We start from the raw sequence: 57671 nt of genomic DNA, 5'->3' as shown, positions 1-57671 counted from the left end.
GGTTGGGGGGAGGCCTATGCTCGATGCACTTTTGATAACACGGATGCAGGACGAGATGACGGCGGCCCTGCATGAGACAGAGAACGAAGTAGCGTTCGAGACGGGAGCTGATGGATTGATGGCGCTGGCGATGGCGCAGCACCGGGCTAACTTCGAGCTCTGGCATGAGGAGGATAAGGCGCGGGTTCCCGGAGTGCCGGATGCGGAGATCGTGCGGGTGAAGCATGCGATCGACACATTGAATCAACAACGAAACGATCTGGTCGAGAAGATGGATCTGTGGCTGACGGAGCGGCTGGAGCAGGATCCGGTGGCACCCCTGCACTCCGAGACGCCGGGGCTCATGATCGATAGACTCTCCATTCTGGCGTTGAAGATTTACCACACGCGGGTGGAGGCGCAGCGGACGAGTGCAACCGAAGAGCATCGCTCGCGCAATGTGGGGCGGCTGGCTCTGCTGGTGGAGCAGCGGGACGATCTGGCGGGGTGCCTAGATGTGCTGTGGAGCGAGGTGCTTGGAGGCAGGCGACGGTTTAAGCTGTATCGACAGATGAAGATGTATAACGACCCTGAGCTGAACCCGGCGGTCTACGGGCGGGTATAGCCGTTCGAGGCGTGAGAGACTTTGAGCGATAGCGAGGGTTTCGGTTGCACTACACCGGAGTGGGGTTGACCTTACGGCCAGGTCTGCGTATAAAACCGACACGAGAACAAACCAAATTGAGTACCCGTTAGAATGGGGATGCTCATAAACCGCCTCAGGCGACAGGAATGACGATGGCTCAAACAAAGACTGCAACTGTACCTGCAACAAAGCGTGCTCCACGTACCCTCGCTGGAACCATTCCTCAGACGAACGACACCGCACGTGCGCAAGTGGTGGCTCACTACGAAGCTGCGCTGCGACTGATGCAGGATGGAAAGTACGACAAAGCCCATGCCGCGTTCGACAAAATGCTGGCTGCAGGCGCAGGCGAACTGAGCGACCGGGTCCGCATGTACTCGACGGCGTGTGCGCAGCAGATGACCAAGGGAAAGAATGCCTTCTCCAACTGCGAAGAACAATATGACTACGCCATCTCTCTGCTGAACGATGGACAGTACGAAGATGCCCGGGAGCACTTCAACCTGATCCTGAAGGAGAATGACAAGGCGGACTATGCCTTCTACGGTCTGGCTGTGCTGGCGAGTATGACGGGTGATTCGCATCACTGTTTGGAGCATCTGACCGAGGCGATCCGACAGAATCCACGGAACAGAATACAGGCGCGGGCAGACTCGGACTTCCAGGATATGGCAGACGATCCGCGCTTTACCGAGTTGCTGTATCCCGAAGCATAACTACGACTGCAATCCAATCCAACGAGCGCTTCGTTTAGGCTGGTGTGGGAGAGTCTGCGCATGTCGTTGCGAAAGCTGACCGAATCGAAAGAGAAAGACCTGCGCGTGGTTGCCATTGGCGGCGGCACAGGATTGTCGACGCTGCTGCGGGGGCTGAAGCGGTACGTGGTGACTCCGGACCGGAGAAGAGGGATTCGTCTGGGAGAGTCTGCGCGGGTCGAGCGGGCTCCTACGCCGCCCTGCCCTGAAGAGCGCTGCATCATTAGGGAGCTTTCGGCGGTGGTGACGGTGACCGACGATGGCGGCTCGTCCGGGCGGCTGCGCGAGGACTTCAAGATGCTTCCGCCGGGGGACATCCGGAATTGCATGGTCGCGCTTTCGGAGGACGAGCACCTGCTGTCGAAGCTGTTTCAGTATCGCTTCGAGCATGGCGAGCTGGAGGGGCATAGCTTCGGCAATCTCTTTGTGGCTGCGCTTTCGCACATCACGGGGGACTTCGCCCAGGCGGTGCAGATGTCCTCGCAGATCCTCGCCGCGCGGGGGAAGATCTTCCCTTCTACAAATACCAATGTGACTCTGGCGGCGGATATGGACGACGGCTCGCTAGTACGCGGGGAGACCAACATTACGGCGAGTAAGCGGAGCATCATGGAACTGCGGCTGGATCCGGAGACTGCTGACCCTCTGCCTGAGACGCTGGAGGCGATTGCGAACGCCGACCTGATCACGCTGGGGCCGGGGTCGCTTTATACTTCGCTGATTACGAACATGCTGGTTCGCGGCATTCCGGAGGCGCTGGCGGAGTCGCGCGCTACCAAGGTGTTTGTGTGCAACCTGATGACGCAGGCCAACGAATCGCTGGGGCTAACGGCCTCTCAGCATATCGAGAAGATCAGGCAGCATGCGGGTGGGGTTAAGATTCCTATTTTCGACTATGCGCTGATCAATACGGGGCATATCTCGGCGGGGCAGCTGGAGCAGTATGCGCGTGAGGGGCAGCAGCCGATCGTGGCGGACGTGGAGAGAGTGCGTGCGCTGGGGGTGGAGCCGGTGACGGGCAACTTTGTCCATGAGGGCGATGTGCTGCGGCATGACTATGACCTTCTGGCAGAGCGGCTGCTGGAGCTGGGGATGGGTCGTTCGTTGGCGGTTACGGGTGTGGGGCAGGTACCCTCTCCCCGTACTTAGTATGCAAAATCTTCGAAGATAAGGGTTCTTTCTAAAGGCTATGTCCTGCCGGACGGGCCAACTGCGCGTGGGGCGGTCACTTCGTGACTTGTATACCGCTTTCGCCGGGCGCTCCCGATGGTCGTGAATCACCATCATTCAGGACTACGCGAAGCTCTAAAAAGGCGTGCGAACGTCTGTCCTCCGCGCAGGAGGCCTGTTCGGCAGGACAGCTTTTTTAGAGGGTGGCGATCTCGACGAGGGGTGGCTGCTCGAGGGTGCGTTTTAGCTGGCCGCAGGCGGCGTAAATGTCGCGGCCGCGGGGCTTACGGATGAAGGCAGGGATGCCTGCGTCGCGGAGTCGCCTTTGAAAGATGCCCACATCTTGCGGGGTGGGTTCGTGGAAGGGCATATCGGGGCCCGAATTCCAGACGATGAGGTTGATTTTGGCTCTAAGATTTTTCAGGAGGGCGATGAGTTCGTCGGCGTGCTCGCGCCGGTCGTTGATGCCTCCCAGGAGGACATACTCGAAGGTGACGCGCTCGCGGGGTCGTAGTGGAACGGCGGAGATGGCCTCGAGGAGGGCGGCGATGTTCCATTTGCGGGTAATGGGCATGATGGATTCGCGGACGACGTCGTTGGAGGCGTTGAGGCTGACGGCCAGCTTGGGACGGATGGTCTCGCCGGCGAACTGTTCTATGCCGGGGAGGATGCCGGAGGTGCTGACAGTCATGCGGGATTCGGGGATGCTCATGGGGCCGGCGAGGAGGCGGACGGCGTCCATAAAGCTGGAGTAGTTGAGGAAGGGTTCGCCCATGCCCATGAAGACCAGATTGATGCGGTCGCGGCCGACTTCAACCTTGTGGCGGTTGAGGACGGCGGCTACCTGACCGGCTATCTCGCCTGGGGTGAGGTTGCGACGGATGCCCAGCTTGGCGGTGAGGCAGAACTGGCAGTTGACGGCGCAGCCTACCTGGCTGGAGATACAGATGGTGGCGCGCTTGTAGTCCTCGTCATCGTGGGTGGGGTGCTCCTCCTCCTCGGCAGCCTGGGTTCCGTCGCCGCGCTCGCCTCCGTCGCCTCCTGGCATCCAGACGGTCTCGACGGTCTCGCCATCGGCCATGCGGACGAGGTAGCGCTCGGTGCCGTCGATAGAGCGTGCGGTCTGGAGAAGCTCTGGCAGGCCGACGATGTAGCCTGCGGTATGGAGCGTGGCTCGGAGGGTGGTGGGGAGGGTGGTGATCTGGTCGAGCGAGGAGGCGCGCTGGGCATACAGAGCGTCGTAGAGCTGACGCGCCCGGTAGGCGGGCTGAGCGAGGTTTTCCATCAGACCGGTCAGTTCCTGGAAAGAGGCGCCGAAGAGCGGTTTTGCATCAACCCTCGGATCAAAAAAAACTTTTAAATCATTCATTTATAGGCACTTGTATGTTTTGTGCTTTTCCGCCCACAGCCGTCTAGAAGCGTGGTGACAGGCCCGAGCATCATATAAGTCTACTCCGATAGATACAAAAGATGGCGCAGGTGGCGCTGTGAAACAATGGAGTCTGAAGGAGTCTCATGTCTGTAACGCTAGTAGATGACGCCGCAATTACGAAGAGTGCCACTCGCAACATCAGGAAGACGGTGTTGTCGAATGGTCTATTGGTGCTGACCGAGAGCATGCCGCATGTAAGAAGTGTCTCGATGGGGGCCTGGGTGGGCTCTGGCTCGCGGGACGAAACGAAGGAGGTCAACGGGATCTCGCACTTCGTGGAGCATATGGTGTTCAAGGGTACGACCTCGCGGTCGGCGCAGCAGATTGCCCGGGAGGTGGATACGATCGGGGGAAATCTGGACGCGTTTACGGGGAAGGAGACGGTCTGCTTCAACATCAAGGTGCTGGATGAGAATGTGGCACCGGCGCTGGATGTGCTTTCGGACCTGGTGCTGCATCCGACGTTTGCGCCGGAGGATGTTGAGCGCGAGAAGGGCGTGATTCTGGAAGAGATCAAGATGGACGAGGATAACCCCGACTATCTGGTGCACGAGGTATGGACGCAGAACTTCTGGAAGGGCGATGCGCTGGGAAGGCCGATTCTGGGGACAGCGAAGACGGTCTCAGGCTTTGATCAACAGACGCTGCTGAACTTTTATGCGGGGCAGTTTGCGCCGCGCAATATGGTCTTTTCGGCTGCGGGAAACCTGGAGCATGATGCGTTTGTGGCCCAGGTGGAGCGGGAGTTCGGCTCGCTGGCGGCTAGTGGGGCCGGCGTTCCGGAGAAAGTGGCGGCACCGAGGGCTACGCCGCACATTACGCTGAAGCGGAAGAAGTCGCTGGAGCAGGTGCAGCTTTGTTTGGGGATGCCGGCGCCTCCCGTGAACGATTCGCGGCGGTACGTGGTGTATCTGATGAATACGATGCTGGGCGGGGGGATGAGCTCGCGGCTGTTCCAAACGATTCGCGAGGACCGGGGGTTGGCGTATTCGATCTACTCGGAGATGAACCCGTTCCGGGATACGGGCTCGCTGTGCGTATACGCGGGGACCTCAGTGGACAAGACGCAGGAGGTGTTGCGGCTTACCCTGCAGGAGTTGCGGCGTCTCAAGGAAGAGACGGTCAGCGAGGTGGAGTTGAAGCGGGCCAAGGATCAGCTGAAGAGCAATATGGTGATTGGGATGGAGAGCTCCGGTAGCAGGATGGCAAATCTTGCGCGGCAGCAGATGTATTTTGGACGGTTTTCCGGCGTGGATGAGATTATGCATGAGATCGAAGCGGTTTCGACAGCCGATGTGCAGGAGCTGGCGCAGGAGCTTTTCAAGCCGGAGACGATGGCGTTGACGCTGTTGGGAAATCTTGGGACGATGAAGATCGAGCGGGAAGATTTGGCCTGCTAGGTCCTGCTGCTGATAGAGTTTGTTCGGTGGTAGAGATATAGAATTGCCGATGACCGAGGATTGATAAAGACAATGAATGTACGGGACCGATTGCGCGCAGGGCTGCAGGTACGACCAAATGAAGATGGATTTACGCTGATCGAACTGTTGATCGTAATGTCGGTAATGTTGATTTTGATGACGCTTGCAGTGCCGCAGCTGTTGAAGCTGAGGAAGCAGGCTCAGGAGACGTCGGCGGTGCAGTCTTTGAGGACGATCGGGCAAGCAGAACTGCAGTACAACTCGGCTTATCCGGCGAATGGATTCTCGTGCTCGCTGCCTACGCTGGGTGGGGATCCGAAGTCGGGCGCTCCGACGGCCCAGGCGGCGCAGCTGATTACGCCGGATCTGGCGAGCGGACAGAAGGCCGGGTATACGTTCGCCATCACCAACTGCACTAAGGTGACGGTGAACAATCAGGATATGTATACCTCGTTTGAGATCACGGCGGTTCCGAACTCGATTGGAAAGACCGGGGACCGCGGCTTTTGCACGGATGAGAACAATACGATCCGCTATGACCCGGCGGGTGGAACCAACTGCACACAGCCCATTCAGTAATGCTGGTTAAGGCTTTGCTGTTCGCGTCGTTTTGCTGCGCTCCGCTGCTGGTTGCGCAGGAGAACGACGCGTTGGTGCGTAAGGTAGATGACCACTACAACCATCTCAGTTCCCTGCGCGCTCATTACACGGAGAGCTACGCGGGGATGGGGATGAATCGCACGGAAGAGGGCACGCTGCTGCTGAAGAAGCCAGGGCGGATGCTGTGGAGCTACGCTGCGCCGGTGGGCAAGGTGTTTGTGCTGGATGGGAAGTTTGCGTGGTTCTACACACCGGGCGATGCGCAGGCTACGCGGGTGCCGGCGAGGCAGTTGGATGATCTGCGGTCGCCGCTGCGGTTTCTGCTGGGGCATACGCAGTTGAAGAAAGAACTCGATAGCTTAACCGTGGTTGCGGACGGGAGTGGGTTCCGGATTTCGGGTGTGCCGAAGGGAATGGCGCAGAGGGTGAAGCTGCTGTCTCTGTGGGTGACTGCGACGGGGGCGATTGAGCGGATGAAGCTGGAAGAGGTGGACGGGGCGGTAACGGAGTTCGCATTCACCGGGATGCAGGAGAATGTTCCAGTCAAGGATGCGAACTTTGCGTTTGTTCCACCCGATGGAGTGAGTGTGGTGGAGGGGTTGCCTCCGATCTAGCAAAAAAAGCTGCGGATCAATACTCGATTAATTTTTGAGGGACCGGGTATGGGAAGGCTGTCTTGGCGGGATTTGACGGGTGTTTGCGGAGTCGTTGGCGGAAAACCGGTAGTAAAATCATGACAATCTTCAAGTCGAATTTGTCGTTGAACGCGCATGCGAGATGCGCAGAAAAGTAGAGATAGATTGTGAGCCATGTTGTTTCAGTGAGTCGCCTGAGTACCTCGGAGTTTCATTCGGCTGTTGCTTCGCTCTCCCCTGCGGTTGCGGTCTTTGATTGCGACGGGACCCTGTGGTCGGGGGATGCCGGGTCTTCGTTTATGAAGTGGACGATCGAGACGGGGCTGGTCTCGCGTGAGATGACCGACTGGATCGACTCGCGATACCGCGGATACCTGAAGGGTGAGGTGTCTGAGGTGGCCATCTGCGGGGAGATGGTGCAGATGTACCAGCGCCTGCGCGAGGACGAAATGCAGCGTGCGGCGAAGAACTTCTTTGCCAGTCAGATTGAGACGAATATCTTTCCTGAGATGAAGGAGCTGGTTGGTGAACTTTGTGCGAAGGGTGTGGAGATCTGGGCGGTCAGTTCGACCAATAACTGGGTGATTGAAGAGGGGGTCAAGCGGTTCGGGATTCCGGCGGAACGGGTGCTGGCGGCGCGGGTACAGGTTAAGGACGGCGTGGTAACCGACGTGATTCTCGATGTCCCCACGGATGAGGGGAAGGTTGCGTCGCTGAAGCGGGCCGGGGTAACGGTGCCGGATGCTGTGTTTGGGAACTCGGTCCATGACGCGGCGATGCTGGCGATTGCGAAGCGGGCATTTCCGGTGAATCCGAGTGCGGCTTTGGTGGAGCGGAGCGCGCAGGAGAGCTGGCCGGTTTACTATCCGGCGACGGTTCGACCGGCCTAAGTAAGGTGAATAGAAGCTTTTAAGCTGCGGATATCGTCTAATCTGTAGTCAGGTGAGAGAGCCGATTCGCAAACTCGAGGAGCATGTTGAGGCCGCAGTGCAAAAACCACTCCGCTTGGTGGTGGCGGCGTTGATTTTACGAGGGGATGCGGGTGAAGGTGGGCGAGGGCTGGAGGTGCTGATCTGCCAACGCAAGCCGGACCAGCCGATGAGTTTGAAGTGGGAGTTTCCCGGAGGGAAGATCGAAGCCGGTGAGACGTCGGAGGACGCCTTGGCTCGAGAGTTGAATGAGGAGTTGGGGATTACGGCTATCATTGGCCGGCGGGTGGCGCGGGTGAGGCATAAGTATCGCAATGGCGGAGCGATCGACCTTCAATTCTTTGTGGTGCGGGAGTTTGATGGCGCACTGGAGAATCGAATCTTCAATGACATGCGCTGGACGCCTTTGACGGAGCTGCCGGGATATGACTTTCTGGCCGCTGACCTTGGGTTGATTCGAGATCTGTCTGAGGGGAAGTTGTTATAGGTGGTCAGTTCTCAATTGGTGTCCAACGCGGAAGAGATACTACGAGAACAAGCAACACCAGAGCCAAGAGCAAAAGCAAAATGCGGGGCGGCAAAGCGCCGCCTCCAGTCGAGATGATGTAGTTTCAGGGCTGGATAAGAAAAACAAAACCAGCGTCCTAGCCGTGGAGGGTATTCCACACGAGAATGAGTGAGAGCGAGGTGACGATGATGACGGTCGTCCACGCGATGATGTTGAACCAGCGCTTGTTGGTGTATTTGCCCATGAGGTCGTGCTTGTTGATGAGATTGAGCATGAAGACTAGAACGAGGGGCAAGAGAACGCCGTTGAGCACCTGGGAGAGGATGCTGAATTTGACCAGCGGGAAGTTTGGGATCAGGACGATGGCGGCGCCAGCGAAGAGCAGCACGCTGTAGAGCCAGTAGAAGAACTTCGCTTCAGTGAAGCTCTTGTCCAGACCACTCTCGAAGCCGAGACCTTCGCAGACGGTGTAGGCGGTCGAGAGGGGCAGGATGGAGGCAGCGAAGAGGGACGCATTGAAGAGGCCGGCTGCGAAGAGGATGAACGCGTACTGACCGGCTAGGGGTTTCATGGCTCCGGCGGCGTCTGAGGGGTCGGCGATGTGGCGGATGCCGTGGGTGTAGAGGGTTGCGGCGCAGGCGACGACGATGAACCAGGCGACGATGTCGGTGAAGATGGAGCCTACGATGACGTCCAGCCGTGAGGTTTTGTACTGGCGAACGCTGACCCCTTTTTCGACGATAGAGGATTGCAGGTAGAACTGCATCCAGGGGGTGATGGTGGTGCCGATGACGGCGACGGTAGTGTAGACGTAGTCTTTATCAGACCAGACGTTGCGCGGGGGCAGCTTGACGGTTTCGACGAGGGCCAGGTGCCAGTCCGGGCCGCTGAGGACTCCGGTGATGATGTAGGCGATGTAGAAGACACTGGCGATGAGGAAGATTTTTTCGACGCTCTTGTAGTCGCCTTTGACGACCAGGATCCAGACGATAAAGGCGCAGACGGGGACGCTGGCGTATTTGGAGATGTGGAAGAGCTGCATGCTGCCGGCGATGCCGGAGAACTCGGTGATGACGTTGGTGAAGTTCACCACGATGAGCAGGATCATGATGACGAAGGTGATGCGGAGGCCGAACTCTTCGCGGATGAGGTCGCTGAGGCCTTTGCCGGTGACGACTCCCATGCGGGCGCACATCTCCTGCACGACGATGAGGGCGAGGGTGATGGGGATCATCGTCCAGAGAAGCGTATAGCCGAACTGCGCGCCTGCTGCGGAGTAGGTGAGGATGCCGCCGGCGTCGTTGTCTACGTTGGCTGTGATAAAGCCGGGGCCGAGCACGGCAAAGATGAGAATGAGTCGGGTTCTCCAGGTGCGCCAGGGGCTCATTACTGATCCTTGTGTGGACTAGTGTGGTGGAAGTTTGTGCTGTTTTGAGGAACCTATAGGCTCGCCTTTATCAGGTTAGCTCATCTTGATGCCTGGGCGTTGGGGAGAGGGACGATCCTTTTTGAAGCGGCATCCAGCTTGCACCTGCTGGGCCTGTTTGCCCTGCTGATGGTGGCTATAGCCGGTTGCGTTCGGTTTGTACGAGGCGGTGGAGCTCTCTTGCGGGGGCTTCGAGGGTGCGGTCTTCGGCTGTCTTCGCGTTGGCTTGAATGTGGAGGGGATCTTTTGAGGAGAAGAGGATGATGCTCCTGGGATTCATGACGAGCGCGGCTTTGAGCATGAGGTGGGCGAGGTGGTCTGGGTTGCTGAGGTCGATGTTCGTGGATGCGGACCACCGCTGGCTAAGCTGTTTGTCTTGGGAGAGGGTTCGATGCAGCGAGCGGAAGTTTTCGGTAAGGGCGCGGTGATGGATGCGGAAGGGTGACGGCGGGAGGACAGCGGGTTTCTCCACTCCGCTGCGCTCCGGTCGAAATGGCGGGTTTGCTTCAGGGTCTGCTTCTGGGTCGAGGACGGACCACTCGTACTGGAGGGTGCGGCAGTAGGCGGGATGCTGGACGAGGAGGGAGGGGATCTTATCGGCGCTGCTGCCTATGCCGAAGGAGCCTATGGTTCCTTGCTGCATCTCTTCTTCGAGAAGGCTTAGGAGGGCTTCATCGCGTAGGTCGGCGGCTGTTGCCTCGTGAAGCAGCCATAGGTCTATGCGGTCGGTGCGCAGGGCGGCGAGGCTGCATTCGAGCGAGGCTTTGGCTTGCTGCGGCGTGAAGGTGGCCTTCTCGCTGGTTCGCATGGCTGCATTTGCGGCTTGGGCGAGACGGTGCTTCGCGCTTGGGACGGCTTTTAAGATGGGTCCGGCTACGCGGCGGGCGAGCGAGATCAGCGGCCTTTTTTTTGCAGGGGGTATTCCGTATTTTGTGGTGACGGTGACGTGGTCCCGATAGCGCTGGAGGAATTCGCCAAGGCAGCCCTCGGCTTCGCCGTAGCCGTACATGGGAGCGACGTCGAAGTGGCGAATGCCTGCGTCGTAGGCCGATTCGAGGATAGCAAGGGAGGCGCGGCGGTCCATCGCGCCCATCAGGTTGGAGCAGCCGAAGCCCAGCGTGGTGGTGCGGCGGCGGGTGTCGGCTAGTTCGATGAGTTGCATTCCAGATGATTTTGGCTCAGACGGACGGAGATGGGAAGTGCTTGTTGTGGTGGCGGGTCAGTGTTTGGGTTGAGCGCTTTGATTGTGCGGGGGTTCCATTCGTTTTGCGACGCTCACAGGAACCTGAATGGTGCCGAGGCGGCCGGTGGCGGTGTCCCATACAGCGACGATGAGGTAGTCGTCTCCCTTTGGGAGATTGAACTGCTGGTCGAAGGTGAGGCTGGCGTTCGGAGTTTTGCTCAGTTTGTCGCCGTTGAAGCTGAAGGTGAACTTCTGACCGAGGCGGCTGATGGAGCGGCCATATCGATTGAAGGCGAAGACGCCGGCTCCGATCTCGACACGCTGGCCGCCGGGGATGTTCTGCTGGACGAAGTCTGCCGCGGGCACGGTGTAGTGGATGGTGTAGACCGTCTGGTTTTTCTTCTCGGGGAGTGTTGGGGCGTCTCCTGAGACGGCTGCTGATGATGAGGGCCGCACGTCTGCGTAAAAGATGATCGGTTCGCTATGATTCTCGGGAAGCTGGATCTTCTCGCCATTAGAGGTGAGTACGGTTCTCGTGGTCTTTGAGTCTGACGGAGAGTTTCTCGGGTCGGAGATATTGGCGCCGTCGCCGTAGTAGCCGGTACGGTAGCTGAGGGTGTAGGGTCCGCCGTCGATGGTTACTTTAACGTTGTGCCACTTATTGTCTTGCTGGAAGTTGCGGGGGGAGTAGGAGAGGGAGTAGAAGTCGGCGTCGGTGGCGATGATCTTCGAGGAGATCTCAGCGAGTCCGTTGTTGTCGTAGAAGGCTCGTCCGCCGGTGGCTTTGGCCTCGTCGTCCATCTGCATGTGTTCCCAGACCGGGGGAGGGTCTATTGTGAGACCGCGAGCGTCGATGGGATAGAGTGCGATGCGGCTGGCCTCGAGTTCATCGTAGATGACGCGGAGGGCGTGATAGTCGATGGAAGGCGGAATATTGGAGGCGTCTGACCTAAGAAGCAGGTTGGAGCCTGCGCTGAACCAGAGCACGTTTTTGCGTCCAGGAAGCTGGCCGAGATAGATGGCGATCTGCTGCATGGCCTGGAGGGAGTTGTAGCTCCATGCCCCTGGTAAGGGGAGGACGGGAACAGCTTTGCGGATGGCGGTGTGCAGGAGAGCGTGGTCCGTGGTGAAGTCCTGAAGCAATAGTGTGTACTCGCCGTTGTGAGCGAAGATGGCAAGCGAGTTTTGCGGAGGTAGAGCGTCGATGAAGTCGGTTAGCTGTTTGTAGAGGTACATCTGATCGACGATGTTGATGGTGACGGTGTCGAGGACGATGACGTTGAAGACCGGGGGCGGGTGGAGGAGGAAGGCGTTGCCGAAGGTGTGCGGGGCGGAGGGTGCCGCGGTCGGGGTGACTGCGGGCTGCGCGCCGGTGTGCTCCTCGAAGGAAGCGATCTCCTGCGGCTTCTTGTTGTCAAAGATGTGGAAGGCGGAGCGGCTCAGGTTATGAACTGGGTTGCCGTTCGCGTCGGTTACGGTGACGTCGGTGAGGACGACGCGCGCCTGGGTGTGCAGGGTGAAGCCGGATGGATCGGGAGACTGGGCCTGTATAGAGACTGCCATCGCCGAGAGTAAAACAGCCAACGCAGCGTGAGCGAAGCGAATGGACATGGCCTGTCTCTACTGAAGAACGCCTTCCCAGCGGTTTGACGGTGGAGAATGAGCGAAAGTTGCACTCAGGCGTTGTGCGTGCCTGAGAGATGGTCGCTGAGGCGCAGGGCCAGGGAGAGGACGGTGTGGGTGGGGTTGGAGAAGCCGGAGCTGGGGAAGACGGCTGAGCTGCAGATGTAGGTGTTGGTGAGGCCGTAGAGACGTAGGTCGGTGTCGACGATGCCGGTGGCGTCGGAGGGGGACATGCGCATGCCGCCCATGTGGTGGTTGCTGTCGTCGCAACGGGCGAGGAAGTCTGGGCTACCGGAGAGGAGGTCTTCGTTGGGGAGGATGCGGGCTACGCCGGCGAGGGCGCGCTGGGCTACGAGGACGTACTGACGGATGGTCTCCAGTTCCCTTTCGGAGATCTGCCAGTCGAAGCGGATTCGCAGGAGGCCGAGGGGGTCGCGCTGATCGGTGAGGGTGATGCTGCTGCGGGAGGTTGGCTCCTGCTCGCAGTGGACGCGGAGAAAGATGCGGACCTCGGGCGGGCTGTAGGCGCGTCGTTTTACTTGATACCGCCAGCCCTGGTGGACGAGCATGGGGAGATGATTTGCTGTGTGTCGGAGGTTGTCGCGGGTGACCTCACTGAAACGGCCGCGCATGAGGTTGCGGATGGTTGACTTCGCCTGACCACGAGCCTTGCCGGTGTCCTCGAAGGACATGGTGGAACCGATGTTGAGGGTGCCGTGGGCGGCCTGTACTTGCGGTATGAGGCGTAGCTTGGGGAGGTACTTGAAGCCGTGGGCGAAGATGGGATCGAAGGTATCGTGGAAGCGCTTCGGGTCGAGCGGCTCGATGGCAGCGGCGTTGCAGTCGATGTGATCCTGAAAGTGTTGGCCGAGGAGGCCGGAGCGGTTCCAGGGTAGGCCCCCGGGGCGCGGCTGGAGGAAGAAGCGGGAACTTTCAATTCCACCCAACGCAAAGATGTAGTGCGGCGCACGGAAGATGGCTTTGATGCCAGTGAGGGTTCGGCAGCGAAGGCCGGTGGCGGCGCCGCCTTCGGTGATCAGCTCGACCGCGCTGGCGTGGAGCCAGAGATGGATGTTGGGATGTCGCTTGAGTGTTTTGTGATGGAGGCGTGCGAAGTTCGGCTCGGGACACCAGCGCGAGAGGTAGGCTTCGAGATCTCCGAACTGGGTGAAGGGCAGGTTGAGATCTTTCCAGACGGCTGCGTCGCTGCGTTCGACTTTAGCTAGTCCCTCGAGGGTGAGGGCGCGCTCGTAGAAGGAGGTCAACGTGGGCTTTGGGAACGGCCAGCCGCTTTCGGGAACGCCAGGGCGCGGGGTGAAGTCAAGGGCGTCGAGTTCGAGGATCTGGCCGCCCCAGCGGACTGTGGTTCCACCTTTTACGCGGATGCGGCCGGTGTGGATGCCACGGTGGGGGAGGCCAGCGATCTCGCTGTCGTAGAGGGCCTGGGAAGAGTCTTCGCGGGTGGCGCCGCCGCCTTCGAGGAGGAGGATTTTCTTGCCCCTAAGCGCAGACTCTACGGCGAGGGTGATGCCTGCGGCTCCGGCGCCGACGATGCAGAGGTCCGCGTCGAGGACGGCAGGCTTCTCGTGGAGGAGATCGTAAATCACCGACTGCCCGCGTGCGCTGTTTTGGCAGAAGGCTTCAATCTTTCGATTATTGATTGGGCGCGCTCGACGATTAGTTCGACCTGTCGGTCGTTGTAGTAGCCGTCGCGTGCGGCGCGGATGCAGCCGGCTGCTGCGATGCGGTTCCGCGCTTCCTCGTCGGGCAGGTAGCGGCTGATCTTTGCGGCTAACTCTTCGAAGCCGGTGAAGAAGACCGCCTCTTCATCTTCTTTGAAGCGCTGCATGTGGCCATCGGAGCGTTCGGCGAGCAGGAAGCCTCCGCATCCGGCTATCTCGAAGCTCTTGTGCACGAACTCGTCGCAGTTGGAGTGGGTGATGAAGCTTAGGTTTATTTTTGATTTCCAAATGCCTTCGCGGTACTCATCGCGGAACAGCTCGCCTCCGTTAAAGAGGGCTTTGTAGGCGCTTGCCTCCATGGCGCGGCCCCACTGGCGGGGGTTGCCGGAGATGACGACGGGAAAGCCGCAGTCGCGCCAGAGCCGCGTGAGGGTTTGGGCACGGTCGTCGTAGGGCGTCCCAATGAAGGAGACCTCACGGTTTCGATCGGCGTCGGACCAGCCCTCCGGCGGCGGGAATTGTAGCGTGGGTTCGTAGGCGGTTTGAATCTTGATGACATCGCGCGCGCCACGCGATTTGTAGTCGAGGATGTTCTTGTCGCGCTGGACGACGTGGAGGTCGTAGTGGGGGATGTCCTTCATGTACATTCGCCAGCCTGGGTCCTGGCGGGTTCCGAAGGGGTTGTCGATCATGTAGCTGACCGTTGCGATGTTCAAGGCGCGCATTCGGTCCAGCGTTCGAGGCCGGATGTAGAGGAGCTTGTCTGTCCAGAGGATGTCGGGTTTTTCGGCTTCTGCGATTTTGATCAGATCCGAGTTGAGCCGGGTTACGGAAGGTCCCAGGACGAGGCGCTGGTTTACCTTGCGCAGAACGGGATTTCTGGATTCGTAGTCGAAGACGTTGAAGGGAATGACCTGGTGTCCGAGGCGCTCCAATGCCCAGAGGCGATAGAGGGAGGTGTCGTTGGGTGAGAGCCCGGTAGCGTACAGAATCTTCATGCGATGCTGCGTTTCCTTTTACACGATGTCTGTTTTAGCGGCTCGCCCGCAAGAGGGCAATCACCTGTTCGGCGTGAATGACGCCGGTGAGATGCTTTTCGTTATCGACTACCGGCAGTGAGCGCAGGTTGTACTTGTCGAACAGCTCGGCTACCTTGCGGCCGTTGGCATCTACGTTGCACGTGACGAGATGACTGTGCGGCATATTGGTCAGGGGCGTGCCGGGCGCCGCGAGCAAGAGCTGGACCAGCGGAACCAGTGCGATGATCTTCTCGTCTTCGTCGAGCAGATAGATGTCGGTGATCATGTCGATATCGCCTTCGTAGTCGCGCAGTGCGCCGATTGCGTGATCGACGAGTGCTGCGGAGGGCAAGGCGATGTACTCGGTCGTCATTCGGCCAGCAGCGGAGTTGCCGGCGAACTCGAGCAGGTCTTCGACCTCCTGGCGCTCCTCTGGGTCCATCTCCTCGAGGATGGCTTCGGAGCGCTCGTCGGTGAGCTCGGAGAGAAGGTCGGCGGCGGCGCCGGGGTCCATCTCTTCGACGATGCCTGCGATCTGCTCCGAGTCGAGCGACTCTATCAACGCCTGCTGCATCTTGGGCTTGACCTCCTCGAGGGCCTCGGCTGCAACCTCCTCGTCGAGGGAGACAAAGAGAGCGTGGCGCTCGGCGGGGGCCAGCTCTTCTAGGATGTCCGCGATGTCAGACGGATGCATCTTCGAGAGGCGATCCTGCTCGATCTTGAGGCGGACGCGGCGGGCGGGGTCGCGGTCGATGAGGTCGACGAAGTCCCATGGGATGACGCTGGCGCCAAAGCGGGAGGAGATGCGGTCGACCGAGGTTGAAGGCAGACCTTTGAGGAGGCGCCGGACGGCTCCGCGCATGCCGACTTCGACCTCGGCGATACGCAGCGAGAGGTCGGGAAGGTCTTCCTGGCAGTTCTCCCACACCAGATCGACGTCGTTGACGCGGACGACCTTGTGGCCATGCACGTCGATGATCTGCTGATCGAGCAGATCGCGCTCGAGGAGGAGAAAGCTCTCATCTTCAGGCAGTGGAGTGGGTTGCGCGGACTCGCGGAGCTGCATGGTGCCATCGGGGCTGAGTTCGAGTTGGGAGATCAGGACCAGGGAGGGCTTATCGGTTCGCTTGGAGGAGGCCAATTTGAGGACGACCCCGTGGATATGAGCCGCATCGACCGAAGGCGCCACGGCCAGCTCTCGCACGTGGCCCAAGGTGGCTCCCTGGGCGTCGGCGACGGCCGATCCCATGAGGGCTGAGACGCTGGTCCTTTGATTGGCGTGCCTGGTCATAACGGGTCTGCGTTCTCCAACATAACCTGTAATCGCATGTTAGCCCACCTTGAGCACGACAAGTTGCAGGAAAGAGCCGGTCTGGTCAACCCCTGGGGCCAAAAAAGAGTCTGAAATTGCAGAAGAAGGACGGGTAACCTTGACATTCAAGAAATCCACAAGCAAACTGCCATCATCGCTGTTGTCTGACGTTGACGACTGGCATACCAGCACTGCAAGGACTGCTTTGGCCGATTCAACGACTATGCGCGCCAGCTACACATTGGACTCGTCTCTCGACAGCGTTAATAAGATCGAGCAGATCGGAGAGCAGTTCGCCGAAAAGGCGGGGTTCGATGAAGACACGGTTCCCCACATCGCCATGGCGGTGCGCGAGGCCGCAGTGAATGCGGTGCTGCACGGGAACTCGTACGACACCAACAAACACGTGGTTGCTTCGTTCGAGACGACGTCCGACTCGCTGATTATCAGGATTTCTGACCAGGGCCCTGGGCTTGATCCAGACAAGATTCCCGACCCGCTGGCGCCGGAAAATATCCTCCGCGGCTCTGGTCGCGGTATCTTTCTCATCAAGGCTTTCATGGATGAGGTAAACTTTCGGCAGTTACATCCGGGCACGGAACTGACACTTATCAAGCATCGAACACCCGCGCAGTCGGGGACCTAAGGAGAACACTAGACATGAGCATGAAAGTAAAAACTCGCCAGGTGGATGGAATCACCATTCTGGATCTTAGCGGCCGCATCACTCTTGGCGAAGGCAGTGTGACGATCCGCGACGCCGTGCGCGATGTTCTGGCGAAGGGTTCCAATAAGATTCTGCTCAACCTTGGCGACATCAGCTACATCGATAGCTCGGGCATCGGCGAGCTGGTCAGCGCCTTTACCACCGTCAAGAACAGTGGTGGCGAGCTGAAGCTGCTGAACCTGACGAAGAAGGTTCACGATCTGCTGCAGATCACCAAGCTTTACACCGTCTTCGACGTCAAGGACGATGAGGCGACCGCGATCTCTTCGTTCATCAAATAAAAAAAACAGGGCAATAAAAAAGCCGCCGCTAAATGCGACGGCTTTTTTATTGGGCCAGGTCAGTTCGCTTCGTCTACTTTGAGAAGTCGACCTTCGGCGCCACACCGTTCTCTGGGTTGCCCTTGAAGTACTCGTCGCGGTAATGAAAGCCAGCGATGTTGGCCCAGATGCTTTGAGGAAACTGCCGGACGTAAACATTGTAATCCTCAAGGGTCTTGTTGTACCGCTGACGTTCGACGGCGATACGATTCTCCGTTCCAGACAGTTCGTCAGTGAGTCGGGTGAACTGCTCGTTCCCCTTGAGGTTGGGATACTGCTCCTGCAGACGGAAGAACGGGCCAAGGGCCACGTCCAGCTTGGCGTTGGCGTTAATGTTGGCGGAGTGGTCGCTGCCTGCTGCGAGGACACCGGCGCGGGCGTTGGCAATGTTGGTCAAAATTGTTGATTCTTCGGCGACATACCCCTTCACCGAGGCGACTAGATTAGGAATAAGGTCAAGACGTCGCTGCTGTACGACGTTGACCTGTGAGAACGCCTGGTTGACGGATTCATTCTTCTGCACCAGCGTGTTCTTGGCGCCGATGTAGCTGCCTCCTACAAAAAGGAGAACGACGATGAGAAGAGCTACAACACCCAGCACAACCCATAAAGATTTCATGTTTCCTCAATTCCCTTCGTCTGAAGTTTCGATGTCCCGACAGGTGGTGTCTCCGGCTGTACTGTATCACTGTAACCGTATTTCTTTGTTTACCTTTGCAGCAACCTGATGATTTTCAGGTCTTCAAAAGTCTCCGCTGGCACCGCCGCCTCCTGAACTTCCGCCTCCGAAGCCGCCAAAACCGCCTCCACGGTCGTCATCGCGCCCACGTCCGCCCCCGCCGAAACCACCTCCCCCGCCTCCCATCAGATTTCCCAGGAGAAAAAAGATAAGGCCGGTGTTCCCAGTTTTGACAAGGAAGAAGAGGATCAGCAGGATCACTCCTCCACCGATCACGACCTCTGTGAGGCTCAGTTGAACGGGCTCCTGCTGGCGGTGGTATTGATGAACCGGCTGGTCGAGGTTGAGGGTGACTCCTGCATCGGTCGCGATGATTCGGGCGATCTGCGTTACGCCGAGTGGGATGGCTGTATTAAAGTCGCCCTGACTGGCCGCGGGAACCATCGAACGGCCAATGTCGCCCACTTTGGCGTCGTTGAGAATGCCCTCCAAACCGTAGCCGACCTCTATGCGGTAGCGCCTTGGGGTGTTGGTTGAGAAGAGCACCAGGACACCCCGGTCAGTTCCCTTTGCGCCAACCTTCCATTTATCTTCAAGCGACGTGGCAAACTCTTCGATCGACTGGTCGCCGTCGCGGGTTTTGACGGTAACGACCGCGATCTGCGCATGGGCCTGGCGGTCAACCTGGGTGCAGAGGTTTTCGAGGCTGGATTTGGTCGAGGGAGAGAGGACGCCGGCGAAGTCGCTGACATAGCCGGTCGGCGCCGGGAGCGTGGCCACCGACTCCGCTGTCACCACAAGCGACGGCGCGAAGATCAAGAGGACGACGGCCAGCCATCGCGAAAGATAGTTCATCGATGGCCATTCTACCCCCTGACGGTTTCTGCCGTTGATGAGTGTGAAATAACAATTCGGATTATTCGCGCAAAAAAGAGGGTGCACATGGCACCCTCGACCACCAGAACCGAAGAACAGACGTTACATGGTAGGACTAGCTGATTTGGCACCGTGTTGCGGCATGGGGACGCCTTTGTCGCGGGCGAGCTTATCTACCATCATGCTGTGCTCATGAATGACCTTCGTTGCGTTGTTGACCGCGGTCTGAAGGGTCGGATCGGTTGTGCTGGCTGCCTCCTGGCGGAACTCGTGCAGGTCCTTGTGATGGTCCTTCACCATAAAGGACAGGTACTCCGTATCGAAGTCGTTGCCTGAGAGTCCGTTGAGTTTGTCGTACTCGGCCTGATCTTCCTTGTTGAGATTTGTTGGCAGGCGCACGCCCATGGAGTCAGCGATTGGGGCCATGTCGTTGTTGAGTTTGGTGTGGTCGTCGACCATCTTCTGGCCAAAGGCTTTGACCTCGTCGCTGCTTCCCTTTTGAGCCGCGAGTTGGCCAAGTTTCACTTCAGCCATGCCTCCTTGCGCGGCTTTACGAAGGAACATTTTATCTTTCATGTTCTGAGCGGTGTCTCCGGAGTTGGCGGCGGAATCCTGCATGGAGGTAGCAGAGGCGGGGACTTGCTGCGCTCGATTGGGCTGCGTCTGCGAGGCTGGGGGAGCCATAGGGTCAGACTGAGCCAGAACAGATGCGGGGACGAGAATTGCTGTACAGAGGATCAGGATTTGAGGGATTTGGCTGCAAGCTGAACTTAGTTTCATGATTATGCTCCAGTTGCGGACGACTTGTTTCGGTCATGCCGCAGATGACCATGCTTGTTGGGTGTATTCGGCCAACTTATGGTTGCCTCTCGAAGCGCGAAGGACGCTGTATCCTGTGCAGGGAGCTTCAAACTAATGACGCAAAGCATCATCCTGCCACCCCAGGCTCGCCAGGAACCTACGCCCACAACGCTGCATGGACAGACACTTGACGATAACTACCGGTGGATGAGGGATAAGTCTTCGCCCGAGGTGCTGGCTCATCTTAAGGCGGAGAACGCTTATACACTCTCCGTGATGGCGGGAACCGAGGGTCTGCAGAAGAAGCTGTACGACGAGATGCTGTCGCATATCAAAGAGACGGATGTTTCCGTTCCCTATCGAAATCGGGGCTGGTTCTACTATGTCCGTACTGTGGAGGGGAAACAGTACCCGATTCACTGCCGACGACTGGCTGTGGGAGCAGCGTATGACGAGTCGCAGCCGGAAGAGATTCTGCTGGATGTGAACCAACTTGCAGAGGGCCAGTCGTTTATGGCATTGGGCGCGCTGTCAGTAAGCATCGACGATACGAAACTTGCCTACTCCACCGATAACACGGGCTTTCGACAGTACACGCTGCATGTACGCGATCTGAAGACCGGCCTGGACTTACCGGACAGTGCAGAACGGGTGGGCTCGATCGCGTGGGCCGCAGACTCGCACACACTCTTCTACACGACTGAGGATGAGGTGACGAAGCGGCATGATCATCTCTTTCGGCATCGTCTGGGCGACTCCTCAGAGAGCGATGTTTTGATCTACGAAGAGAAAGATGAACGCTTCAACGTGGGAGTGGGCAAGACTCGTGACAACGAGTACCTGCTGATGGAGGCGGGGAGCCATACAACTAGCGAGTGCCGTTTTCTCTCTGCGAAGACTCCTGAAGGCGAGTTTCAGATGATTGCGCCACGCGTCGATGAGCAGGAGTACGCGGTCGATCATCGCAAGGGCTTGTTCTACATTCGAACGAACGATGTGGGTAAAAGCTTTCGTGTGGTGACGACCAGAGTGGAGACGCCAGAACGAGATTTCTGGGAGGAGTTGATTCCGTTACAAGCAGACGCGCCGCTTGAAGACTTCGATGTCTTCGATTCGTTTTGCGTTTGTTCGCGGCGCAGACTTGGTCTTCCTACCCTTACGGTCATCGAATTCGGCATGGCAAAGGGAGTCGGCCTATCGCGAGAGATCGCATTTCCAGAGCCGGTTTATGCTGCCGCGACGAATATGAATCCGGAGTTTGCAACAGAGAAGCTTCGGTATAGCTATACATCGCTGGTGTCGCCTGCTTCAATTTACGAGTATGACGTGCGGTTGGGGACGTCGCAGCTTTTGAAGCAGCAGGAGGTTCCGGGCGGCTTCGATTCGTCTCGTTATGCTTCGGAGCGAGTCTGGGTTGAGACTTCTGACGGGGTGAAGATTCCGGTTTCTGTTGTTTATCGACGTGATTCTTTTACGCGAAACTCTACTAACCCTGTTTATGTTTATGGGTATGGCTCATATGGATATCCGCTTCCCATTGGGTTCAGTTCGTCGCGGTTGTCGTTGCTGGATCGGGGTGTGGTGATCGCTTATGCGCACATTCGTGGTGGTGGCGAGATGGGAGATTTGTGGCACGATGCCGGCAAGATGATGGTGAAACGCAATACGTTCAGCGACTTCATCGCGGTGACTGAGCAGTTGGTCGCGAAGGGGTACGGGGCCAGGGATCGGGTTGCAATTGAGGGTGGGAGTGCGGGTGGGTTGTTGATGGGTGCGGTGGTCAATGAGCGGCCAGAGTTGTTTCGGGTGGTTCTGTCGCACGTTCCGTTTGTGGATGTGCTGAACACGATGCTTGACGCGAGTTTGCCACTGACTGTGGCGGAGTATGAGGAGTGGGGGAATCCGAACGAGGCGGAGGCTTTTGAGTACATGCGGTCTTACTCGCCGTATGACAACCTCAAGGCCGGAGAGTATCCGGCCTTGCTGGTGAAGACGAGCCTGAACGACTCCCAGGTGATGTACTGGGAGCCGGCGAAGTATGTGGCTAAACTGCGCACGCTGAAGACGAACGATGCTCCACTACTGCTGCACATCAATATGGATGCCGGACATGGTGGTGCTTCGGGGCGGTACGACTATCTGAAAGAGATTGCGTTCGACTATGCGTTTTTGCTGACCGAACTTGGAGCGGCGGACTAGGGTCCGCCTCTTCCGTCAAACCGATTGGAACGCTTGCGCAGCACCCAGGTTGTCATGCATCGATAGTCCTGCACGATCGTCGTTTTTAGATGGTCCACCATGACGGCATCCAACTGCTGGGTTAACTGCATCAGCATGGCCTCGTCGACGAGGAACCACTCCGACCCGTCGTTGATGCGATAGATGTTGGGTCGCACCTGTTCGAAGTCCATGCCGATGCGCGAACCCAGGCGGCAGAAGAGCATACCTCCCGGGCGCAGAACTCGCCATAGCTCTTCGAGCATTGCGAGGAAATGAGATTCGTCGTGCGCGAAGTGCAGCACCGAGCTGCAGATCACCACGTCTGCAAAGTTATCTGGCAGGTTTATTTGTTCGAGGTTTCCCACCTGAAAGTTGCTTGCTGGCATGGTTGGGGCTAGTTCTGCTGCAAGCGCTCGGACGTGCGCCACTCCCTCTGCGTTTGCGTCTATCGCGAAGATCTCGCAACCCTCTCGTAGAAGGTGCACAAGATTTCTGCCGTAGCCACAGCCGGCGTCAAGGACGCGCATATCGGGAGTTATGTTCCCTCGCAGAATCTGGTCGAAGACGTAGATATCAATCTGGCCGAACTGCTCCTGCACGTTCATCGCTGTTTCAGCAATCGACATCGATACTCCAATGTTCCCAATTTGGCTATTCGCGTTCGATCGCGATTTGTAATGTGCACCATCTCATCAGTGTACAGAGCGCGTTCGCATGGAACGTGAGCGATGACTATTTGAAGAACATTGGAATTGCAATCTGCTTCTTGACTAGCGAACATGAGGTAACTTCATAAGCCGTAAAAAATAATGGACAAACGTATAAACATCCATTTAAATCGTCGGATGCAAACACTTGGGCTTTCGTCTCAACCACAACCAACGGACAATCTCTTTAAGCGTCTTTTCTGGTCTGCGATCGAGAGCCAATACGATGTTGATTTGATTGGACAACAGGGATTTTGGGTCTGCACTGTAGTTGCGGTGTTATCGCTTGGCATGATGACCCTTCTTCACATGCCTCTTACCGGCCTGTTTACTGCAGTTGTGTTTTTTCTAGGCGGATGCGGTGTTCGACAACGAAGTGTTGCCGCTGCTGGTCTGGTTTTCGCTCTTTATTTAACCAACCTCGTCGGAGGCCTGGTGCTTGGCAGTTTCGGTAATCCGCTGATCCAGCTTATTGTTTTGATGCTTTTGTTCGCCAATGTTCGGGCTACTGTTCTATCGCGGCGCTGGATGGCTCAACCAGTCGATACCATCGACCAGGAGCTTCCAGAGAGATCCATGGAAACCGTAACAGACAAATTTGCAAATGGCTTGCCAGCATTGCTTTGGGCTAAGAGCCGATACGCTTTCTTTCCGCTCGCCGGCGTGCTTCTGCTGCTTTCAATTGCTGGCGTCGTTCTGATGGAGAAGCAAGCCTTAATCAGAACTGCGACGCCAGCAGGTGCCACTAAGACTTTAGATGTCGGCCCATCGAACTAAACCTTAACAGTCGCCGAGTCTTCGATCTTGTCGCCTTCTCCTGGCGCAAGAAAGAGATTTGTTTCGAGGCCGTGCTGGCGGGTGTAGAGGTCGTAGTAGCGGCCTTGCAGTTTGTAGAGCGAGTCGTGGGTACCGCGTTCGACGATCCTTCCCTGCTCGATGACGAGAATCTGGTCGGCGCGGCGGATGGTGGAGAGGCGGTGCGCGATGACGAAGGTGGTGCGGCCCTGCATAAGGAAGTTGAGGCCACTCTGGATGAGAGCTTCGGACTCTGAGTCGAGCGAACTGGTGGCTTCGTCGAGGATGAGGATGCGCGGATCGGCGAGGATGGCGCGGGCGATGGAGATACGCTGGCGCTGGCCGCCGGAGAGCTTGACGCCGCGTTCGCCGACGATGGTGTCGTACTGCTCGGGAAAGCGTTCGGCGAACTCGTCAACCCGGGCTATGCGGCTGGCCTCCATCAGTTGCTCTTCGGTGGCCTGCGGGCGGCTGAAGAGAATGTTCTCGCGGATGGTGCCGTCGAAGAGGAAGGTCTCTTGCAGGACGACTCCGAGTTGCTGGCGGTAGCTGCTGAGCCGGATGGTCGCGAGATCGATGCCGTCGATGAGTACGTGGCCGCCGACGGCGTTGTGGAAGCCGCAGATGAGGGAGATGATGGTGGACTTGCCGGAGCCTGAAGAACCTACAAGTGCGGTGACGGTGCCGGGTTTGGATTCGAAGCTGATGCCGTGGAGGACTGGCTTGTCGGTCTCGTAGGCGAAGGTTACGTCTTGAAAGGCTACGTCGCCGTGGATGGGATTGATGGCGACAGTGCGATTGGGCTCGCTGTCTTCTTCGCGTTCGTTCAGAATCTCGGTGGTACGGTCGAGGCCTGCGAGGGCTTCGGTAAGCTGGGTCCCGATGGAGACGAGTTGCACGATAGGGGCCACCATGAAGGCGAGCAGCATGGTGTACTCCACATAACCGCCTACATCGAGGCGGTGGGCTGCGATCTCTTTCGCGCCGAGATACATGATGAGACCACCGACAACTCCAAGCACCATCGTGGAGGAGAGGGTCATCAGCGACTGGGCGGTGATGGAGCTAATTACGTTCTTGAGGAGCCGCTCTACGCCGCGGGCAAAGACACGGGCTTCACTCTCTTCGGCGTGATAGCCCTTGACGACGCGGACACCGCCGAGCGATTCAGTGAGACGGCCAGTGACCTCGGCGTTGATTTTGGAGCGCTCGCGGAAGATGGGTCGAATTGTTTTGAAGGCCTTCTGCAAGATGAGGCCAAAGACGAGCAGGATGCAGACGGTGAGCAGAGTCATGCGGCCGCTGATGCGAATCAGAATGCAGAAGGCGATGATTGCGGTGATAATTCCGCCGACGAACTCGAGCAACCCTGTGCCGACCAGATTGCGGACGCCTTCGACGTCGGTCATGATGCGGGCGACCAGGGTGCCGGTTCGATTCTCGTCATAGAAGGCTACAGGCAAGCGGCCGATGTGTTGTTGAACGCGGGTGCGAAGCTCGGAGATGAGCCGCTGGCCAGCGGTGGAGAGGAGCTGGGTGAGGGTGTAAGAGGTGACTCCCTGCAGGAAGGTGGCGGTGGCGACGGTTCCGATGATCCACGGCAGCAGGTTTAACTGATGCTTGTACATCACATTGTTGATGAGGTAGCGCGAGGAGACCGGCAGAGCGAAGCTGCAGAGACGGTTGATGATCATCAGCAGGAAACTGCCGCCGAGCAGCCACCGGCGGGGCTTGACGAGCTTCCATACCTCCGGCATGACCTTGGTGAGTTTGGGCTTGGGGCGTGAGGCAGTGAGGTCGGCCGCTGTGGCTCTGCCGGTGCCGCGAGAGGGACGGTCTGCGGCTTTCATACCGCCGCCAAAACTGGATGGACCGAAGGAAGAGGACATGGCTAAGTTGAGTTTACGCTGGAGCCGAAGCTAGGCGAGTCGAGCGCGGCGGGCAGAGATGAAAGAACGGACGCAAAACAGCACATAGATCAAGCAGAATAAGCAGAGCGCGCCCTTCTCTTCGACGGCGATGGGGTGAGGAAATATGGCGCCGCGGGCGAGCTTGAGCGTGTCGATGGCCGAGGGAATCATTCCTAGAAAGACCAGCAAGGCTACGGTGACGGAGATGTGCATCCAGAGCATGCGTTTTTTGGAATCATCGGTATTCGCCATGACGCCAAAGAGGACGAAGAAGATGCCGATTCCGCTAGGGATGAGGGCAGTAGGGTGAGAGCTACCCGTCGTGACGTATCCGGGGATGCCAAGCAAGATGAGCAGAATGCCAAAGGCGATGGTGAGCTTTGCCATAAGGGTGGAACTCCTTGATAGAACCACAATCAGGATACTTGAATGGCTTGGGCGTCCGCCTGCAGAGGGCAGGAAAGGGGCATAATCGCAAAAATACCCAGTCCGAAAGCTGGGTATTATCGCGAAGAGACATTGTCTTTTTTTATCCTAAAAATCGGCTCACGAATTATCTTGGACCGCTCGACATGTGCGACATTGCAGTCTCATAGCCGCGACGGAAACCCTCGCGATAGTCACCTCGCGCACTGGAGGGTACGTGGGGATGACGGTACTCATCGCGGTTATTTACGTCGGGGCGACGGTGATTGTCAAAGTCCTTGCGCGCTCCCTCGATGCCGTCATGAAAGCCCTGACGTTGAATATCGCGGAACTCCTGCGGTGGAGCGTCCCAGCCACCTGGTCCCTGTCCGTATGACTGAGGTGATGGAGCGTATGGCTGAGCTAACACAATACCTGGCGTTACAAGGGCAATAGCGAGTGCTGGAATAGCAAGTCGATTCATTTTCATTTTGATCGTAACCTCCGTGCGTGTTCTGCACAGGTGATCAGATGACAGATTCTGCTTCTTCCGTTGTCTGAAGGTTAGGCGGCGCTCTTTTTGATTGCGGCTAATACATCTTCTGGCTTCCACTCGTTGGTGGGATACCAGTCGACGATCTTGCCGTCTTTATTGATGAGGACTGTAGAAAGAGAGTGGGTAAGGGATTTGCTGTCGCCTGGGGTGACACCTACGTTGAAAAATTGTGTCATTGCAGGCAACTCTTTCTCTGGAGGTGCGGCGAAGTCCCAGTGAAGAAACTTTTCGTTAGTGTAGTTGCCGGTGTAGGCGCCGCCGTAGCTCCGAAGAACCTTTGGCGTGTCGTAGGTGGGGTCGAAGCTGACGCTGATGAGGTGGGTTTGTTTGTAGAGGGCTGGGTTGGCTGCAAGAGCTTTGTCGATGCTGGCGAAGTTGTGGCTCATGCGGGGGCAGAAATCTGCGAGCTGACAACGAGTGTAGATGAAGGTCATCAACACGACCTTACCCTTGAACTGGTCGAGGTGAATTGTTTGGCCGCTCTGGTTGAGGAGTTTGAAGTTGGGTACGAGATCGCCTGTGGTGGGAACGTGATAGGAGACGGGAGGCTTGTAGTCAGGGCGGGCCTGCGCGATGACGACGATGTCTTTGAGGCGAACATTTTCGAAGCTGTCGCCCTGCTTGTCGGCGAGGACCTTGGCGGTGATGCGGTCGCCGGGGTGGAGCTCGCTTACCACACTTGGGTCAGCGAGTTTATAGTCCATGGTCATCGCCTCCATGAAGCCGGGAACCTGTTCGCCGTCGAGGGTGATGCGCGTGGTATCGGTGGAGACGACCTGGCCGCGAATTGTGAATGTATTTGCGGCTGAGGCTGACCTGGATGGGATTGGTGATGCGTTTTGGTGACAGCCAGCGAGAAGAACAAAAGAGGCGAGGAGAAATAAAGGCTTGCGGGGCACGGGCAGACTCCTGAGTCAATGATAATGGCTGAACGGTGAGATTACGCAAGGGGGGCCATTGATGGAGCGAAGTAAGAACGGGGTGCCTTCTCTGGGGCTGATGCATTTTGGGCTGATGCTTACCGGGCTTGGAACCGCACTGCTGGGGCCGATTCTTCCTTTGCTGGCCAAGCAGTGGGAGATGGTGGACTCGCAGAGCGGTCTTTTGATGATGGCGAAGTTTTGTGGCGCTTTTCTTGGTGGAGTGACGGTGTCACCGAGGCTGAGATGGAGTCTGCTGGTGGGACTGGCAGCCGGCGCGGTGGGGTTCGGAGGCTTTGCGCTGTCTCCGTCGATGGCATTGGGTTGCGTAGGTTTGTTTGTGGGCGGATTTGGGCTTGGACAGATCATTACTTCGATCAACATCCTGGCTGGCCGCAGGTTTACGGCGCATCGCGGCTCTGCTCTGTCACTGTTGAATTTTTCGTTCAGCCTAGGAGCCATGCTGTCTGCGCTGCTGGCGGCGTGGTTGTTACCGCACTTTGCTTTGAAGAGAGTGCTTGAAGGATTCGCTGGACTGTTTGTGATTGGGCTGTTGGTGCTGTGGAGGCAGATGGGCGGAGAGGTCCCGGATGTTGACCGCTTCGACGCTGCACGGGTAGAAGCTGGTTTGCAGGTTGGTTTGAGGGGGCGAGTCTATCTGTACTTCGCTGGGTTGCTTGTGCTTTACGGTGGACTGGAGACGTGCTTAAGCGGATGGCTGACGACGTTTGCGCTGCGTTATGGGGATAAGACGCTGGCGGTGAGCGAGTATACGACGCTGCTGTTTTGGATGGCGTTGACCTTTGGGCGGCTGGGCGCTTCGGCGATACTGATGCATGTGGGAGAGAAGACTATGCAGCGATGGAGCCTGACACTGGCTGCTGGATTCACAGCGGCCCTGGCGATGGCACATTCCGCGGGGACGATTGCGATCTTTGCTGTGCTTCTCGGGTTTAGTCTTGCGCCATTCTTTCCAGCTACCTTCGCACTGCTGATGGCAGAGCGGCCTAAGGCGCGGCAAGCGGGGATTGTGGTTGCAGTTTCGGGGCTGGGGGCAGCGGCACTGCCGTGGATGATGGGAGTAGTTTCTACGAGGAATGGATCGCTGCAACTGGCGCTTGCATTGCCCTTTGCGGCCGCGCTGGGACTGCTCGCGATGAGTTTGTTTACACCTCGGAGGCTGCTGGTCGGGGACTGAATTCGGAGTCTGCTTTTCCTGCGGCGTTGGGCGTATAACCAAAGGATGGATGGTCGCGGGCTGCTGCCGGGTGGGATTGCTGAGGCGTTGAAGCAGGGTTCAGTTGTCGTAACAAGCAATCAACGGGCAGCGCGGGCCATTCGACTGGAGTGGGATCGGCGCAACCGGGCGTTGGGTCTGGCGAGCTGGTCACCCGCAGCCGTGATGTCGTGGGATACGTGGCTTGCCGACATGTGGCAGCGGCTGTTGGTGGAGGGCCGCGTCACTGCGATGAGGTTGAATCGGTCGCAGGAACTGGTGGTTTGGCGAACCATTCTCGAAGCTGACGAGGAACTCGCAAGTTTGCGGACTGTGGATGCGCTGGCGGCTATGGCGGCGGACGCTTGGCGACTGATATGCAGTTACGATGGGCGATTGAGCCTGCAAGCGGCGATCGGCAACTCAGATACACGATCGTTCCAACGATGGTCACGCACGTTTGAACGGCTTTGTTTGGCTGAGGAATTTATAACAGGGGCCCAGTTGGAAGACGCGCTCCGGGTACAAGTCGAACGGGGGGGTACGAGAAGCGTATTCTTGGGGCTCGTAGCGGACAGGATCGCGCTGGTGGGATTCGATCAGATGACTCCATCGCAAAGCCGATTGGTGGAGGCTTTCCGTTCGACGGGAGTACAAGTGGAGGAACTGCGGCTGAAGCTCCCCGCACAGAGACGTCTGCTGGTGGAAGCGGTGGATGGTCAGGAGGAGCTGTTTCTCGCGGCGCGCTGGGTGCGGAGGTTTCTCGAAGAGAACACAGGAACAACCGTTGCTGTGATTGTGCCGGCACTTGAGAGTGAGCGCAGAGAGATTGACCGCGTATTTCGTGAGGTGCTGGCACCAGAGCTTGAAGACATTCGTGCGGACGATCACGTCGGACCTTATGAGTTTTCCCTTGGTTCTACGTTGGGGGAGGCGCCCCTGGTTGCTGCAGCGTTTGATCTGCTGCGATGGTCAAGCGAGCCGTTGCCGCTGGAGAGAGTGAGTGCGTTGCTGCTGTCGCCTTACTTCGCGATGAGCCGAGGAGAGCGGAATGCACGTGCGGAGTTCGATGCCTTTGAGCTGCGTAAGGCCCGGATGCTGCGGCCGGAGATCTCGCTGCGTGAATTGGTCGAGATGATGGATCGATCAAAACGGAAGGTGAAGTTTCCGCAAGTGCTCAGCACATTGCGCGCGATGCAGCGGGTTGCGGGTCGATTGCAAGGGCTCGATGAACGCTCTCATGCAGAGTGGGCGGAGAAGATGCGGGAGCTTCTGGAAACGGCGGCGTGGGGCTCAGAGCGCGGGGAGGCCAGTGTCGAATTTCAGATGATGCTCAAGTGGGAGAGTGCTCTGGACGAACTTGCGACGCTGGACTTTGACGGTGTGCCCGTGGACTATGCACAGGCACTAGCGGCTCTCGAAGGAGTTGCGCGGCTGACGATGTTTGCCCCGGAGTCACGAAGGGCGCCGGTACAGGTGATGGGCCCTCTGGAGGCAGCAGGAAGCACGTTTGATGCGGTGTGGTTCTCGCGCGCGGGCGATCTCACCTGGCCGATGCCGATGGTCGGTAGTTCCCTGCTGCCCTGGCATCTACAGCGTGAATTGAAGATGCCGGGAACTGATTCTGCGCTCGACAGTGAACGCGCACAGAGGATCACGGAACGGATCGCGGCAAGTGCCGGTGGTGTTGTTTTCAGCTATGCCAAGGAATCTTCGGACGGAGAGCAGAGGCCATCCCCGCTGTTGACTCGACTCAATCTGGAGGCGGCTAGGGCTGATGAGCTTGTGGGGGAGGAATCACAGCGAACCATCGTTGAGTTGGAAGATTTTGCGGACGCAGCTCAAGTTCAGGCTCCGCCAGATAGGGTGATTCGCGGTGGCGCCAAGGTTTTAGAGCTGCAGGCGGCATGTAGCTTTCGTGCATTTGCGGAGAAGCGTCTGTGGTCGGCAGAGATTGAGTCGATTGAACCAGGCATGGACGCGAGAGAGAGCGGCACAGCACTACACAAGGCGCTCGAGCTTTTTTGGGACGGGGTAAAGACACAGGATAATCTGCGTTCGATGACGATGGAGGAACGTGAGGAGGCGCTGGCGTGGTGTGTCATCCAGGCGTTAAGGAAGGCAACAGAGTCGAGTGCGACCGGTTGGGACAAGACTTATGTAGAGGTGCAGAACGAGAGGTTGCGCAGACTTCTATCCGGTTGGCTGGAGCTGGAGCTGGAGCGAGGACTGCCGTTTGAGGTGAAGCTCAGCGAGAAGGAGTTCGAGGATGTTCGCGTTGGGCCGCTGCGTCTGAGTGTGCGTATGGACCGGGTCGACGTCGTGGAAGGCGGCGAGGTACTGATCGACTACAAGACGGGCTCGGCTTCGCCGAATGATTGGCTGACGCAGAGGCCCAACGCTCCACAGCTTCCGCTCTATGCGATTCTTTCTCAGGCGGATCAGCTGCAAGGCGTCGCATTTGGTCTCGTCAAGGCTGGTAAAGACCGTGGCCTGCAGGGGTACGCAGCGAGTGACGGAGTGCTACCCAAGCCAACCAGGCTAAAAGAAGCTGCAACACTTGAAGCTCAGGTGGAGCGATGGAGAGAGGTGCTGGCGGAGCTGGCTGAGGAGTTTCACTCAGGTGAGGCGCGCGTGAGTCCGAAGACGTTTCCGGGGACCTGCGCACACTGCGGACAGAGGATCTTGTGCAGGCTTAACGTTTCGCTGCTGGAGGAGGAGGAAGAGCAGGAGGACGGCTTTGCTGCAGAGGTGGGTCGTGGCTAATCTTTTTGTGGTGCCACAGAGCGACACCCCTCCACTGGATACGACCGGTACACGGCCGCCGGACTGGCAGGAGCGTGAACGAGCGCTTGATATTCGACGGTCGTGGATCGTCGAGGCGCCTGCGGGGTCTGGCAAGACCGGGCTGCTAACTCAACGCTATCTAAAGCTGCTGGCTGACGAGAGTGTCGAAGATCCCAGCCAGGTCCTGGCCATTACGTTTACAGTAAAGGCCACGGCGGAGATGCGGGAGCGCGTGATTGGTCAGCTGGAGAACGCTGCCCGAGGCGAGCCTCTGAAGAGTAACTCGGACTTTGATCGTGAGACTCGTGCTTTGGCGGAGAGCGTGCTCCGGCGCGATGGCATTTTGGGATGGGAGTTGCTGCAACATCCACGAAGATTGAATATTCGCACGATCGATTCGGTCTGCGGTGAAGTAGCGCGATTGTTACCGGTTCTCTCGGGCGCTGGAGGCCGACAAACACCGGTTGAAGATGGAATGTTGATGTATCGCGAAGCGGCGAGAGAGACTTTGATGCAACTTGGTGGAGACAATGTGGAGCTGGATGCTGCGCTGCGCACCGTGCTGTTGCATCGAGATGGTAGCCTTCGCGACTGCGAGCGGCTGTTGATGGAGATGCTGCCGTTGCGCAATCAGTGGGGCGAACTTGTTCCGCTGGGGACGCAACAGCTGGATGACACTTTTCTGGATGAAACGGTGTTGCCTAAGCTTGAGCTAGCGCTGGAGCAGGCTGTCTGTGAAGGGCTGACGCGACTGTCTCTCAGCGTTCCGGCGGATATTTTGCAGGAACTAGCCTCCCTTGCGAGCGAGATGGGGCATGCGGAAGGTTATCGAGGAAGTCCATCACCGATTGCTATGTGCGCCGGTCTACACAATACGCCGCAGGAGACCGCTGAAGACCTTGAACACTGGCGAGCTTTGATTCATCTCCTCACGACTCAGGAGTCGAAGTGGAGGGCGACGGCGGCTCGTAATCATCTCGGGTTCAAGATTGAAAGGCATCATGCTGAGCGGTTGAGGCTTCTGGTGGAACAGCTGCGGGATCGCGACGATGTGCTGGAGGCGATCAAGAGAGTGAGGAGTTTGCCGCCTATTGAGTACCCGCAGGAGCAGTGGGTCGTGGCCAAGGCGTTGTTTCGAGTTTTGAACAGGGCGCTGGCTGAGTTGCAGCTGGTGTTTGCGCGACGCGAAGAGTGCGATTTTGCCGAGCTTGGACTGCTGGCGCGGGTCGCATTGCAGCGTGAGGGCGCAGTCGCGGATTTGAACAGGGCATTGGGAATGAGTCTTCAGCATCTGCTGGTCGATGAGATGCAGGACACGTCCACGGGCCAATACGAGCTGATTCAACTGATCACCCAGAGGTGGGACGGGCATGGTCAGACGGTATTTCTTGTCGGCGATCCGAAGCAGTCGATCTACCTGTTCCGGCAGGCGCGAGTGGAGCGGTTTGTGAAGACGATGCAGACGGAGTTTCTGGGGGATCTTCCCGTTGGCAGACTACAGTTGACGGCAAACTTCCGTTCGCAGAGGACTCTTGTTGACGCGTTCAATGATGATTTTTCTCTTCTGTTTCCTCGGACGGTCAGCGCAACGAACCCTGAGGACGTGCCGTATGTTGAGGCTCAGGCTGTACGTGGCTCTTCGCGAAGTGGCTCGCTAAACCTTATGTGGCATGCCCGAGTGCTGCCTTGGCAGACTTCGACTGAAGCGATGAAACGAGCGAAACGTCAGCAAGCCAAATTGGAGGCGGAGCAGGTGCGGGCTATCGTTGAACATTGGCGTCGCAGGCCGCTGCCTCCAGGACGAAGCGAGCCGTGGAAGCTGGCAGTGCTGGTGCGGAGCCGCAACTTGCTAACGGATATCGTTGCGGAGCTGAAGAACAAATCGAAGGGGGCGATTCCGTTTCGCGCAGTGGATATAGAGGCACTGGGTGAGAGGCAGGAGGTTCTCGATCTCTTTGCGCTGACCAGAGCTTTGATGCACCCGGCAGATCGTGTGGCTTGGCTCGCAGTGTTGCGTGCTCCGTGGTGCGGCCTGGGTCGTGCCGATCTTCATATGCTCGCTGGAGCGGATGATCCCGACTGGGCAGAGCGGTGCATGGGAGATGTGATTGCAGAGAGGCTGGAACTGCTGGAGGAAGAGAGTCGCGCAAGAGTGCTGCGCGTGTGGCCAGTGCTGCAGGCGGCAGAAGAGAAACGGTCGGGTTTAAGCGCGGCCCAGTGGGTAGAGAGGACGTGGCGATCGTTGGGCGGGGATGTGTCTTTAACGCCGGAGGAGCTGGGCAATGCACGAAGGTATCTGCAGCTTCTAGATGAGATGGAAGGAGACAGCGGCACGATCGATCTGAGCCTGCTGAAACGTCGACTCGATAAATTGTTTGCTCAGTCGGCGAGCGGAGGTTGGGCTGTTGATTTGATGACTATCCATAAGTCAAAGGGCCTGGAATGGGATGTTGTGATGGTACCGGGGCTTCAGAAGAAGGACCCTGCAGATCGCGAAAGGTTGCTGACGTGGAGCGAAATCGATTCCGCCGATGCGGAAGCGGCTCATATTATGCTCGCGCCGATCGCGGGTCGCGGCGAAGGTTCAAGGGCGCTGAATCTCTGGTTGAGGGGTATTGATAGAGCGAAGAAGGCTGCGGAGAGAAAGCGCGTCTTCTATGTTGCATGCACGCGAGCGCGGGAGGAGCTGCATCTGTTCGCATCTCCTGAAGCAACGGTGAGAGGAGAGGTTATCCGGCCATATGGGAGTCTGCTAGCTACGGCATGGCCCGCAGTGGGGCGGCACTTTACGGCTGGTGCTCCGGCTTCGCAGAGGCTCATTCAATTGCCCATGATGTTTCCCAAGTCTGAAGACGAGAGCTTTGTCGGCGAGATCGCGGCGGGCGCCGACGAAGCGACACGCCCCACAATGCTTAAGCGCCTTCCGATGGAATTCAGGCCGGAGTCACGATTTTCGATGAAGCGACAGCTCTCCCATGGAGAGGATGCGATTGCAGCAGGACCTAAACCCTTTGAAAGACCTTCGGGTTCTTTCGAGGCTCGTGCCTTTGGCAATGCCGTCCATGCTTTCCTCGAGGTGCTAGCCAAAAGGCTGGCAGAGGGAGTGGGGGTTGCAGCCGTACTGTACGAAGTGGCGGGATGGACTCCCAGAATTGCGTCGGTGCTGCGGGGAGATGGACTATCTCTGGTCGTAGTCGAGCGGCTGGTCCCACGAGTGAAGACTGCGCTGGCTAACATGCTGCAGGACGAAGAAGGACGATGGGTGCTGAGCCAGCATAAACAAGCGTCGAACGAACTCTCTCTGAGCGCGTGGCATGATGTGCGCAGCAGTGTGCGGCTGGATCGAGTGTTTTATAGCGGGCCACAACCGATGCAGGCAGGAGCCAGTTATCTTTGGATCATCGACTACAAAACTGCAACCCACGGACGTGAAGGACTTGAGGAGTTTCTTGCTGAAGAGCGAACGAAGTACGGGGAGCAGATGGAAGCTTATGCTCAGATGATGAGGGACCGCGTTGAGAACGGAAGGCTGCGGGTTGGCTTATACTACCCGATGTTGCCAAAACTCGTCTGGTGGGAACCTAGGACGGTCTGATGGTATAGAAGTTTATGGAACTTGGTGTCCTCTTCACTGAAACCTACGGTGCGGTGCTGTTATGGCGAACGTCCGCACCTCGAACCCAGAAGATGACATCTTCTGCGATATTTGTCGCGTGATCTCCGACGCGTTCCAGGTTGCGGGAGATGATCAGAGCGTTGAGCGATTGCGGTGTAAGTTCGGGCTTTTCCTTGATGAGTGAGCTGAGCGCGTAAAACGCCGCATCATTCATCTCGTCGACCTGATCGTCGAGGCGCAGAACTGATTCGGCCAGTTCGGCGTCGCCTTCGATAAAGGCCTGGAGGGACTTGCGAACCATCGCAGAAGAGAGCGAGGCGAGCTTAGGAATATCGACGGGGAGATCGATGTTGGCGAAGGCGCCCATCTCCCGAACGCGCACGGCGATGTTGACTGCCTGATCGCCTACGCGTTCGAGATCGGCGTTGATCCTGATCACAGAGAGGATAAAGCGAAGGTCGATGGCCATTGGCTGTTCCATGGCCAGCAGATCGAGCGCCATCTGATCGATCTCACGTTCGAGGCGATTGATGGAGGGTTCGGCCCGGAAGACAAGTTCGCAGATCGAAAGGTCGCGCGTGCGATAGGCTTCAATAGAACGCTGAATTGCCTGCTCCGCCATGCCCGCCATGACAAGCAGCTTTTCTTTCAAGTCGTCGAGACTCTGATGAAATTTGACGCGCATCAGCCGAATCTCCCGGTGATGTAATCTTCCGTTCGCTTGTCGCGCGGATTGGTGAAGATCTTATGGGTGGAATCGAACTCGACCATCTTGCCATTGAGGAAGAAGCCGGTGTTCTCCGCAACTCGGGCGGCTTGCTGCATGTTGTGCGTCACGATGACGATGGTGTACTGGCTCTTAAGCTGGAAGATGAGATCTTCGATCTTGGAGGTAGAGACGGGGTCCAGCGCGGAAGCCGGCTCGTCCATCAGCAGAACCTCGGGATCGACGGCGAGCGCGCGGGCGATGCACATGCGCTGTTGCTGACCTCCGGATAGCGAAGCTCCTGATTTCTTCTTGAGGTCATCCTTGACCTCTTCCCAGAGCGCGGCCTGTTTGAGTGAACGCTCGACCGTCTCGTCGAGGATGCGGCGGTTGCGGAAACCGTTGAGCTTGAGTCCGCTGACGACATTGTCGTAGATGGACATGGTCGGGAAGGGGTTGGGGCGCTGGAAGACCATTCCGACGCGGCGGCGGATCTCTACTGGGGAGGCATCGTTGTAGATGTCGATGTCGCCCATTTTGACGATGCCGGTGGCGCGGGCGATGGGGTTAGTCTCGTGCATGCGGTTGAGGCAGCGGACGAAGGTGGATTTGCCACAGCCCGAAGGGCCGATGAGCGCAGTGGCGTGGTTCGCCGGGATGTGCAGGTTGATGTCCTGCAGGGTGTGGGTTGTTCCATACCACGCGTTCAAATCCTCAACTAAAATGCCGACTCCCACTAGCTTCCTCCCTTGAGTACGCCGCGGTTGGCAAAGATGCGGACGAGCGTGACTGAGACCATAATTAAGACGATGAGAACGAGCGAGCCGGCCCAGGCCAGACGATGCCACTCGTCATACGGCGAGATGGCGTAGACGTAGATCTGCAGCGGCAGGGCGGCGATCGGTTCGCTGAGTTTGAAGTTCCAGAACTGATTTCCGAAGGCGGTGAAGAGCAGCGGAGCGGTCTCTCCGGCAACACGGGCGAATGCCAGCATACAGCCGGTGATGATGCCGGGCGAGGCCGTGCGCAGGCTGACTGAGATCGCTGTCCTCCATTTGGGGACGCCGAGACCAAGAGCTGCTTCGCGAATAGCGTGCGGCACCGTGGCCAACATCTCTTCGGTGGTGCGTGTGATGGTTGGGACCATCATGATCGCGAGAGCTACTCCGCCAGCCAGAGCAGAGAAGTGTTTTTGCTGGACAACGATCAGCGAATAGATCGAGATGCCCATGACGATCGATGGAACGCCATTGAGCACGTCGGCGGTGAAACGGACCGCGGTGGCGAGGGTCTTGCCGCGACCAAACTCCGCCAGATAGACACCGGCGGCAATGCCGATCGGGATACCCATCAGACTGGCAAGCAGGAGGACGATGCCTGAACCGACGATGGAGTTCGCCATACCTCCGCCCGCCTCACCCACCGGAGCGGGAATGTGGGTAAAGAACGCGAGATTCAGCGAGCTGGCGCCCTTGTAGATGAGGTAGAAGAGGATTGCGATCAGGGGGAGGATTACCAGGACGGTCGCGAGGATGCAAAGACCGCTGACGAAGTAGTTGGTGGCGGTGCGCCGTGTCGTATTCCTGCGCATGGACGGAGATTCGAAGTCCATGGGGCGTGGCTGGTTGCTCAGGGGTTGACTACTCATGTCAGTTCACCCGCGCCGGTGCGTTGCGTGTGACTGCCCAAACCATCAGGCGTGCGATGGCGTTGACGACGATGGTAACCAGGAAGAGGGCGAGACCAATCTCGATGAGCGCGCTGAGGTAGAGGTCGCCGGTGGCCTCCGAGAACTCATTCGCGATGACACTTGCCAGCGTGTAGCCGGGAGCGAAGAGGGACTTGCTGATATCGGGATGATTACCGATGACCATCGTGACGGCCATCGTCTCTCCGAGTGCGCGTCCGAGGCCCAGCATGATTGCTCCGACGATGCCGATGCGGGAGTTGCGCAGCACGCCGATGCGAATCATCTCCCACCGAGTGGCTCCCAGGGCAAGGACAGCTTCGCGCTGGCTATTGGGGACTGCGTTCATGATGTCGCGGGTTAGTGAGGAGATGATCGGAAGGATCATGATGGCGAGGATCATGCTGGCGGTTAGGAGACCAACGCCGAAGTTAGTGCCTTCGAAGAAGCCTGTCCAGCCCAGGATCCTATAGAGAAAGGGGCCGATGAGGTCGCGCATGAGCGGGACAAGTACGAAGACTGCCCAAAGACCATAGACGACGCTGGGGATGGCCGCCAGTAGCTCGGTCAGGAAGGAGATCGGAGCGCGAAGCACGCGCGGGCACAGTTCTGTAAGAAAGATCGCTACGCCAAGTGCCAGAGGGACCGCCATGCACAGAGCCAGCAGCGAAGTGGCGAGTGTGCCATAGATGAAGGGCAGCGCGCCGAAGTCGCCCGAGACCGGATCCCATGCCTGACGCGTGAAGAACTTCCAGCCGAACTGGATGAGACTCAAGCGGGAATGAACTACAAGTATGACGAAGATGAAGAGGACAATCGCGAAGATGCTGCAGGCGCATAGAAGCATAACCGCAGCGAAGCTGTTATCAGCAAAAGTGCCACTTCCCCGCTTGCTGAGGAAGTCTCGAATTGGAGACGGAGCACCACCAACCGGAGCCGGCGTCGCGTTCGGAGCAGATGCCACAGGAGGCTGTGGCAGAAGCGATGGCACAGGCAACGGAGAACTGGATTCTCGTTCGGGAGTCATACGGGTAGAAGACACAATCCTATTTTCCTGACGGTTGACTCTACGGATCGATTGTATCGAGCTTACTGCCCTGGAGCTGCGAAGAAAAAGATGCCGCACGGACTTCAATGTGAAACCCGTGCGGCAGAGTAGCTACTTTACGTTCGCGATGCTCTTGCGAACCATATCCTGCACTTGCTTGGGCAACGGAGCATAGGTCAGCGCAGCGGCTTCGGTTTCGCCATGATCCAGCATCCAGCCTAAAAAGTCAGCCAGCGCCTTTGCCTTGTTCGGATCGGTGGAGTGAGTCGGGATCAACAGCCAGGTAAAGCTGGAGATCGGGTAGGCGTCCGCTCCAGGTGCGTTGGTGATGGAGACGCGGTAGTCTGCGGGCATCGTCTTAGCGGCACCGGCGGCGGCAGCGGTGACTCCGCCGGTGGAGGCCTTAAGGAACTTGCCCGAGGCATTCCGTACCGCACCGAAGCTCATCTTGTTCGTCTCGGCGTAGATCAGCTCGACATATCCGAAGGAGAACGGCGACTGACGAACCATGCCGGCGACGCCTTCGTTGCCCTTTTGCCCGATTCCCGTAGGCCACTTGATCGAGGCTCCCTTTCCAGGACCGGAGTTCCAGCCAGACGAAACTTTAGAGAGGTAGTCGGTAAAGATGAAGGTCGTTCCGCTTCCGTCCGAACGGTAAACGGGAAGGATGGCCTTATCCGGCAGGTTGGCGCCAGGGTTGTCTTTCGCGATGCGGGAATCGTTCCACTTCGTGATCTTGCCGAGGTAGATATCGGCAATTACATCACCTGAGAAGTTCAGATCCTTGTTGATGCCTGGAATGTTGTACACCGGAACAACGGCCCCCAGAACGGTAGGAATGTGCATGACCTTGACCTTGGCCGCGCTAAGCTGATCGTTGGTCATAGGGCTATCGCTGGCGCCGAAGTCCACTGTGCCTTCGGAGACCTGGCGGATACCGCCACCGGAGCCGATGGACTGGTAGTTGATCTTCACTTCCGGGTGCAGCGCGCTGTACTCGCTAAACCACTTGGAGTAGATCGGATAGGGGAAGGTCGCCCCGGCTCCGTTGATGTTCTGTGCGTTGGCTCCGGCAGTTACAAGCGCCAATACGGCTGCTGCGATGACTTTCAGTTTCACTCGTCCCCCTAGGATTAAATGCATCGATCCAAATCAATCAGTCAATACATCTCAATATTGAGTGTGAGGCGGAATTGTTACGGAGAGGTTACATCGTAGTGAAAACGGCATTATTCCACCAAGTTCTGAGCCTTGGGGAGTGTGAAGATAAAGTTGCTGCCGGCGTTTAGCTCGCTTTCTGCACGAATCGATCCGCCGTGCGTCTGCACCATATGTCGTGCGATCGCGAGTCCCAGCCCGGTGCCTCCCGACTCCCGTGAGCGCGCTTTATCGACCCGGTAGAAGCGCTCGAAGATGCGGCCGAGATGTTCTGAAGCAATTCCGGGGCCAAAATCGCGAACACTGAACTCGACGGCTTCAATCGGATCCCACACATCCCGGGACGAGACGACCACCTTGGAGACGGGCGCGTTCCTGGCCTGCCCGTACTTGATGCCATTCTCAATGAGATTGCTGAGCACCTGGAGGATGGCGTCAGTGTCAGCGAAGACCTCGGCAGTGGAAATGTCACCGATTTCGAGGATGGATTCGGTGTCCTGTACGAGGCCGCTCATCGCCTGCACGGCGTCGCGTACCAGAATGTCGGCTGGGATGGGAGCCGGGTGCAACTCCTGTTCGGACGATTCGACTCGCGCCATGACCAGGAGATCTTCGGTCAGGCGGTTCATGCGAGTTGCGTTCTTCAGGATGATACTCAGAAATTCTCGCGCAGGTTGACTGAGCGATGCCTCATGGTCGAGCAGAGTTTCAACGTAACCGGTGATCGAGGTAAGCGGAGTACGCAGCTCATGCGAGACGTTGGCTACGAAGTCGCGCTGGGTTCGTTCAACTTGTTCGATGCGTGTGATGTCGTGGAGAACGGCCACGGCTCCGCCACCGGGCATCGGAGAGACGTTGACTTCAAAGATACGCCCAGGCAGAAGTGAGGTCGATCGGCCATCGCTCACGACTCTCTGTTCGAGTGCGGTCCGAACACAGTCCAGAATCTCCGGGTCTCGGATAGTCTGGACTAGCGCATGGCCGACGCGGATGGCACTACTGAACGAGGCGCCTGGAATCAGCTTCTGCATCCGCTGATTGGTCCACTGGATGCGGCCGGCGGGATCGACGGCCACAACGGCATCCTGCATACTGTCGATCATCGCTTCAAGCTCGTGGCGACTCTCCGAGGCGTCGCTCAGCGAGCGGTTGACGTGATCGGAGGCGACGGAGATGGCACGTGCCAGTCCATCGAAGTCGGTGAAGGTGGGATTGATCTCCCCGACCTGGCGTTCAGGAACGGCCGCGGCCGAGTTTTGTAAAAGTGTGACGTCCTGCCGAACTGAACGCGCCAGAAAAAACGCGCTGATGCCGGCCCATGCGATTACGAGCAGGCCAGCGATGATCCATCGGTACGGGAGCGAGGAGAGCCCGACCAGCGCACAGAGTACCGATGCGATCGCGATGCGGAAGAATACCGAAAGAAAGAAGCTGCGCCTCACGAGTTGCCCCCTCGCCTAGGCCTGTGCCGCCTTCGGAATCTCGAACCGATAGCCTGCACCGCGCATGGTCTTAAGATAGCGCGGCGTCTCGGCGTCAGCCTCGATCTTTTCGCGAATACGCCGGACATACACGTCGACGGAGCGCGGCGTGACAAAGCGGGCATCGCCCCAAACTGCATCCAAGAGATGATCGCGGCTGAAGACGCGTCCAGGATGCCGGGCGAGATAGTCCAGAAGCCGGAACTCTGTCGCCGTCGTCGTTACCAGTTCGCCGTTCACGCGAAGCTGCATGGCACTGGCGTCGATCTCTACGTTCTCGAACTTCAGCACCGAGGGCGAGCTTGGCCGCTCGAAGCGCCTTAGTACTGCCTTAACTCTGGCTACGAGCTCACGGGTGGCGAAGGGCTTGGTGATGTAGTCATCGGCACCCATCTCCAAGCCGTGGACGCGGTCGTTCTCAGCTGCACGGGCGGTGAGGAAGATGATCGGAACCACGCTGAGGGTAGGATTCTGACGAAGCCGCCGGCACAGGTCGAGGCCGTCGCCGCCAGGCACCATAATATCCAGGAGGAAAAGCGCGGGCGGCTGCCGTTCAGCATCGGCAAGTATCTGATTGATAGCGAGATATGGGCGAACTGTAAAACCTGCGCTCTCCAGGTGGTACTGCACCAAGCGGGAGATATCCGCATCGTCTTCCAAAACAAAAATCGTCTGACTCACTTCGTAAACCCCTGTCAAATCGCGACTTGATTAACGTCAGGTTAGCGCACCCCGGACGGGGGATTGCTAACGTACGATGAATCATCCACAGTAAACCGTATGAAGAGTACGTTCGTATACTCTAGAGTAACTCTACAAGTTGTAGATGATCTGAACTCCATGAAACGGAACTCCAATCTCGTCCTTTGCGTGGATGACGAACGAATCGGGCTCGAGGTTCGGAAGATTTTGCTGGAACGGGCTGGATATCGAGTGCTGACCGCCTCTGATGGACCGACTGGGCTCGCTATCTTCTCTGCTGAGCCAGTGGAGGCGGTTGTGCTGGACTATTCGATGCCGGGCATGCACGGGGGCGAGATCGCTCTCCAAATGCGTCGGGTCAAGCCCCAGGTCCCTATCCTTCTGCTCTCGGCTTATATTGGGCTGGCTCCCGAGGTGACTGCTGTTGTTGATCTGTATATGACCAAGGGAGAGGGCGCGCCGGTTCTTCTGGAAAAACTAGGCAGCCTGCTGCAACCAGTCAGTTGACCCACCCCTCAAAGCAAAGTACGAGATTGAGAGGACTGTGAATCTAAGTCAGTTCAATAACATTTTAAGGCAGGTGTTCGTATTGCCTGTGGTGGCGTTGCTGTTGGTCGCCGGTGCGCTCTACGTTCAGATCAGGGGATCGAATGTCACCGTGAATTTGATCCAGGAATCTGATGCCAGAATCTCCCAGGCCACCCTTCTCTCGAAGCTGGTTGTCGATGAGGAATCGGGTCTGCGCGGATATGAAACTACCGGCGACACAAGATTTTTGCAGCCGTTTTACGAGGCTGAGTCCCACCTGCAGACCGAGATTCAGACCCTCGACAACATGGCAGGCGCGGACGCGGACCAGAAGCACGACATTGCGGATCTCCGAGACGAACACCAGACGTGGCAGGATGCGTTTGCCCTTCCCGTTATTGCGACCGTTCGCGGAGGGGGACAGACGAACGACGTGGATCTGAACCTTCACGGCAAGGTGTTGATGGATAACGTTCGCCACGACCTGACCGATATTATCCAGAAGGCTGAGGCCAGCCGCGCCCGGCGCATCGCCCTCTGGCATCGCCAGGTTCATAGCCTGCTGCTAGTGTTGCTCGCGCTGGCCCTTGGCATGGGAGTGTTTATTGGCCTGTTTACGCGAAGCCGTCTCCATGCCGTCTCCGCGGCCTATCGAGGGTCGCTCGATATTCTTAGCCGCCGCGCGGAAGAGCTCTACCAATCGGAGCAGCAACTTCGGACCACGCTCGAATCGATCGGCGATGGCGTCATCACGTGCGACGCCGGAGGCCGCATCCAGATGATGAATCCCGTGGCCAGGGAGTTGACGGGCTGGAGCCAGTCTGAAGCCAATGGACGACAACTTGAAGAGATCTTCCGCATCGTCGACGAGACTACGCGTCAACCGGTGGAGACGCCAGTCGCAAAGGTGAGGCGGCTGGACAAGATCGTGGGCATGGCAAACCATCACACGATTCTTCTGCGCAAGGATGGCACTGAACTCGATATCTCCGACAGCGGCGCGCCGATCCGCGATAAGGTCGGCAACACGATCGGTATCGTTCTTGTCTTTCGCGACATCACGAAGGAACGCAAGACACAAGAGGCTTTGATCGCGAATGAGAAGTTGGCGGTTGCAGGTCGTCTTGCTGCCACTATCGCGCACGAAATTCACAATCCGCTAGATTCTGTGTCGAATCTGCTTTACCTAATGCGCAATGGAGCGTCTCCGGAAGAGTCTGTCCACTTCATGGACATGGCCGAACAGGAGTTGACGCGAGTCACGCAGATCAGCCGCGCCATGCTTGGGCTGTATCGCGAATCGAAGGCTCCTGTGGTCGTCGATCTTAAAGAGATGCTCGAGGAGATTCTTCTCCTGATGGAAAGGCGGCTGAGTGATCTCGGTGTCACGATTACAACCGAGATGCCTGAACCGATCAAAGTCTGTGCCTTTCCTGCAGAACTGCGCCAAGTCTTCACGAACCTCATCACCAATGCAGCCGAAGCAGCGGGCGTTGGCGGTAAGGTGAAGGTCAGCGTCGCGCCACGGAGCGCAAGCGTCGAAGCAAACGGCCAGAAGCAGCAGGCAGGAGCAACGGTAACGATCGCCGATAATGGCGAGGGCATTCCAGACGATGTGCAGCCACACCTGTTTCAACCCTTTTTCACGACCAAAGGAGAGCATGGCACTGGCCTCGGCCTTTGGGTGAGCCGTGGAATCATCAATAAACACGGGGGGATTATTTCGGTTACCAGCGACACAAGCGATGCATCGCACGGCACCCAGGTGAGCGTCTTCCTCGCGACCAATCCCACCATCAATGCCGGCGGAGACTAAAGCTGCGAAGCAAAGCCGGGTTCGCCGCTAGAGCGCCCGCAACTCCTCAGAGATAATCACTGCGGCGTTGGTGCAGGCGGCGCGATCAACATCGTAGTGCGTCACGAATCGTACAGAGTGCGGACCAATGGCGCTGGCCAACACTCCTTTCTGCTTTAAGGCCGCAACGAAGCCTACGGCATCCCCACCGTTTGCGTGGTCTTTGCCGCGCAGCTTGAAGATCACAATGTTGGTCTGCACGCTATCCAGGTCGGTCTCTGCCTTACTGGGCTCCGCTGCAACCGCGTCTGCCAAAAGACGAGCGTTTGAGTGATCTTCCTGCAACCGCTTTGGCATGTCATGCAAGGCGATGAGCCCTGCAGCAGCGAGGACCCCCGCCTGTCGCATCCCTCCGCCCAAAGCTTTACGATAAACTCGCGCAGATTCAATCGCTTTTTTGCTGCCGAGCAGCATGGAGCCGACGGGAGCGCCCAAACCCTTTGACAGACAGAACATCACGGTGTCGAATCCGCTCGTCAACTTCGCAACGCTGAGTCCCAGCGCAGTTGCAGCGTTGAATACTCTCGCTCCATCTAGATGTACTGGTAAGCCAATTTCGCGTGCGCCTGCCCATACCTCTTCGAGAATTTTCAACGGGGTCACTGTACCGCCGGCCATGTTGTGTGTGTTCTCGAGAGTGATAAGGCCAGTCTGTGCCCTGTAGTAGATCTTCGCTCCGATCGCAGGCTTGATGTGGTCCCACGTAAGAATGCCTCGCTCTGCCGCGACCGTCCGCGCCTGGCAGCCGGAGAATGCGGACATCATCGCCATCTCCCAGTCCAGCACATGCGATCGCGCCTCACAAATGACCTCCTGCCCGTGTTGCGTGTGCAGTCGAATTGCAATCTGATTTCCCATCGTCCCCGTTGGCACGAAGATGGAGGCCTCGCGACCAAAGACCTCTGCGGCATCCCTCTCCAGACGATTGACGGTCGGGTCTTCACTGTAGACATCGTCGCCTACCTCCGCGGAGGCCATCGCTTCGCGCATGGCTGCAGTGGGACGGGTCACGGTGTCGCTGCGCAGATCAATCATGGTCTTCGTTCTCTCCTGTGATAGTTGTTCTTTATTTACGCGGCGGTAGGAATCAACAGACGGCTGAAGACTTCGTTCGACGCTAATCGCCCCTGTGGGGTCAACCGAATATTGTCGGAATAGAGTTCGAGGAGACCTGCATCGCGGACCTCCATCAGCGCAGGCATCGTTTCTTCCAGTAAGTCCTCGCCAAACTGTCTCCGCAGCTGGTCAAGATCGACCCCTTCATTCAAACGCAAGCCGAGAAAGAGTGACTCCTCAAAGGCCTGGCCGCGCCCGACAACATCCACCTCGGCATGCGTCGTGTGGTCTCCCGAGCCAAATATCCGAAACGAGTTTGATTCGGCTGCTTGACCGAGATATCGATCAAGATCGCTCGTGTTGGCAAACCTCACCGCATCCCGACCAGCGAGGAGCATCGAGTGAGCATCGAGTCCAAAGCCGATGTAGGGCTGACGCTGCCAATACTTCAGATTGTGACGGGAGTGGTGTCCTGGTCGCGCGAAGTTCGAGATCTCATACTGCTGCACACCTGCCTCGTGCAGCATGTCGCACGCCTGCTGATACCACTCCGCAGATTGGTCCTCATCAGGCACGGCCGTCGCACTATAACGGCTTCCCTGCTTCAGCATCTCTCGCCCCAATCGCGAGTCATCATCCACTTCAAGTAGATACACGCTGATATGTGGCGCACCACTTGCAACCGCTTGCTCTACCGAATACTGCCAACTCTGCGCTGTCTGGTGCGGCAGCCCGACGATTAGGTCAACGTTGATCTCGCGAACGCCAGCCGCTGTCACCCTCGCAATCTCTTTGTCGCACTGCTGGCGGGTATGCAGCCTCCCCACGGCCGCCGTCTCCTGGTCAACAAACGACTGAACTCCAAAGCTGATCCGGTTCATCCCCTGCTGCAGCAGTTCGTCCAAGGTTTCATCCGCGAGCTGGCCGGGAGCGCACTCCAGAGTGATCTCTGCATCTGGGTCGAGGTCGAACTCGCTGCGCAGGTGCTGAAATATCTTCTTAAATTCTTGGCCCGAAAGCAGGCTAGGCGTCCCTCCGCCGAAGTAGATCGTGTCCACAGCCCTGGGGAGCGAAGCTTCGATTCTTTCTGCAACCGTATGCGCTCCGCGAATCTCCCCACACAGGCGATCCATATACGGTTGCATTCGTTCCGCGCCGAATACATCGGAAGCAAAGTTGCAGAAAGTGCACTTCGCCTTGCAGAACGGAACCGAGATGTAGACACAGACAGGTCCAGCCATTCGTCCAAAATACCCCTCCCTCAATTGTTTCACGCCCTGTCGTTTCTCGACGTAACTAAACCAACTACGGCGACTCTAACAAAAAAGAGGTTCCGTCCTATGTTGCAGATTCGTTCCTTCTTCACTTATTTCCTTTCGCTCTTCTTCCTTGCCCTGCCGATCTCCGCACTCTCGCAATCTGCTTCGTCTAACCGCACGCCGGTGCTGGTGGAACTCTTCACTTCGGAGGGTTGCTCCAGTTGCCCTCCCGCAGATGCGCTGCTGGCCAAGCTTGACCAGGATCAGCCCATTCAGAACGTAGAGATCATCGTTCTCGGGGAGCACGTCGACTACTGGGATAACCTCGGCTGGCACGACCGGTTCTCCTCGCACCAGTACACGGAGCGACAAAACCAGTACAGTGCCCGCCTCGGCGTCGATGGCGTCTACACACCGCAGATGATCGTCGACGGAGCCGACCAGTTCGTGGGCAACGACTCCACCCACGCACGCCGGTCGATCACGAGCGCTGCGCAGAAGGCCAAGCTGAACCTGTCGCTGTCCCGTCCCGCGGTGGACGCCCGAAAGATTTCAGCTTCTGTCTCGTTGCCAGCGTCTTCGGCGTCTTTGTCGCACGGCGAACTCTACGCTGCTCTTGTCGACCCGGCCGACTTCACCGACGTTCGCAACGTTGAAAATGGCGGCCGCCGGCTAAAGCACGTCGGTGTTGTGCGGAATCTGCAACGCATCGGCTCATTGAAAGACCTGAGCGCCGGGCCACTTAATTTCAGCCTCAACGCGCCAGGAGATGCGAATTTGATCAACATGCGCGTGGTGGTCTTCGCCCAGCAGAACAACCAGGGCAACGTTCTGGGTGCGGTGGTAACCGACGTAAAACCCTAGTGGAACTGCACTTCCGAATCTCCGGCTAGCCTTAAGCATCTAGAATAAAGACTGCAAATGGCCGACGACCAGAAACCGAAGGATCCGAAGGAACAGCCCTCGAAAAAACCGTCGCAGGACGATGAGGTCGCGGGCAAAGCCTACGATGCGCGCCTCATGCGCCGCCTTCTAACTTATCTGAGGCCCTACAAGCTGCAGACTGGCCTGTCCGCACTCACCATCTTCTTCAAAGCTTCGACAGATGTCATGGGGCCGTATCTGGTCAAGGTCGCGGTCGACACCTACATGACCGACACGCCGCCGGCAAAGCTCTCTTGGCTTGCGCGTCATCTCAGCTCGCGGCCCATGACCGGCATCACTCAGATCGGTTGTCTCTATCTCGGTGCGCTGCTTCTCACTTATGTGCTGGAGTTTGCGCAGACTTACATGATGCAGTGGACTGGCCAAAAGATCATGTTCGACCTTCGCAGTCAGATCTTCCGTCACTTGCAACGCATGCAGCCCTCCTTCTTCGATCACAACCCTGTCGGCAAGCTTGTCACCCGCGTGACTTCGGATGTAGATGCGCTCAACGAGATGTTTACCTCCGGCGTGCTCGCCATCTTCGAGGACATCTTCGTACTTCTCTTCATCGTTCTCATTATGCTGCGGATGAGCTGGCCTCTGGCTCTCCTGGCGCTTTCGGTCATCCCGGCGATTCTTTACGTCACCAAGATCTTTCGGCGCCACGTTCGCGACAGCTACAGGCGTCAGCGCGCCGCTACCGCGCGTATCAACTCCTTCACGCAGGAGTATGTCTCGGGCATGTCTATCGTGCAGCTCTTCAACCGCGAGCGCCGCGCCTTTAACGACTACTCCTCAGTTAATGCCGAGAATAAGCAAGCTTGGACCGACGCCATCTTCGCCTACGCTGTTTACTACCCAGTCGTTGAGTTCCTCAGCGCTACGGCGATCGCGCTTGTGATCTGGCGCGGCGGCATTTCGGCGCTTCATTATCTTCAGGCGATGCAACTGCACGAACTCCAGCCGCTTTTACATGCTCTGCCGAAAGCCGGCAACGTCGTGACCGTTGGCATTCTCATCGCCTTCATCCAGTATGCGCAGCGCTTCTTTCGGCCCATTCAGGATCTCAGCGAGAAGTACAACATTCTGCAAGCTGCCATGGCCGCCAGCGAACGCGTGTTCAATCTGCTGGATACGCAACCGACCATCGTCTCGCCAGACGCTCCGATCGCTGGTGATAACTCTGGACGCGTCGAATTCCACAACGTCTGGTTTACCTATCAGAAGCTCGATGACGCACAACACGTGCGTATAGCCTCGGCAACCGAAGAAGAACTCAACACCTTTGCGGATATCGAATGGATTCTTCGCGGCGTCAGCTTCACCGTCGAACCCGACGAAACTGCCGCAATCGTCGGCCACACCGGCGCCGGGAAGACTACCATCACCGGCCTGATGATGCGCTTTTATGACATCCAGCGCGGCAGCATTCTGGTCGACGGCATCGATGTCCGCGAGCAGGATCTAAAGAAATTGCGCCAGCGCTTCGGCGTTGTTCTACAGGACCCCTTCCTCTTCACCGGCACCATCGCCGACAACATTCGCCTTGGCTCCAAATGGATCACCGACAAACGGCTCCAACTAGCAGCTGACGAGGTCAACGTTGGGGACTTCATCCGTTCGCTTCCGCTGCAATTTGCTGAACCAGTCCGCGAACGTGGTGCTACGCTCTCCACCGGTCAGAAACAGCTCATCAGCTTCGCCCGCGCGCTCGCCCACGATCCCGGTATTCTGATTCTTGATGAAGCCACCTCCTCGGTCGACACCGACACCGAGCTTCGCGTCCGCCTCGCACTCTCCCGCATGATCACCGGACGCACCTCGATCCTTATCGCTCACCGTCTCTCGACGATTCAACGCGCCGACACCATCCTCGTGATGCACAAAGGTCAGTTGCGCGAACGCGGTACCCACCAGCAGCTTCTCACCGAACGCGGGCTTTACTGGAAGCTTTACCAACTCCAGTACCGCGATCAGGAACTCAGCGCGGGGAGCGATTCTGTCCCGCTGGAGCCTCTCAACGCCGACTGATTTCCGTCGGCAACTGCTCCGCAACCACCCTGGAAGACATTCGCGCAGCCCACTCAACAATCGGACGCCAGTATACCTCTGCCGGAAAGTAGACTGGCCCGTCGTGAGCAAATCCAGAGACGATGATTAGCTCCCCTCTCGACCCAGAAGCCTCGTGGACGCGCTTTGCCATGGCTATAGGGAATAGTTGATCCCCATCACTATGTATGACTAAAACCGGAGTTGTTATTTCATTCAGCCGACGAAGGTTGTGCCAGACATCCGGCATAGCATGGGTCATCCAACGTCGAAACCCCATCGCAAGCGCCGCTTCGCGAAGTGTGGAATACCCCTGGCAAAGAATCACACCTTCAACCTCGATTGTCGGTGTGACAGCTAAGACCACCCCTGAGCCAAGAGAAAAGCCGAGCAGAAAAATGTGCCGGTGCCCGTGATCCTTCAACAACCGATAGGCCGCAATCGCATCTTCTTCGCAATGGGGTACGCTCACTCTTCCGGAACTCGCGCCATATCCTGAGTAGTTGAATACGAGCGATGAAACGCCCATTGCCTTCAAAAGCTCCTGAACGCCACTCCAATATTCAACCTGCTCACCGATCCCATGGCAGATTAGAAAGACAGGTGCATCATCGCTCTCTCGAACGTATACCGCAGATAGTTTCCTGTCACCGCTGTGAATAATCAGACGCTGCTGGGCGAAGGCGAACGCATCGAGCAGACGTTTCATCGAGCCATTCAGGCGGTCTCTTCGAAGAAACACCCGTCCGACGATATCCAGCCCAAAAGAAAGAATTTGGTCTCTCATCTTTTCGCCGCCTTCAGGCAATCCTCCACCAACTTCTTCACCCGCTTCTCCCGTGCCTCAGGGCTTTGATAATAAAAGATCGCGAGCAGGCTGCTCCTCCTCTGCGTCACCGTCAATAGCTTCCAGCCTCTCCGAGCCGCCGGCACCCTATTAAACGCGACCTCAAGCACCGGGGGCAGCACCCTCTCTCCTTCCATGGTCAGCAACATCCGTTCGGCCATCTGCTCCGCCCGTCTCTGCCGCGCCTGTGGACCTTCCACCGCAGCCAGCCACTTCCCTACCTCGCGCTGCATCGACCCGCTTTGCTCTCCGTACCACCTGGCGAGCTTCTTCTCCCGCTTAAGGAGCCTCTCAAACTCGGGCGTCACGACCGCCTCGCGTTCGGCAAGGTCAGGCTCAATCCGGAGATCGACTACTGTCCCGACTTTCGCCGCGGCTGCTCGCTGCATCTTCTTGTTCATCAGAACGAAGTGGCCGCCCCGTACTGCATCGCCAAACAGCGAAGTGCGGAAGACCTCGCCCCCGATTTCAACCTTCACCCGCAGACGAACCATCTTCTTCCAGGCCTCCTCCACCTCGAACGGAAGCCGCACGATGACCCAACCCAGCCCGTTATTGGCCGGCTCGAGCACCGAGCGAACCTTTTTAGCTGCACTTAAATCCATGCAATCTCCACGATAAAAATCTACACTGGATCCATTGCCAACTAGTCCCAATCCGCGCATCTTCCTCTCGGCAGGCGAAGCCAGCGGCGACCACTACGGCGCCCAGGTCCTCTCTGAACTTCGCAGCCGCCGGGCAGGCCTAACCAGCTTCGGGCTAGGAGGGAGGGAGTCGGAAGAGGCCGGCCTTGAGCGCATCGTCCGCGCCGAGGATGTCGCCCACATGGGCATCACCGAGGTCATCCGGCACATTCCTTACATCTATGGGGAGTACCGCCGCCTCGTGGCCGCCATCAAAGAGCGGCGCCCCGACGTCGCAATCCTCATCGACTTTCCCGACGTCAACCTCCGCCTTGCGCGCGAACTGAAGAAACTGGGCATCCCAGTCATCTACTTCGTAAGTCCGCAACTCTGGGCCTGGAAGCGACGCCGCCTCCGTTGGATCCAGCAGCGCGTCGATCGCATGATGGTGATATTTCCGTTTGAAGAGAAATTCTACCGCGCCCGAGGAGTTGACGCTGCATTTGTCGGCCATCCGTTGGCTGAACTTCCCAGACCGGCGATCTCTCGCGAAGATTACGCCGCAGCCCATGGTCTTGACCCGGTCAGGCAGTGGATAGCACTTCTGCCCGGTAGCCGCTGGAAAGAAGTCACCACCAACGTAGACGCAATGATCGAGTTGACTTACCAACTCTCCTCCGGGTTCGAGTTTCTATTGCCCGTAGCTGCCACTATCGATCGTCAAAAGTTAGCGGCCTATATCGCTGGCCCTGACGAGTGGTGGCCGGCAAAGCCCGAGTCAGACCTGAAGCGCCTGCATCTTCATCTGGTGCCCGACGCCCACGAGGCTCTCCACCATGCCCGGGCCAGCGTCGTCGCCAGCGGCACAGCCACGGTCCAGGCGGCGGTCCTTGGAAACCCCTTTGTCGTTGTCTACCGCGTCTCCCCCGTCACCTTTCGGTTGGCAAAACGCCTTGTTCGCTACCCACCTGAGATCTGGCCGGCCGGCCAAACCGACGCCAACGGCAACCTGCCCATCGCCATGGTAAACCTCATCGCCGGGCGCCGGATCGTGCCGGAGCTCCTGCAGGACCGCTTCACTGCCAAAGACGTGGCGACCGCCCTGGCTCCCCTGCTGGCTGACAGCCCCGAACGCGAGCAGATGATCGACGACCTCGCAGAAGTCCGCCACATCCTGCGTCCAGACCTGAATTCAAGCTCGATACAGCGGGTTTGCGATGGGGTCGAAGAGCTGCTATCTCGAAGTACTTCCGCTGGTGGCCTAAACGTAACGGTGAGCGTCTAATCAATCGACCGCTGTACCATGATGTTTTGAGGAATCTTAGCTCGCATGGCCGCTCTCTTCCGCATCCTTCGAACGACATCCACCAGAGCGCTCTCTCTCTGCCTAATCACAGCGACGGTCTGGGCTGCACCCGCCAAACCTCAGCTGCAAATCATCAGCTACATAATCAGCGCCGACCTTGACCCCTCGGTCAATCGTCTCAGCGCCACAACTGATGTTACCTTCACCGCCCTTGAAGAGCTTTCAACCCCTACCTTCGAGCTGAACAACGGCCTTCAGATCACGAAGGTCACCGACGCCCAGGGCCATCCTCTCGAGTCCGAACGCCTTACCAACAACAGTACCGTCCGCTTCACCCTGGCCACGCCGCTGTTGAAGGGGACAAGCACCACCTATCACTTCGAGTACTCCGGCACCCTGAAAGGTACTGAGACCAGCCCGGTCGAAGGCATAAAGCTAGCCTCCGTCGAAGACCCTATCAGCATCCTCCTCTACGCCGGGCGCTGGTTCCCCATGACCGGGCTCTTCACCAACCGGTTCACCGCCGAGATGCACATCCGGGTGCCTTCGGATGAGCGTGTTGTGGGCTCAGGCAGCGGAGTGGCCGCAGCAAAGAGCCTCCCTGGCAATCGAACCGAGCACACCTTCAAGTGGTCCAAACCCGGCTTTCCCGGCACCATCATCGCAGGAAAGTTTCTTGAGCCGATCACCGCCGGTAACATGCGCGTTTATGTCACCGAAAAACACAAAGACCATGCTCATGACTTCGCCAGCCTGGGTGAGCGCGAATATCTCTTCCTGTCCGGCACCTTCGGCCAAACCGAATCCACCCGCATGAACCTGGTCGAACTGCCTGATGATGCTGTCTCCGCAGCCTGGGCGCCGGAGATCGCCGCAATCGCCGGTAATCGAATTGCTGCGCGCAACGAACAACGGCTCCTCTCCAACACTCTTGCCCACCAGTGGTGGGGCAGCCAGATATCGCCCGCAACGATGAATGATGCCTGGATCACCAACGGCATGTCTCGCTATGCCGAGCTGATGTATCTGGAAGATTCCTCTGGCAAAAATGCCTTCCAGTCCGCCATTACTGACGTCTCCGCCGGCGCTCTCGCCTACGACACTGAGCCTCTAACAACTATTGGCCGGCTCGACCCTTTCTCCCCTCAGTTCCAGTCAATGACTCTAGAAAAAGGCGCCATGGTCTTTCACATGCTTCGCTGGGAGATGGGCGACGACGTCTTCATCAAGTTTCTCCGCGCCATTCTCTCGCAGTACGCTGACAAGTCTGTCCACACCTCTAACGTCCAGACCATAGCGGAAAAGGAGTCAAGCCTACAGCTTGAACCGTTCTTTGCCCAGTGGCTCGACGGCACCGGAGCGCCCGCGTTTGCCGATAAGTACTCCGTATTCCGTCTAGGTAACAATAAGGGATTTCGCACGATTGGAGCTATCACTCAAGATCTTGATCTCTTTCGGATGCCGATTGAGCTCCGCATCGAAACCGACGGTAAGACCGAGATTCGCCGCGTCGATGTCTCCGGATCCGACTCGCAGTACTCCATCGAAACCTTCGGGCGTCCCCGCCGCATCAGCATCGACCCTGAGAACTGGCTGCTGAAGAGTACGCCCGACCTGGCTGTTCGCGTCGCTGTCCTCCGTGGTCAGGAGCAGGTGGCTCAGGGGGATCTCACAGCTGCTCTCATTGAATATCAAAAGGCTCTTGATGCCAACAAGAACAGTTCGCTCGCTGCGTATCGCATTGGCGAAATTTTTTTCATGCAGCGCAATTATCAGTCCGCGGCTAACAGCTTCCGCGACGCCCTCCGCGGCGATGGTGACCCCAAGTGGGTCGAGGTCTGGAGCCACATTGAACTAGCTCGCATCTTCGACTGCACCGGGCAACGGGACCGCGCAGTCAACGAGTATCGCCTCGCAGTGCAGAGCAACGACAACACTCAGGGCGCCGTCAACGAAGCACGCGCTTCTATGCAAGCTCCCTACAAGTGTCAGCGTGGTGAAAACTAGCTATGCAATTCGTATACCCAAAAGCGGGGCGAACTGCAGTGCCTGCGATGCATCGACCACAGCGCCCTTGATGTCCTCCGCATTCAACTGCACTCCATCCACCACCGATCCTCGCAGATCCGCATCGACAAGCTTGCTCTTGCTCATCTCCGCGTTCCGAAGATTACACCTGCGGAATCGAGTGCCTGTGAGATCCGCTCCATAGAAGTCCGCCTCTTCAAAGTTGCAAGAATCGAACTCCGAAGATTTGAAGTGAGAGAAGCGGAATTGTGAGTATCGCTGATCCCCCTGCGAGATCAAGACGTCCTGGCAATCCAACTTACTCGCGCGAAAACCGGTCATTCGGCAGTTGACGAACTCAACTCTCACCAAGGACATCGCCTTGGCCTCCAGATTTGCCAGATCGCAGTTCACCAGGCGCACATCGGCGAGCTTGATCGAACTGAATTTGCTGTTCGACAGATTGACCCGTTCGAGAATCGAAGTTTCCATGAGGAGAGAGTCTACGATTTGCTCTTCCAGTACGATCGCCTCGATTAATCCGTCCGAGATCGAGATCACATCGCGCTCAAAGAGAGCTTCTGCATTAGCTAGAGCCTCGGGCTCGCTCCTAAACTCGGGCTCACGGCGATGGAATATGAATTCTTTAGGAGTTTTAACCTGCTTCACTTCGCCTCGCGAATGTATTTAGACCAGCAAATTATTGCCCTGCTCAAGGCGATCAATACTCCATGTTAGCCAGTTTTTGGTGGTTCGCAGTTGTAACGAAGACTTTTTGGACGAAAAAGACGTGACCTATTTGTGAAAAATCTCGCTCCTACTCGTACCGGAGTGCCTCGATGGGGTCCAGGCTTGCGGCCTTCATCGCCGGAATCATCCCGCTGATTGTTCCTACAATAATGAGAATTACCGTTGCCACCAGAACGGTGTTCGGCGAGATGAGCAGATGAATATCCCCGGCCTCCGCGTTCGAGGCCAGTGCGCTGTAGAAAGTAATTCTCCCTACTCCCTTTGCCACAGCGTACGCCAAGGCGATTCCGCCAACGCCGCCGACCCCCGAGATTACCAGTGCTTCAGCCAGAAACTGCAGCAGGATGTGGCGCTTCCTCGCTCCCAGCGCCTTCTCCACCCCGATCTCGCGCGTTCTCTGCTGCACGCTCACGAGCATAATATTCATCAGACCGATGCCAGCAATTCCCAAGGTCAGAGCGCCTATAAACGACAACAACACCTGCAACCCCAGTGAAATAATCCGAAACTGCGTCAACTGCTCCATGATGTTCGCCACAAATACAGCACGGCGATCGCTCGGCCTGTAACCATGCGCTATCGCGAGGGTCTTGCGCAGCGCCAGTTCGACCATCTTCGGATCGCCCTTGTAATCCAGCCAAATACCGTCGAGGTACTTTGTGTCCTTGATATCGCTCATCGTGGTGAGCGGCACATTCACCTGGCGGTTGATGTCGTTATCATCCCCCTCTTGCATCTTCGGCGTCATCACCCCCACCACCTCGAAGCTTACTCCATTCAGCCGAATCTTCTCTCCGATCGGGTACAGGCCTGAAAACAGCTTCGTCTTCGCCTCTGATCCGATTACCGTCACGTGCGCCCTCTGCTGCACGTCCGCCTCGGTGATTGGCCGGCCCTCGGCGAGGTCCAGTCTCTGGATTGACTGCAGATTCGGCGTAATCCCTGTGACATCCCAGCTATAACTGTGCAGATCGTTCTGAACCGGAACGGTTTTATCCACTGTTGGGGCCACGCGCATCACACCCGGCACCGTCTCCTGAATCCGTTCCACATCCTCCTGAGTCAGTCGGACCTGCACACCCGCCTTCGATCCTCCTGCCTGCTCGCTGGTCCTACCCGGAAAGACGCCGATCATGTTTGTCCCAAACTGCGCGAAGATGTTCTCGAACGCCTGCCCGAACCCCGCGCCATAGGCCAGCAGCAGCACTACCGTCGCGATGCCCCACGCCATGCCTACGATCGTAATCATCGTCCGTCGACGGTTATGTTTCATCGCCTCAATAGCCTGCCCCAGGATGTCACTCAGCATGGTCTTATTCCTTTCGCAGTGCTTCCACAGGAGCGAGCATCGCGGCCTGCCTCGCCGGATAGAGCCCGGCCACAATTCCGCACAATGTCAGCGTCCCCATCGCCATCGCAGCCGACCACGGTACAAGGCGCGGGGGATCAAATCCCATGTCGTTATTTCCAACTACCGAACCGAGCGCCGCCATCAGAGCCGCAGCGCCGATAATTCCGATCAGCCCACTCAACGCCGTCAGCGTCAGCCCCTCAAGAAAGAACTGGAAGAGAATGCTCCGATTTGTCGCACCCAGTGCTTTGCGAAGACCAATCTCCTTCGTTCGCTCTGTCACCGTCACCAACATAATGTTGATAATTCCCACAGCACCTAGCGCCAGCGTTACGATTCCGACGCCCCCAAGGAACACGTCCATCGCGGTAAAGATCAACCCCACCATCCGGTTCGACTTGATCGTATCCCACTCTTCGAATCCCTCTTTCCGAGCTGGATCGAAGCCGTGGCGTGTCGCGATGACTTTGTGTACTTCAGCCTTCGCGGTTTCGTTCAACTCTTCTGTCAGCGGCTGGTACTGGATTTGAGAGATCGAATCCTGCGGGATGTTGTCGCCAGTCAGAGGAAAGAACTCCTGCATTGTGGTCAACGGAATGTAGATTCTCTGATTAGGCCCGTCATTGTTACCACGCCCTACCTTCTTCGCTACCCCGATCACTTGAAACCGGTAGCCATTCAATGTGATGACTGCACCAAGAGGGGGCCGACCCGGAAATAAAAGCCCGACCATCCTCTGTCCCAGCACCACTACCTGCCGTCGCTCGGTCAGATCCTGCTGGTTTAAGTAGCGGCCTTGTGCGATCGGAAGATTCGAAATCTCCGGATAGTTGAGTTCAACTCCCAAGACCTGACCGCCCGCACTTGAAAAATCGCTCACCTGCTTCAAATCGCTGCGGTTGATGACCGAGGTGACGTTACGAACGTCTGGGGCCTGCTCACGAATCGCCGCCGCATCGCTCATCGTCAACTTGTACGGACGCATTCCCACATGCTGCTCGGGCAGTACGGGTATCGTTCCACCCCACATCATGATCACATCGGTGCCAAGCTCGGCGAGCCCCCTACGCTGTCCCGAACGGAACCCTTCTCCCAGTCCAATCAACAACAAAAGCGAGGCGACACCCCAGGCAATGCCGAACATCGTCAGGAACGAACGCAGCTTATTGGCGCCGATCGACCGGAATACCTGAGCGAAGATATTGATAAGAGCGCGCATAGCTATGGTTGGACGAAAGCTTCCCGAAGTTGTCTACGCAAAGTTGCGCAAACCAGTTCCCTTCCAGCGATGAATTAACATCGGCAGTCTTCGCTGACACAGATAGGGATAACTGCAACAGGAAAGCAACTAGTGTGTCGCCCGGGAGACGTTCTTGATCAGCGCAGGCTCCTCCGTGTCCGCCTCCGCCTGTACCGCAAGTCCAAGTGTAGAGAGAAACCGGCTGACAGTCTCGACAATCGGCTTCAAGGTAGCCG

General features: G+C 57.7%; 51 protein-coding genes (1 of these 51 running past the window's edge). 22 read left to right on the top strand and 29 right to left on the bottom strand.

Translation table 11 applies throughout. The annotated features are described in order from the left end of the window. Positions 1–16 precede the first annotated feature (16 nt). From HDF08_RS07565 to HDF08_RS07555, 3 genes are all read left to right on the top strand, one after another. Positions 17–604: a DUF4254 domain-containing protein gene (locus tag HDF08_RS07565; RefSeq protein WP_179637889.1), complete on the top strand. Its 588-nt coding sequence runs from the start codon at positions 17–19 to the stop codon at positions 602–604. Between the two features lie 173 nt (positions 605–777). After that, entirely contained in the window at positions 778–1341 is a 564-nt protein-coding gene (locus HDF08_RS07560; protein ID WP_179637888.1) for a tetratricopeptide repeat protein, read from the top strand. A gap of 60 nt (positions 1342–1401) precedes the next feature. After that, positions 1402–2529, top strand: a complete 1128-nt coding sequence (locus HDF08_RS07555) for a gluconeogenesis factor YvcK family protein (protein WP_179637887.1) — start codon at positions 1402–1404, stop codon at positions 2527–2529. Between the two features lie 217 nt (positions 2530–2746). On the opposite strand, the gene rlmN is transcribed toward HDF08_RS07555, so the two are convergent. Continuing rightward, a complete protein-coding gene (rlmN, locus tag HDF08_RS07550; RefSeq protein ID WP_179637886.1) occupies positions 2747–3919 on the bottom strand; it encodes a dual-specificity RNA methyltransferase RlmN in 1173 nt (390 codons plus the stop codon). 146 nt (positions 3920–4065) lie between these two features. Here rlmN and HDF08_RS07545 point away from each other — a divergent pair, with 146 nt between their 5' ends. The 5 genes from HDF08_RS07545 (at position 4066) to HDF08_RS07525 (ending at position 8054) form a co-directional block, all read left to right on the top strand. Further along, positions 4066–5382 (top strand): M16 family metallopeptidase, encoded by a 1317-nt coding sequence (locus HDF08_RS07545; protein WP_179637885.1) that lies wholly within the window; start codon positions 4066–4068, stop codon positions 5380–5382. 72 nt (positions 5383–5454) lie between these two features. Beyond that, a complete protein-coding gene (locus HDF08_RS07540; RefSeq protein WP_179637884.1) occupies positions 5455–5982 on the top strand; it encodes a prepilin-type N-terminal cleavage/methylation domain-containing protein in 528 nt (175 codons plus the stop codon). A 74-nt stretch (positions 5983–6056) separates the two neighbouring features. Continuing rightward, the gene (locus HDF08_RS07535) at positions 6057–6617 is read left to right on the top strand and encodes a LolA family protein (RefSeq protein ID WP_373563134.1); all 561 of its coding nucleotides are present in this window, start codon (positions 6057–6059) and stop codon (positions 6615–6617) included. 188 nt (positions 6618–6805) lie between these two features. Continuing rightward, complete coding sequence (locus HDF08_RS07530; protein ID WP_179637882.1) at positions 6806–7528, top strand: HAD family hydrolase; 723 nt, start codon at positions 6806–6808, stop codon at positions 7526–7528. Between the two features lie 52 nt (positions 7529–7580). Then, positions 7581–8054: a (deoxy)nucleoside triphosphate pyrophosphohydrolase gene (locus HDF08_RS07525; RefSeq protein WP_179637881.1), complete on the top strand. Its 474-nt coding sequence runs from the start codon at positions 7581–7583 to the stop codon at positions 8052–8054. Positions 8055–8211: 157 nt separating this feature from the next. Here the strand turns inward: HDF08_RS07525 and HDF08_RS07520 are convergent, their stop codons facing one another. The 6 genes from HDF08_RS07520 to HDF08_RS07495 all read right to left on the bottom strand — a co-directional run bounded on the left by HDF08_RS07520 (position 8212) and on the right by HDF08_RS07495 (position 16299). Then, on the bottom strand, positions 8212–9462 hold the full coding sequence (locus HDF08_RS07520; protein WP_179637880.1) for an Nramp family divalent metal transporter: 1251 nt from the start codon (positions 9460–9462) through the stop codon (positions 8212–8214). 175 nt (positions 9463–9637) lie between these two features. Next, entirely contained in the window at positions 9638–10663 is a 1026-nt protein-coding gene (locus tag HDF08_RS07515) for an aldo/keto reductase (protein WP_179637879.1), read from the bottom strand. A 57-nt stretch (positions 10664–10720) separates the two neighbouring features. Continuing rightward, complete coding sequence (locus HDF08_RS07510; protein ID WP_179637878.1) at positions 10721–12295, bottom strand: VWA domain-containing protein; 1575 nt, start codon at positions 12293–12295, stop codon at positions 10721–10723. 65 nt (positions 12296–12360) lie between these two features. Further along, a complete protein-coding gene (locus HDF08_RS22110) occupies positions 12361–13914 on the bottom strand; it encodes a GMC oxidoreductase (protein ID WP_179637877.1) in 1554 nt (517 codons plus the stop codon). Beyond that, positions 13911–14987: a CgeB family protein gene (locus HDF08_RS07500; protein ID WP_179637876.1), complete on the bottom strand. Its 1077-nt coding sequence runs from the start codon at positions 14985–14987 to the stop codon at positions 13911–13913. Before HDF08_RS07500 ends, HDF08_RS22110 begins: the two co-directional genes overlap by 4 nt. A gap of 34 nt (positions 14988–15021) precedes the next feature. Further along, complete coding sequence (locus HDF08_RS07495) at positions 15022–16299, bottom strand: magnesium transporter MgtE N-terminal domain-containing protein (protein WP_179637875.1); 1278 nt, start codon at positions 16297–16299, stop codon at positions 15022–15024. A 49-nt stretch (positions 16300–16348) separates the two neighbouring features. Between HDF08_RS07495 and HDF08_RS07490 the strand changes: the two genes are divergently transcribed. Further along, the gene (locus HDF08_RS07490) at positions 16349–16966 is read left to right on the top strand and encodes an ATP-binding protein (RefSeq protein WP_257030912.1); all 618 of its coding nucleotides are present in this window, start codon (positions 16349–16351) and stop codon (positions 16964–16966) included. Between the two features lie 14 nt (positions 16967–16980). Then, the gene (locus HDF08_RS07485; RefSeq protein ID WP_179637874.1) at positions 16981–17328 is read left to right on the top strand and encodes an STAS domain-containing protein; all 348 of its coding nucleotides are present in this window, start codon (positions 16981–16983) and stop codon (positions 17326–17328) included. Positions 17329–17401: 73 nt separating this feature from the next. Here HDF08_RS07485 and HDF08_RS07480 read toward each other — a convergent pair whose 3' ends face one another. The 3 genes from HDF08_RS07480 to HDF08_RS07470 all read right to left on the bottom strand — a co-directional run bounded on the left by HDF08_RS07480 (position 17402) and on the right by HDF08_RS07470 (position 19702). Further along, positions 17402–17986: a LemA family protein gene (locus HDF08_RS07480; protein ID WP_179637873.1), complete on the bottom strand. Its 585-nt coding sequence runs from the start codon at positions 17984–17986 to the stop codon at positions 17402–17404. A 123-nt stretch (positions 17987–18109) separates the two neighbouring features. Then, on the bottom strand, positions 18110–18901 hold the full coding sequence (locus tag HDF08_RS07475) for a TPM domain-containing protein (RefSeq protein WP_179637872.1): 792 nt from the start codon (positions 18899–18901) through the stop codon (positions 18110–18112). A gap of 123 nt (positions 18902–19024) precedes the next feature. Continuing rightward, on the bottom strand, positions 19025–19702 hold the full coding sequence (locus tag HDF08_RS07470; RefSeq protein ID WP_179637871.1) for a DUF4142 domain-containing protein: 678 nt from the start codon (positions 19700–19702) through the stop codon (positions 19025–19027). Positions 19703–19837: 135 nt separating this feature from the next. Here HDF08_RS07470 and HDF08_RS07465 point away from each other — a divergent pair, with 135 nt between their 5' ends. After that, positions 19838–21922: a S9 family peptidase gene (locus HDF08_RS07465; RefSeq protein WP_179637870.1), complete on the top strand. Its 2085-nt coding sequence runs from the start codon at positions 19838–19840 to the stop codon at positions 21920–21922. On the opposite strand, the gene HDF08_RS07460 is transcribed toward HDF08_RS07465, so the two are convergent. Beyond that, positions 21919–22569, bottom strand: coding sequence for a class I SAM-dependent methyltransferase (locus HDF08_RS07460; RefSeq protein ID WP_257030911.1), 651 nt, complete (start codon positions 22567–22569; stop codon positions 21919–21921). The two genes, HDF08_RS07465 and HDF08_RS07460, sit on opposite strands and share 4 nt — an antisense overlap. A 183-nt stretch (positions 22570–22752) precedes the next feature. Here HDF08_RS07460 and HDF08_RS07455 point away from each other — a divergent pair, with 183 nt between their 5' ends. After that, on the top strand, positions 22753–23427 hold the full coding sequence (locus HDF08_RS07455) for a hypothetical protein (RefSeq protein ID WP_179637869.1): 675 nt from the start codon (positions 22753–22755) through the stop codon (positions 23425–23427). On the opposite strand, the gene HDF08_RS07450 is transcribed toward HDF08_RS07455, so the two are convergent. Together HDF08_RS07450 and HDF08_RS07445 are read right to left on the bottom strand one after the other, a co-directional pair. Then, a complete protein-coding gene (locus tag HDF08_RS07450) occupies positions 23424–25295 on the bottom strand; it encodes an ABC transporter ATP-binding protein (protein WP_373563133.1) in 1872 nt (623 codons plus the stop codon). The genes HDF08_RS07455 and HDF08_RS07450 overlap by 4 nt on opposite strands. Positions 25296–25364: 69 nt before the next feature. Then, positions 25365–25742: a TMEM14 family protein gene (locus HDF08_RS07445; protein WP_179637867.1), complete on the bottom strand. Its 378-nt coding sequence runs from the start codon at positions 25740–25742 to the stop codon at positions 25365–25367. A 262-nt stretch (positions 25743–26004) separates the two neighbouring features. Between HDF08_RS07445 and HDF08_RS07440 the strand changes: the two genes are divergently transcribed. Next, positions 26005–26157 carry a hypothetical protein gene (locus HDF08_RS07440; protein ID WP_179637866.1) on the top strand — a complete coding sequence of 51 codons (153 nt, stop codon included), beginning with the start codon at positions 26005–26007 and terminating at the stop codon, positions 26155–26157. Positions 26158–26324: 167 nt separating this feature from the next. Here HDF08_RS07440 and HDF08_RS07435 read toward each other — a convergent pair whose 3' ends face one another. Continuing rightward, positions 26325–27215, bottom strand: coding sequence for an SCO family protein (locus HDF08_RS07435; RefSeq protein WP_179637865.1), 891 nt, complete (start codon positions 27213–27215; stop codon positions 26325–26327). A gap of 61 nt (positions 27216–27276) precedes the next feature. Here HDF08_RS07435 and HDF08_RS07430 point away from each other — a divergent pair, with 61 nt between their 5' ends. From HDF08_RS07430 to HDF08_RS07420, 3 genes are read left to right on the top strand one after another with little or no spacing between them, the layout of a single operon-like run. Beyond that, on the top strand, positions 27277–28434 hold the full coding sequence (locus HDF08_RS07430) for an MFS transporter (protein WP_257030910.1): 1158 nt from the start codon (positions 27277–27279) through the stop codon (positions 28432–28434). 45 nt (positions 28435–28479) lie between these two features. After that, entirely contained in the window at positions 28480–31218 is a 2739-nt protein-coding gene (locus tag HDF08_RS07425; RefSeq protein ID WP_179637864.1) for a PD-(D/E)XK nuclease family protein, read from the top strand. Continuing rightward, positions 31211–34834, top strand: coding sequence for a UvrD-helicase domain-containing protein (locus HDF08_RS07420; RefSeq protein ID WP_179637863.1), 3624 nt, complete (start codon positions 31211–31213; stop codon positions 34832–34834). The genes HDF08_RS07425 and HDF08_RS07420 overlap by 8 nt, the downstream gene beginning before the upstream one ends. Positions 34835–34877: 43 nt before the next feature. On the opposite strand, the gene phoU is transcribed toward HDF08_RS07420, so the two are convergent. The 7 genes from phoU to HDF08_RS07385 all read right to left on the bottom strand — a co-directional run bounded on the left by phoU (position 34878) and on the right by HDF08_RS07385 (position 41616). Further along, positions 34878–35540 (bottom strand): phosphate signaling complex protein PhoU, encoded by a 663-nt coding sequence (phoU, locus tag HDF08_RS07415; RefSeq protein ID WP_179637862.1) that lies wholly within the window; start codon positions 35538–35540, stop codon positions 34878–34880. After that, on the bottom strand, positions 35540–36298 hold the full coding sequence (gene pstB, locus HDF08_RS07410) for a phosphate ABC transporter ATP-binding protein PstB (RefSeq protein ID WP_179637861.1): 759 nt from the start codon (positions 36296–36298) through the stop codon (positions 35540–35542). The genes phoU and pstB overlap by 1 nt, the downstream gene beginning before the upstream one ends. After that, the gene (gene pstA / locus HDF08_RS07405) at positions 36298–37209 is read right to left on the bottom strand and encodes a phosphate ABC transporter permease PstA (RefSeq protein WP_257030908.1); all 912 of its coding nucleotides are present in this window, start codon (positions 37207–37209) and stop codon (positions 36298–36300) included. Before pstA ends, pstB begins: the two co-directional genes overlap by 1 nt. Position 37210: 1 nt before the next feature. Next, positions 37211–38290: a phosphate ABC transporter permease subunit PstC gene (gene pstC, locus HDF08_RS07400; protein WP_373563132.1), complete on the bottom strand. Its 1080-nt coding sequence runs from the start codon at positions 38288–38290 to the stop codon at positions 37211–37213. A gap of 117 nt (positions 38291–38407) precedes the next feature. Beyond that, positions 38408–39415, bottom strand: a complete 1008-nt coding sequence (pstS, locus tag HDF08_RS07395) for a phosphate ABC transporter substrate-binding protein PstS (RefSeq protein ID WP_179637860.1) — start codon at positions 39413–39415, stop codon at positions 38408–38410. Between the two features lie 110 nt (positions 39416–39525). Then, the gene (locus HDF08_RS07390; protein WP_179637859.1) at positions 39526–40896 is read right to left on the bottom strand and encodes a sensor histidine kinase; all 1371 of its coding nucleotides are present in this window, start codon (positions 40894–40896) and stop codon (positions 39526–39528) included. Between the two features lie 15 nt (positions 40897–40911). Beyond that, entirely contained in the window at positions 40912–41616 is a 705-nt protein-coding gene (locus HDF08_RS07385) for a winged helix-turn-helix domain-containing protein (RefSeq protein WP_179584361.1), read from the bottom strand. Positions 41617–41775: 159 nt separating this feature from the next. On the opposite strand from HDF08_RS07385, the gene HDF08_RS07380 reads away from it, so the two are divergent. Further along, entirely contained in the window at positions 41776–42144 is a 369-nt protein-coding gene (locus HDF08_RS07380; RefSeq protein WP_179637858.1) for a response regulator, read from the top strand. Between the two features lie 37 nt (positions 42145–42181). Next, on the top strand, positions 42182–43981 hold the full coding sequence (locus HDF08_RS07375) for an ATP-binding protein (protein WP_179637857.1): 1800 nt from the start codon (positions 42182–42184) through the stop codon (positions 43979–43981). Between the two features lie 27 nt (positions 43982–44008). Here HDF08_RS07375 and HDF08_RS07370 read toward each other — a convergent pair whose 3' ends face one another. Beyond that, positions 44009–45055 (bottom strand): threonine aldolase family protein, encoded by a 1047-nt coding sequence (locus HDF08_RS07370; RefSeq protein WP_179637856.1) that lies wholly within the window; start codon positions 45053–45055, stop codon positions 44009–44011. Between the two features lie 35 nt (positions 45056–45090). Then, complete coding sequence (hemW, locus tag HDF08_RS07365; RefSeq protein ID WP_179637855.1) at positions 45091–46317, bottom strand: radical SAM family heme chaperone HemW; 1227 nt, start codon at positions 46315–46317, stop codon at positions 45091–45093. A gap of 99 nt (positions 46318–46416) precedes the next feature. Between hemW and HDF08_RS07360 the strand changes: the two genes are divergently transcribed. Continuing rightward, positions 46417–47199 carry a DUF1223 domain-containing protein gene (locus HDF08_RS07360; RefSeq protein ID WP_179637854.1) on the top strand — a complete coding sequence of 261 codons (783 nt, stop codon included), beginning with the start codon at positions 46417–46419 and terminating at the stop codon, positions 47197–47199. A 57-nt stretch (positions 47200–47256) separates the two neighbouring features. Beyond that, positions 47257–49293 carry an ABC transporter ATP-binding protein gene (locus tag HDF08_RS07355; RefSeq protein ID WP_179637853.1) on the top strand — a complete coding sequence of 679 codons (2037 nt, stop codon included), beginning with the start codon at positions 47257–47259 and terminating at the stop codon, positions 49291–49293. Here HDF08_RS07355 and HDF08_RS07350 read toward each other — a convergent pair. Further along, positions 49280–50119: an alpha/beta hydrolase gene (locus HDF08_RS07350; protein WP_179637852.1), complete on the bottom strand. Its 840-nt coding sequence runs from the start codon at positions 50117–50119 to the stop codon at positions 49280–49282. The two genes, HDF08_RS07355 and HDF08_RS07350, sit on opposite strands and share 14 nt — an antisense overlap. Beyond that, complete coding sequence (locus HDF08_RS07345; RefSeq protein ID WP_179637851.1) at positions 50095–50763, bottom strand: YdeI/OmpD-associated family protein; 669 nt, start codon at positions 50761–50763, stop codon at positions 50095–50097. Before HDF08_RS07345 ends, HDF08_RS07350 begins: the two co-directional genes overlap by 25 nt. Before the next feature lie 34 nt (positions 50764–50797). Between HDF08_RS07345 and lpxB the strand changes: the two genes are divergently transcribed. Both lpxB and HDF08_RS07335 read left to right on the top strand, forming a co-directional pair. Continuing rightward, the gene (lpxB, locus tag HDF08_RS07340) at positions 50798–52066 is read left to right on the top strand and encodes a lipid-A-disaccharide synthase (RefSeq protein WP_179637850.1); all 1269 of its coding nucleotides are present in this window, start codon (positions 50798–50800) and stop codon (positions 52064–52066) included. Between the two features lie 45 nt (positions 52067–52111). After that, a complete protein-coding gene (locus HDF08_RS07335) occupies positions 52112–54094 on the top strand; it encodes a M1 family aminopeptidase (RefSeq protein WP_179637849.1) in 1983 nt (660 codons plus the stop codon). On the opposite strand, the gene HDF08_RS22105 is transcribed toward HDF08_RS07335, so the two are convergent. The 4 genes from HDF08_RS22105 to HDF08_RS07315 all read right to left on the bottom strand — a co-directional run. After that, positions 54095–54655 (bottom strand): pentapeptide repeat-containing protein, encoded by a 561-nt coding sequence (locus tag HDF08_RS22105; RefSeq protein ID WP_179637848.1) that lies wholly within the window; start codon positions 54653–54655, stop codon positions 54095–54097. 256 nt (positions 54656–54911) lie between these two features. Beyond that, positions 54912–56153: an ABC transporter permease gene (locus HDF08_RS07325; RefSeq protein WP_179637847.1), complete on the bottom strand. Its 1242-nt coding sequence runs from the start codon at positions 56151–56153 to the stop codon at positions 54912–54914. Positions 56154–56157: 4 nt separating this feature from the next. Next, the gene (locus tag HDF08_RS07320) at positions 56158–57414 is read right to left on the bottom strand and encodes an ABC transporter permease (protein WP_179637846.1); all 1257 of its coding nucleotides are present in this window, start codon (positions 57412–57414) and stop codon (positions 56158–56160) included. Between the two features lie 129 nt (positions 57415–57543). Beyond that, positions 57544–57671, bottom strand: partial view of a 3-hydroxyacyl-CoA dehydrogenase NAD-binding domain-containing protein gene (locus HDF08_RS07315; RefSeq protein ID WP_179637845.1) — the 3' end only. It continues 469 nt past the right edge of the window; only the last 128 of its 597 coding nucleotides appear in the window; the start codon falls outside the window, past its right edge — the gene reads right to left on this strand; its stop codon occupies positions 57544–57546.

The organism is Tunturiibacter empetritectus (genome assembly GCF_013410875.1).
Lineage (GTDB): Bacteria > Acidobacteriota > Terriglobia > Terriglobales > Acidobacteriaceae > Edaphobacter > Edaphobacter empetritectus.
The sequence above is the reverse complement of the archived record's forward strand: the minus strand, read 5'-3'. Positions and strand labels throughout refer to the sequence as shown.

Excerpts from the sequence above, each read along its gene's own strand:
- HDF08_RS07565 (WP_179637889.1), top strand. The coding sequence starts at position 17 with ATGCTCGATGCACTTTTGATAACACGGATGCAGGACGAGATGACGGCG.
- HDF08_RS07560 (WP_179637888.1), top strand. The coding sequence starts at position 778 with ATGGCTCAAACAAAGACTGCAACTGTACCTGCAACAAAGCGTGCTCCA.
- HDF08_RS07555 (WP_179637887.1), top strand. The coding sequence starts at position 1,402 with ATGTCGTTGCGAAAGCTGACCGAATCGAAAGAGAAAGACCTGCGCGTG.
- rlmN (WP_179637886.1), bottom strand. The coding sequence starts at position 3,919 with ATGAATGATTTAAAAGTTTTTTTTGATCCGAGGGTTGATGCAAAACCG.
- HDF08_RS07545 (WP_179637885.1), top strand. The coding sequence starts at position 4,066 with ATGTCTGTAACGCTAGTAGATGACGCCGCAATTACGAAGAGTGCCACT.
- HDF08_RS07540 (WP_179637884.1), top strand. The coding sequence starts at position 5,455 with ATGAATGTACGGGACCGATTGCGCGCAGGGCTGCAGGTACGACCAAAT.
- HDF08_RS07520 (WP_179637880.1), bottom strand. The coding sequence starts at position 9,462 with ATGAGCCCCTGGCGCACCTGGAGAACCCGACTCATTCTCATCTTTGCC.
- HDF08_RS07515 (WP_179637879.1), bottom strand. The coding sequence starts at position 10,663 with ATGCAACTCATCGAACTAGCCGACACCCGCCGCCGCACCACCACGCTG.
- HDF08_RS07510 (WP_179637878.1), bottom strand. The coding sequence starts at position 12,295 with ATGTCCATTCGCTTCGCTCACGCTGCGTTGGCTGTTTTACTCTCGGCG.
- HDF08_RS07500 (WP_179637876.1), bottom strand. The coding sequence starts at position 14,987 with ATGAAGATTCTGTACGCTACCGGGCTCTCACCCAACGACACCTCCCTC.
- HDF08_RS07495 (WP_179637875.1), bottom strand. The coding sequence starts at position 16,299 with ATGACCAGGCACGCCAATCAAAGGACCAGCGTCTCAGCCCTCATGGGA.
- HDF08_RS07485 (WP_179637874.1), top strand. The coding sequence starts at position 16,981 with ATGAGCATGAAAGTAAAAACTCGCCAGGTGGATGGAATCACCATTCTG.
- HDF08_RS07480 (WP_179637873.1), bottom strand. The coding sequence starts at position 17,986 with ATGAAATCTTTATGGGTTGTGCTGGGTGTTGTAGCTCTTCTCATCGTC.
- HDF08_RS07475 (WP_179637872.1), bottom strand. The coding sequence starts at position 18,901 with ATGAACTATCTTTCGCGATGGCTGGCCGTCGTCCTCTTGATCTTCGCG.
- HDF08_RS07470 (WP_179637871.1), bottom strand. The coding sequence starts at position 19,702 with ATGAAACTAAGTTCAGCTTGCAGCCAAATCCCTCAAATCCTGATCCTC.
- HDF08_RS07465 (WP_179637870.1), top strand. The coding sequence starts at position 19,838 with ATGACGCAAAGCATCATCCTGCCACCCCAGGCTCGCCAGGAACCTACG.
- HDF08_RS07460 (WP_257030911.1), bottom strand. The coding sequence starts at position 22,569 with ATGTCGATTGCTGAAACAGCGATGAACGTGCAGGAGCAGTTCGGCCAG.
- HDF08_RS07455 (WP_179637869.1), top strand. The coding sequence starts at position 22,753 with ATGGACAAACGTATAAACATCCATTTAAATCGTCGGATGCAAACACTT.
- HDF08_RS07450 (WP_373563133.1), bottom strand. The coding sequence starts at position 25,295 with ATGAAAGCCGCAGACCGTCCCTCTCGCGGCACCGGCAGAGCCACAGCG.
- HDF08_RS07445 (WP_179637867.1), bottom strand. The coding sequence starts at position 25,742 with ATGGCAAAGCTCACCATCGCCTTTGGCATTCTGCTCATCTTGCTTGGC.
- HDF08_RS07440 (WP_179637866.1), top strand. The coding sequence starts at position 26,005 with ATGACGGTACTCATCGCGGTTATTTACGTCGGGGCGACGGTGATTGTC.
- HDF08_RS07430 (WP_257030910.1), top strand. The coding sequence starts at position 27,277 with ATGGAGCGAAGTAAGAACGGGGTGCCTTCTCTGGGGCTGATGCATTTT.
- HDF08_RS07425 (WP_179637864.1), top strand. The coding sequence starts at position 28,480 with ATGGATGGTCGCGGGCTGCTGCCGGGTGGGATTGCTGAGGCGTTGAAG.
- phoU (WP_179637862.1), bottom strand. The coding sequence starts at position 35,540 with ATGCGCGTCAAATTTCATCAGAGTCTCGACGACTTGAAAGAAAAGCTG.
- pstA (WP_257030908.1), bottom strand. The coding sequence starts at position 37,209 with ATGAGTAGTCAACCCCTGAGCAACCAGCCACGCCCCATGGACTTCGAA.
- HDF08_RS07380 (WP_179637858.1), top strand. The coding sequence starts at position 41,776 with ATGAAACGGAACTCCAATCTCGTCCTTTGCGTGGATGACGAACGAATC.
- HDF08_RS07370 (WP_179637856.1), bottom strand. The coding sequence starts at position 45,055 with ATGATTGATCTGCGCAGCGACACCGTGACCCGTCCCACTGCAGCCATG.
- hemW (WP_179637855.1), bottom strand. The coding sequence starts at position 46,317 with ATGGCTGGACCTGTCTGTGTCTACATCTCGGTTCCGTTCTGCAAGGCG.
- HDF08_RS07360 (WP_179637854.1), top strand. The coding sequence starts at position 46,417 with ATGTTGCAGATTCGTTCCTTCTTCACTTATTTCCTTTCGCTCTTCTTC.
- HDF08_RS07355 (WP_179637853.1), top strand. The coding sequence starts at position 47,257 with ATGGCCGACGACCAGAAACCGAAGGATCCGAAGGAACAGCCCTCGAAA.
- HDF08_RS07345 (WP_179637851.1), bottom strand. The coding sequence starts at position 50,763 with ATGGATTTAAGTGCAGCTAAAAAGGTTCGCTCGGTGCTCGAGCCGGCC.
- HDF08_RS07335 (WP_179637849.1), top strand. The coding sequence starts at position 52,112 with ATGGCCGCTCTCTTCCGCATCCTTCGAACGACATCCACCAGAGCGCTC.
- HDF08_RS07325 (WP_179637847.1), bottom strand. The coding sequence starts at position 56,153 with ATGCTGAGTGACATCCTGGGGCAGGCTATTGAGGCGATGAAACATAAC.
- HDF08_RS07320 (WP_179637846.1), bottom strand. The coding sequence starts at position 57,414 with ATGCGCGCTCTTATCAATATCTTCGCTCAGGTATTCCGGTCGATCGGC.